Raw genomic sequence first — 56,846 nt, 5'->3', positions numbered from 1 at the left:
ACACTTTAGATTTGAGTATGGCAGGTATCATTTTGATGGTTAAGGAAGGAAACCAATGGAAACTTGATTTATCTTACTCAGGATTCCCTCATCCTAAGGTAGTTAAGGAAGAAGGAACTAAAGTACCGATAGAAATTTTAGTCGATCTTTATGAAACTTTATATCCAAACTGGAATGTTCGTTTTTTTGGTGACTAAAGTTATAATAGAATTTTATTTTTAATTTTTAGCTTTTTGGTAACGAAGTTTACGTCCCTCATGGTTTTCTAGGTGTAACTCACCATTAGAAATAGAAATCTTAAAAATCTGCGGGCCTGCTAAGGCAGCTAGACCCGAAAACTCAAACTTTATGCGATCTTCATCCAAAAATGTATACCTGCCAGTGAGTGCAAGGCGTCCAGAATTGATGATTAGGGTTCCATCTTTATACAGCTCCATAGTTTCTGCACTGCCAACTCCAACGCCCTCCCACTTTCCAACAACTGAATCTTTGATAGAACAAGCAATCAATAAAATAAAAGTCATAAAAGCGAGAAAAATCTTAGATACAAGTCTCACCTAATTGACCTCCTTAATTCATTTAAGGAAATAACACTTAACTTAAGGTGTTTATGGTGATGAAGTTAGTGTTGATGCAGGTTGCTGTTGTGCTTGACAATAAGCAAATCGTTGCAAAATGTAAAGCAAAAGAGGATTTTGGCCTCCTACATAAACATTATAGTAAGGAAAAGCAGAACTATCGTGCGAAAGAAAGGGTAAATGTCCTTCTGGAGCAAGGGAACTATAGGTAATTTGGTTAGGCTCTTTCTCACCCCTATTAACAGTATCTAGAAACGTTCGCCAATCTAACTTTTCTTTGAATTCTATGAACGCATCTTTTACATTACTTCTATTAGAAGATATTTGTTTCCAAACTCCTGCTTGCGTACCAAAGCCAAAGCGATTATTCGAATACTGCTGCCATAGGTTATTAACAGCCAATAAAGAATTACAAGGAATCTGTTCAGCAGTGATAACACTTGGGTCTCCTTTCATGAGATCATAAATAATTTTGTTGGTTAATTCATTGGCAATACTGTACTGTTGTGCTTGGAGTGCCACCTGTAGAGGTTGCAAATCAATAGTAGGTGATTCAGGCTGACTCAATACTGGCTCTGTAGTGGTAGCTGTTGGACTTAGATTATTAGGGCTTGAAGAAGAATTAGTAGTTGTTGCGGGAACAGGGGATGAGGATGATTCTTGAGTAGAAGATGTAGAAGCTATCGATTCTTGAGGACTATTTTGAGGATTTTGATTTCTGCGCTCTGCGAGCAAAGATTGAACAAGTAGTGTTCCAGCAATCCCCCCACCTATACTGATTCCAATAAGCACAATTAAACCTGCAAATACCCATTTTGGTACTCCTCGAGGGTTAGGACTGTGCTGTGAGGATGAAGCCATCACTTGGCTGTCTGTGACTGTCGGTGCATTCCAAGACTTAGTTACCCTATTTGCTTTACTCTGAGGTTCTACTTGTGTTGCTCTCTGGAAAGTTGGAGAAGTTAGTAGAGTAGTGGCACGATTTAAGCTTGATTGAGAAACACCTAATGCTTCAAGTGCTTGTAAAGCCTCTGTCGCATTTTGATAGCGATCGCGAAAACTATAGCAAATCATTTGATTCAAAACACTTGCAAATGCATCGGAAACATGGACTTTCTGTTGCCATAAGATCTCATGTGTATGTGGATCTCGTAAATTACTTAGTTCTCGAATACCTATTCCTGTCAAGGCTTCAATGCCAATCATGCCAACAGCATGGATATCGCTACTCAGTTTTGGTTGTCCAGCCATTTGTTCAGGAGCAGAGTAGCCATGGGTACCAATCGCAACTGTAGGATTAACAGGTGAGCCTTGCTGGTGATACGCTAGTTCTGTGGACTGAATAACTTCTTTAACCGCACCAAAATCAATCAATACAATCTTATGATCTGCGTGACGGCGCATAATGTTAGAAGGTTTTAGATCTCGATGAATTACGTTTCTATCATGAACAACTTTGAGAACTTGTAATATTTCGATTAGTAGTTTTTTGACTTTTTCTTCTGGTAAAGGATGACCCTGCTGAATCTCTTTAGTGAGATCCGAACCATCAATAAACTGAAGAACCATCACGAAATAATCTTTACCCAAGGCGCCTTTATGAGTAAAGTGAGCGCGCAGTTCTGGAATTTGGTCATGGTGGCCAAGCTCGGCTAGTGTAATGGCTTCACGTTCAAAGAGTCGCTTGGCAAGCTCAAACTTTACATTGTCAGGTTTTAACTGCTTGACAACACAACGATAGTTAGGAGAGTTACTGGGGATCTTTGTATCTACAGCAAGATACGTATGCCCGAATCCTCCACCTCCAATTTTGTCAATAATTTGGTAACGGTTATCGAGGATATCTCCAGAGTTGAAAATATCATCCATGGGAACTTATCCTTAGTTTTGTGGCGGCAGTTTTCAAACACGAAACTAAATTGCTCGCTAGTGTAGCATAGCCAAAAATAATTTTAATAAATAAAAATATATTTCTAATGATTTAATTTTATAAGAAGTAAAGTCATCCTCAGTTGTCCTATCTGAACCGATAAGGTGGAGAGATTCGGTCAGACCTCAGTTCTGAAGTCTCGATCTCTCGGAAAAAGGGAGTATTGTTGAGGTTGGGCACTTTTTGTGATTGCTGCTGAATGCTGGTTACTGCCTCTACCTATCGTCCCAGTCGCTGGCTCCTCTTACGCCGTGTGAGCCAAATTGTGGGGGTGTTGGGGCGCTTTGGGAGTCAACTGCTGTGGGACTATACTTGGCGGCGGCGGAGCGATCGCGCCCAATCCCAACGGGCTCGCTGGCTCGTACAGCAATTATTGGTTTTGGGGCCGACGTTTATTAAAATTGGTCAATTTCTCTCGACTCGGTTTGATTTGTTGCCCCCTGCCTATATTGAGGCACTGAGGAAACTACAGGATCAGGTGCCTCCCTTTGACTCGCGGCGAGCGATCGCCCTGATTGAGCAGCACTTGGGACAATCCCTTGGGGATCTCTACGCCACATTTGATCCCAAACCCCTTGCAGCCGCCAGTCTCGGCCAAGTCCATCGCGCAACGCTCCACAGTGGTGAAGAGGTGGTGGTGAAGGTGCAACGGCCACACCTAGAGGCGCAATTGTATCTGGACTATCTCGCCATTGGTGAACTTATTCGCTGGGGCGATCGCTGGCTGCCCTTTCTCCGTCCCTATGCCCTGCAAGAGATCTATGAGGAGTTTTTTAGTATTCTGCTGCGGGAAATTGATTACGTTCAAGAGGGGCAAAATGCCGATCGCTTTCGGGCCAACTTTGCCCAAGACCCCCATATCCGCGTCCCCAAGGTCTATTGGACGCATACTTGCCGCTATGTCCTGACGATGGAGTATCTCCCCGGCATTCGCATTGACAATCGCGCCGCCATCGAAGCCTTTGGCTTGAATCCACAGATGATTAACCAGCGCGGGATTTGTTGCTACCTCAAGCAGTTGTTGATGGATGGCTTCTTCCACGCTGATCCGCATCCGGGGAACTTGGCGGTGACCAAAGAGGGGGATCTCATTTTCTATGACTACGGCATGATGACGGAAGTACCAGCCCTCAACCAGCAGCAGATGGTACAAACATTTTTTGCCGTGCTACAAAAGGATAGCGATCGCGTGATTGCTGCCTTGATTGAACTGGGGCTATTGATGCCTGTCACTGACAGGGTGCCCCTGCAACGGATTATGCAATTGATTCTGGATCGATTTACCGAACGGCCTGTGGACTTAACCGCCTTTAAGGAATTGCAACAGGATGTCTATGCCCTTTTTGAGCAGCAACCCTTTCGCCTACCCGCAAAGATGACCTATATTCTCAAGTCCCTGACAACTCTCGATGGGATTGCCCGCAGTTTAGACCCTGAGTACAACCTGAGTGCGGCGGCCCAACCCTTTGTTAAGGAATTGATGCGTCACTCGCGGGGGGGCTGGCGAGAACTGATTCACCAAACCCAAACCCTAATTAACCAACGGCTACAGCAGCCGAGTCGGCTGGAAGTGCGGCTGCAACAGTTAGAGGATCGCTTGGCTCGCGGCGAACTGCAACTGTCGGTGCGCAATCCCATGATGGAGCGGCAACTGCGGCGCATTGAGAGTTTGTTGATTTGTTTGGTTTATCTGGGGTTGGCTGGTTTTACCCTTTTGGCGGGGGCGATGTTGTGGTCAGCCAAAGCTTTGGGGGGGGCGATCGCTCTTTTTACAGTAGCAGCACTGGCGGGTTTGGCACTCCTGCGCAGTTGGCTGCGCTTCCTTTGGTTGTGCCGCTGGCAATAGGTGGGGACTGAGTCTCTTCGACCTAAGCTATAAACCTCGCGGGCAGTCGAGGGGAACGACACGAAATATCCGCTTTGTATAGCGATCGCCACAGGAATGACTTAAGGCATGAACTGATTCACCCGTTGCAGGATCCACTATTTTGTCACGGTGCAAAATCACAATGTGAGACCCGCAAACCCAACCATTGTGATCGGGGTCTTTCAGAATCGTTGCATCGTTTGGCGAGTAATAGCTGAGTGTAAATAGATCATCCAATCGCATCAGCTCAGGAAGATAAAAACGCAGTTTCCGCACATCTGTTGGGCAGTAGGCAAGTTTTAGGCCAAACTCTGATAGGGCAGCCGACCAAGACACAGGATCTTGGGTATTGATCCGCCCTTGAAATGTCTCAGGGGTTTGTGCAGTCAACATTGCCAGTACAGTTGAGACACAATGAGGGCCAATCTGCCGAAGTGGGGTGATACTGCGGTCACGGAAAAAGCAATCAGTATCCGTCGGCCATAATTTCGAGGCGTAGTTGTACGGCATAGGGTCACGCTAATACTTGGCCCTTCCAGTATCCCATTGAAGGCACGCCTCTCTAAGAGCAGTCTTGACTATCTTGAACGTGTTTGCTCCTGTGCAAAAAAGGCTGTATTGCCAGTGTAAGCTACGTTTGATAGATTAACATAAAATATTTGCCATCTTTTCAATGACCACAATAAGCGATATTCTACGGCAGCAACTGCAAAAGGATAGCAGCCTCCTCAATCGTCCTACCCAACTGCAAGCTCTGCTCAAAGATTTGTGCCATCAACTGCCATCTTGGCAAGTCAACACAGTCATCCTTGCTCAAAAACAGGGCATCCCCACAAAACTGCTACAGGATAGCCAGAGCGATCCAGCTCTACTGGTGGGTCGCTTGACTCAACTCCTAATGAATGAACTGGGCTTGCAGGAGGAAGTGGCTCGCTTGGGGGTGTCAGCTTGGGCTTTTGCTCTGGGGATTTCTGGACCAGTCAGCACTGATCGCTCAATCTCGGTCACCCCCTCACAACCCAAGCTCACTTCCACGCAAACGACTCAGGTGACCGTTGCCCCCTATGGCAGTGCTGATTACCGCAGTATTCATGAGGCTCTCGCATCCGTATCCGCAGGCAGCACAATTATCGTCAAGCCGGGACAGTATCATGAAAGTCTTGTTTTGAATAAGCCTGTTGAAATTATTGGCGACGGTGCAGTAGAAGAGATCATCTTGGTTGCTGAGAATCGCGCCTGTATTTTGATGCAAACTACGAATGCCCGCGTTGCTAATTTAACCCTGCGGACAACTAGTGATGGCGAGAAGGCCTGTGTAGATATTCAGAAAGGTCGTTTAGTTTTAGAAGATTGTGACATTCAGTCCAATTCATCTGTAGGAGTCATTATTAAGAATTCAGGAACCAATCCTGTGATCCGCCGCTGCCATATCCATGAAAGTAAAAGTGCTGGAATTTTTATTAATGCCGGTGCCAGTGGTGTGATTGAAGACTGCAAGATTTGGGGAAATGCTGGAGCAGGAGTTGAGATTAGAGATACCAACAGCAACCCCATAATCCGTCGCTGTCAAATTTATGACAATCAAGATAATGGAATCTTAATTTGGCTTGATGCCAGTGGTGTGATTGAAGATTGCAAGATTTGGGGAAATGTTGGAAAAGGAGTTGACATTAGTTTTGCTGTTGGCAACCCCACAATCCGTCGCTGTGAAATTCATGACAATCAAGATGATGGAATCTGTATTGATGATGAAGGTTTTATGATTATTGATGATGAAGGTTTTATGACTGAAGACTGTGTACTTTTTTCAAGTGTCGTGATTGAGGACTGTAAAATTTTTGGAAATAGGTTAGAAGGCATTCGTGTTAACAGCGAAAATTGTAAACCTATAATCCGCCGCTGTCAGATTCAGTGAGGTCAAATACGTATTGTGAAAGCCCGTGTAAAGAGTTCAGATAGATGAGGCGCAAGTCGGAAGTCCACCTTGTCAACGGTACCTGCGCCTACCAATATTGTCTCTTTAGCGAAGGAGTTGTGGCTGGCCTAGGACAATTGCCTCAGGCATCATACTTTTGAAGACCTTGACAGCATCGCTAGGGCTATTAGCTTCAATAACCTGCTTCCGAGGCGATCGCACTTGATCACCAGGCAGCTTGTAAAGCACAACATACTGGCGCAGGCTCATAGGTGTGAGACTCCTTAACAAAATCTTTGCCCTAACGTAACAAAAATACTTTAATCCGTCAAATGGGTCTTGACTAATGGTGTAGAATGACCATGAGTATCTGCGTGAGAGTATGCTATGTCGCTGCAAACCAATACAACTCTTCATTGCCTTGTGAAAGGTTCTCCACTAACAGTTGTTAAAAAATTAGGCGCAGGGGGACAGGGAGAGGTCTATTTGGTCAAAGATAGTGGAGGAAAACAATCTGCACTGAAGTGGTATTTCGCAGAACAGGCGACAGAAGCACAGAAAAACGCCATCAAATTGCTTGTGCAAAGAGGAGCACCGACTCGTCCACCTGCCGCTAGCCAACGCTTTATTTGGCCACAGGATATTGTGGAGGATCCCAATAACTCACAACAGTTTGGCTATCAAATGGCTTTGATTGATACTAAGCGCTTCGCTGATCTTGGGGAAGTCCAAGCTGGTCGCAAACCGCAGCCTAGTTTGGCGGCTATGTGTGAAATTAGCTATCAACTCGTAGAAAGCTACCGTTCACTGCACTTGAGCGGTTACTGCTACCGAGATATCTCCAAGGGCAACATGATGTTTGATCCACAAACTGGCGATGTGTTGATTTGCGATAACGACAATGTTGGCGTGGAGGGACAGTCCGACAGCCAAGTTCTAGGAACTCTAGAGTTTATGGCTCCCGAAATTATTCGCGGTCAAGCCCAGCCGTCAACTAAAACAGATTTGCACTCCCTAGCAGTGCTGCTTTTCGATTTTTGGATGTGGCATCACCCAATGCATGGAGACTTAGAATGTGCTATCCGTTCTTGGGATTTACCTGCCAAGAAAAAAATCTACGGTCAAGAACCTGTTTTTATTTTTGACCCAAATAACGTAACAAACCGCCCTAATGACCCTGACTACGGCACAGTTCGTCGGCGCTGGGAAATTGCCCCTGAACCCTTAAAGCAACTTTTTATTAAAGCCTTTGGCGTGGGCTTACAGGATCCCAATCAACGTGTTACAGAGGCAGAATGGCAAATTTGCTTCCTTCAACTAAAAGAACTCATTCTAAATTGTCCTAGTTGTACAGCCGAAAACTTTTGCGCCCCCCCACAGCCAACTCTCTCTTGCTGGCATTGTAAGAAGCCTATACCCGTTCCAAGCCAGTTAGAGCTAAAAACACCCTCAGGCTCCTTCTATGTTTTATTGACAGAAAAACTGCAACTGAAGCAATATCATCTCACTCCTGCTAGTGGGCGTGATGGTAAGGAAACAGTCATTGGCCAATTAGTCCAGAATCCCAACAATCCTAATCAGTGGGGATTGCGAAATCTCACAAGTTCCTCTTGGCAGCTTACTTTAGCAGACGGCACAACCAAGGAAGTCCCACCACAAAAAGCATCACCACTTGCCAAAGGAGCGAAGTTAGAGTTTTTGCCAATCAACACTATTGGTATTTTCAGATAACCCCAGCGTATAGGTAGCCGTCTAAAACATATGGCAGATATCCAATGTGTCCTGCGCGAGCAGATTCAGCGTAACCCTACTTTGCGCAGTAATGAATCGCAGCTTCAGGCTATCCTGATGGATTTATGCGATAGTACAACTCCTCGATGGCAAATAAATGTAATTGCAACGGCACAGCGATACGGTATTCCCTATTCTTTAGAGAATGCTCAAGACCAAGACATGACTATGCTTGTGCTTCGCCTTGTGCAAAAACTCGCTGATGATGCAGGGATTGCAATTGACAAGGCGCGCTTTGCTGTTAGCAGTTGGTATTTTGCGCTCTTTGGTAATGCCATTCAGCTTCCATCTACTCAAGGTGCTGGTTCACCATCAAGCAGTGTTCCAGTGAATGTTACTGTTGCACCCTCTGGATCAGGAGACTACCAAACAATTAGCGAGGCTCTGGATGCAGTGCCAGCAGGAAGCACAATTACTGTTAAGCCGGGACTATACACAGATACTCTTTGGTTACGGCAGCCTGTGGAGATTATTGGTGATGGAAACACTGACGAAATTGTTATCTCTTCAGACAACAGTGACTGCTTAGTGATGGATACCATTTTGGCACGTGTTGCAGGGATCACATTCCACAAAACCTCTCAAGGAAACTGTTTTGGGTTGAATATTGCTCAAGGATGCTTGATTTTAGAAAATTGTGATATTCAGTCAGAGTCTTTAGGAGGAATAGCGATACAAGGAAAAGACACAAAGACCATCATTCGTCATTGCCGTATCCATGATTGTACAGGGTCAGGAGTTTTGGTTTCTAGTGGTGCTGATGTGTTTTTTGAACATTGTTGTATTGATAGTAATCTCTTTGCGGGAATTGAAGTCTATGGCAATTCAACACGAGTAACATTTCGAGAATGTAAAATAGAAAAAGGAAAACAGCTTGGATTGGCTATTCACTCTGGTGCTTCAGCAGTACTTGAAAATAGTATTGTTTCTGGCAATTTATCTACTGGCATTAAAGTACAGCATCGTCAAAGCCAGCTTTTAGCTCGCCATTGTAATATTGAAAGCAACTTTGAAACTGGTATTGAGATAATAAATTATGCCAAGGGTAAAGTTGAAGGATGCCGTATTTCTAATAACAAACAGGGTATCTCTATTGTTAATGGAGCAGATTTAGAGCTATTAAATTGCAAAATTGGCCCTAGTCAAGACGAAAATATCTATCGCAATAACAGCACTGTCAGTACAACAGGGTGTACTTTAGTAGAAAATACTCTTGAAATCGAGGAGGATAATCAATCTACTTTCAAAATTACGATGAATAACCTTAAAAAGTGGGGGAATGCTTCTCTGAGTAGCTTATTACTGACGGCATTTATTTTTCAAGGAATAGGATTAGGTTATAGAATTATTGGCTTTATTTGGTCTAATCAAGTAAGGCAGTTTGTCTATGGCAAGTTCCAGGATTGGATTGATATTATTTGGCACTGGGGTTAGAAAATTGAGGAATTGAATATGGGATCTCTATTCAATGTACCGATTATTATCTGGATTATAAAATTTATCAGTATTTTTCTTATTGGCTTAACAGCGATTATTAGTTATGTCTTAGTTGTGATTATTGAAATTATTCTAACAATTGGCTTGATTTCTATAATTTTATTGATTGGTTACTACTGGCTAGAGCGGATTAAAAATATTATTGTCACTCCCACGCCTACTGTCTTGGGAAACGTATTTGCTATTCTTCTCAGTTCTGCATTATTTGGTTACTTACTTCCCCACTTGCCATTTATTCTTTCCTCGTTATTGGCTGGTGCTGCCGCCGTCCTTGCCCTAGGGTTTTATACTGTAAAAGGTGGTGAACTTAATAAACAAAAATAAACAAAAGAGTAATTAACTGCTAGATGATTGCTGTTGCTTCAAAGGATTTCTAATTAGGCCAACAAGAGCAATATCATCGCCACTACCTTGAGAAGTATAAGTGCTGAGTCGGTTTTGTAGTAAATCTGCAACTTCAGTAAAGCGATAATCAGAAAGATTATCAATAATCGCCTGTAATAGGTCTTGGAAATCTTTGGCAGAATCGAAGGAATTTTCAAGTCCATCAGTTGAAAGGAAGATGGCTGCAACATCATTGAGGGGCTTTTGAGTGACTTGGAATAGCTTGTCGGTATTTTGACTTGCTAGGGAGTGTGTCTGACCACCGACCAAATTTGAGCCTGTTGTTTCTTGAAATGCAGGATGCCAACCTGTTGAGTCAAGGATCATGATTGAGCCATCGCCAATTTGGCTGAGGTAGAGGTAGTTATTAATTATTCCTGCAAAGAGGAGAGTAGTACCAAAAGGTTTATAAGATGTAGATGTACTGTAGTAGTTTTCTTGCCGAATAGATTGACGCCAGCAACGTACAACTAAACGAGCAAAGTCACTGCTAAAGCTTTTATCAATTTGGCGTAGGGTAGTATTTATTGTTTCTGAGGATGCAGGTGTTTTACTGGATAATTCGTTCAGCTTTTCGCGTAGGATATCGGGGTTGGTAAAAAGTTGACCAAGACGATCAATAATGGCTTGAACATCATCCTCAGTTTGATTAGTTTGAATAGTTTGCCATACAAGTTCTAGTAGCTGTTCTTTGGGATCAATCGTTTTGGTGATATTTTGGACGCTTTCGGGGTCTTGCTGTGCCTTTGCCAAAGTTAAACAAAATTTCTGAAATTCTTGAATGGCAGCCTGAACGGCTAAGGAAGCTCCAATATGAGAAAAAGGGTACTTGGTATCACCATGTCCATCAGCAACTGCTGCCGCAACATAAGGCTGATCGATCATCCAGCCACTAACAATCCCAAGGGCATCTTGGCAAGGGGTTTGTTGCGCATCATGCATACTACCACGCACGCCACAGGTGAAAGCAAGCCACCCTTCAATGGATTCATAAACTTGGAGCATCTAAAAAACATCCCCCGGATCATTAACAACGACAGGACCGGGGGGAGGGGGTAAATGGACATGATTAGTCGTATTGGCATTGCCAAGAGTTGATTTGCCTACCGAACTGCTGATAGAGGCGGAAACACTTGCCCATTTGATGTAGTTAACCAGTTCAACAGCGTTGTGGGCTTTGAGCAAGGGGATTTCCTGATTAATAAATTTACTTAACTGTTCAGCATCATATTCGCTTTCATCACCGATCGCGATCGCCAATCGAACCGCTTTTTTACCCCAAGGCAACGCATTTAATCGCTTAATTGCCGCTTCATAGGCTTCATCAGGATCAGTACAATAACCATCAGAAACCAAAAGACAAACTGGAGGATATCCACGTTTAGGCATTTTTTCTATATCTAGTTCATTACAAAGCATATTAATTGCTTGCGCTGTCCCAGTTGCGCCACTAATCCCTAAGTCTGACCATTGCACCAAGCTAATTTCTTGGGCTTCAGGACCAATATGCCACTTAGGCGGATCATCAAAGGTGATAACGCGCATCATCACTTTCACTTGAGGGTAGTTTTGCAGGGCAGATTGCACAGCAGGGAGACTCTCACGTATGGCTTGATTGAGCGCAGCAATCTTGCGGCCTGCCATTGAACCAGAGGTATCCAGTAGCCAAAAGAAGTGTAAAGGGCGTTTAGCAACCTGATTGGGGAGTTGAGGGCCACCGTTTGTCATGGAGGATCGCTCCTAGGAAACTTAGAACGAGAATAACATGGGTTATCGATATTGACAATACACTATCTTAGGGTGTATTCACTTCTGGGATACATTAAAGAGGAAAAAGGCGATGTCTTGCTCATGCAAGGGGGCTTTGCTAGATTAACATAAAATATCTGCCCATCTTTTCAATGACCACAATAAGCGATATTCTGCGGCAGCAACTGCAAAAGGATAGCAGCCTCCTCAATCGTCCTACCCAACTGCAAGCTCTGCTCAAAGATTTGTGCCATCAACTGCCACCTTGGCAAGTCAACACAGTCATCCTTGCTCAAAAACAGGGCATCCCCACAAAACTGCTACAGGATAGCCAGAGCGATCCAGCTCTACTGGTGGGTCGCTTGACTCAGGTTCTAATGCATGAAACGGGCTTGCAGGAAGAAGTGGCTCGCTTGGGGGTGTCAGCTTGGGCTTTTGCTCTGGGGATTTCTGAACCAGTCAGCACTGATCGCTCAATCTCGGTCATGCCCTCACAACCCAAGCTCACTTCCACGCAAACGACTCAGGTGACCGTTGCCCCCTATGGCAGTGCCGATTACCGCAGCATTCATGAGGCTCTCGCATCCGTATCCGCAGGCAGCACAATTATCGTCAAGCCGGGGCAGTATCATGAAAGTCTTGTTTTGAATAAGCCTGTTGAAATTATTGGCGACGGTTCAGTAGAAGAGATCATCTTGGTTGCTGAGAATCGCGCCTGTATTTTGATGCAAACTACGAATGCCCGCGTTGCTAATTTAACCCTGCGGACAACTAGTGATGGCGAGAAGGCCTGTGTAGATATTCAGCAAGGTCGTTTAGTTTTAGAAGATTGTGACATTCAGTCCAATTCATTTGTAGGAATTATCATTAAGAATTCAGGAACCAATCCTGTGATCCGCCGCTGCCATATCCATGAAAGCAAAAGTGCTGGAATTTTTATTCATGCTGGTGCCAGTGGTGTGATTGAAGATTGCAATATTTGGGGAAATGCTTTCACAGGAATTCAAATTAAAAATGCCAACAGCAACCCCACAATCCGTCGCTGTCAGATTCATGAGGGAAAACAAGGTGGAATCTTCATTTATGATGGTGCCAGTGGGGTCATTGAAGACTGCAAGATTTGGGGAAATGCTTTAGCAGGAGTTGAGATTAGAGATGCCAACAGCAACCCCACAATCCGTCGCTGTGAGATTCATGAGGGGAAACGAAGTGGAATCTTAATTAATGCTGGTGCCAGTGGGGTGATTGAAGACTGCAAGATTTGGGGAAATGCTTTAGCAGGAATTTTGATTATCAATGCCAACAGCAACCCCACAATCCGTCGCTGTCAGATTCATGAGGGAAAACAAGGTGGAATCTTCATTTATGATGGTGCCAGTGGGGTGATTGAAGATTGCAATATTTGGGGAAATAATACTTTCGCAGGAGTTACGATTAGAGATGCCAACAGCAACCCCACAATCCGTCGCTGTGAGATTCATGAGGGGAAACGAAGTGGAATTTTGATTTGGAATGGTGCCAGTGGGGTCATTGAAGACTGCAAGATTTGGGGAAATGTTAAAGAAGGAGTTAAGATTAGAGATGCCAACAGCAACGCCACAATCCGTCGCTCTAAAGTCTATGACAATCAAGATGATGGAATTTATATTAATAATGGTGCCAGTGGTGTCATTGAAGACTGCAAGATTTGGGGAAATAGGTTAGAAGGCATCCGTGTTGACAGTGATTGCAAACCCACAATCCGCCGCTGTCAGATTCAGTGAGGTGACATACGTTTTTTTACAAGAATAGAGTTAAGATCAGCACTAGGGAATATCTCAGAAAAGGGCTGTCATCAAGATGCCTTGAGTGCGCGGCGAAAGCCCAAGGCAATGAGGATATTGGCCAAGGTTAGAAAAAATTCTGCCCCCCCGTGCAACCCATCCACATTGGCCAAGGTTGTGCCATAGACCTGTTGGGCATAGAGTCCCGCTGGAATGGTGACAGCGACAAAGACCAGTGTCCCATAGAAGCCAATCAGGGCTAAACGGGGGGTGTTGGGGTTGCGGGTCATGAAGTACAAGAACCCCAAATAGGGAAACAGCGAGAGGGCAAAAAAGGCATTCGTCAGCATTAGCGGCGTGCCAGCTTCTTGCTCATTTTGCGCAGTCGGATCGATTGAGGTGTTACCTCCACCAGTTCATCGGGGCCAATATATTCCAGTGCCCGCTCTAGGCTCATTTCCACGGGTGCTTGCAGTTGCACCAGTTCATCCCCCGTTGAGGAGCGGAAGTTGGTGAGTTGTTTGGCTTTGCAGACGTTGATTTCGAGGTCTTGGGGACGGTTGTGCTCACCGACAATCATGCCCTTATAGACTTTGGTGCCGGGGGTAATGAAAAAGACACCCCGATCTTCGGCATTTTTCAGGGCATAGAAGGTGGCCGTGCCCTCCTCAAAGGCAATTAAGACACCATTGCGACGGGTGCTGATCTCGCCTGCCAAGGGACGATAGTCCAAAAAGCTGTGGTTCATAATCCCTTCGCCGCGCGTTAGGCGCATAAATTCGCCCCGGAAGCCAATGAGACCCCGCGCCGGAATCACAAACTCCAGTTGCGTCCGACCATTGCCCCCCACCTGCATATCCTGCATTTCACCGCGTCGCTGGCCAAGGCGCTCAATACAGCCGCCAACGGCTTCATCGGGAACGTCCAGCACTAAGCATTCGTAGGGTTCACAAGGTTGACCATTGACTTCACGGTAGATCACCTGCGGCTGGGAGACTTGGAATTCATAGCCTTCGCGGCGCATCGTTTCAATGAGAATGCCAAGGTGCAATTCACCGCGGCCAGATACGGCAAAGCGATCGGGGGAGTCGGTTTCTTCGACGCGCAGCGCCACGTTGGTTTCCAGTTCCCGAAACAGGCGATCGCGCAGTTGCCGCGAGGTGACAAAGGTTCCCTCCTGACCGGCAAAGGGGGAGTCATTGACCGCAAAGGTCATTTGCAGGGTCGGTTCATCCACCTTGATCAGGGGTAGGGCTTGGGGGTTGTTGGGGTCGGTGATGGTTTCGCCAATGTTGGCATCACTAAAGCCAGCGATCGCCACAATATTGCCGGCACTGGCGGTGTCCAATTCAATCCGCTTTAGTCCCTCAAAGCCCAAGAGTTTGGTAATCTTTGCCTTGACAATTTGGCCGTTATCCTTGACCAAGGCCGCCTGCTGTCCCACCTGCACCGTACCATTGTGAATTTTGCCAATGACAATTCGGCCTAGGTACTCCGAGTAATCTAAAGTGGTCACCTGAAGTTGCAGCGGCGCATCGGGATTGCCCACTGGCGGTGGAATATGGCGGACAATGGCCTCAAAGAGGGGCTGCATATCCTTGCCCTCTTCGTCTAGATCCGTTTTTGCGTAGCCCGCCAAGCCCGAAGCAAAAAGATAGGGAAACTCACACTGATCGTCATCCGCCCCCAGTTCAATAAATAAGTCCAACACTTTATCAATGGCCTTGTAGGGTTCCGCCTGAGGCCGGTCAATTTTATTCACAACCACAATGGGGCGCAGACCTTTTTCAAGGGCTTTTTTTAGGACAAACCGAGTTTGGGGCATTGGCCCTTCGTTGGCATCGACAATCAGCAGACAGCCCTCCACCATGCCAAGGACGCGCTCCACTTCACCGCCAAAATCGGCGTGGCCGGGGGTATCCACAATGTTAATCGTCAAGTCTTTGTAGCGAACCGCTGTATTCTTGGCCAGAATCGTAATGCCGCGCTCGCGCTCCAGATCATTGGAGTCCATGACGCACTCGGGAATGTCTTCCCCTTCACGAAAGGTACCCGACTGACGCAGTAGGGCATCCACCAGAGTGGTTTTGCCGTGGTCAACGTGGGCGATAATAGCAACATTACGAATCGGCAGACTCATAGTGACTTCCTGCGGGTTTTGTATATAGAGCGTTGAGGAGCGTAAGAAACCTTTACAATCCTAGCGTAGTTTGGTAAGGGAACTGAGCCATAGGGAATAAGGTGTTTCCTCATCACTAGTTTTGTTGGGGGGTGCCCTCGATGACCGATCGCCTGAGTTGGCTGCAAACCCATACTCCTCTTGGATCGCTTTCTTTGGAAGCCTTAGAGGCGATCGCTGCCGCCCTACGCACAGAATCCATTGCGGCCAATCGTCGCATTGTCCTTGAAGACACACCCGTCACTCATCTAATCATCCTGCGTTCAGGAGAACTGGAAGCCTATCACAGCACTCGCGATCGCCCCGCCACTATAACGACCCTGCTACCGGGAACGGTTTTACACTGGCCAGAACTGGTGCTGGAGCAACGGGCACCGCAAACAGTGATTACGCTCACGGACTGTGAATTGTGGACATTGTCCCGCGAGGTGTTTGCCACATTGGCTGATCAATTTCCCGAACTCCGCCAACAGGTGTCGCAGCAGTTGCAAAGTACCCTCAGTGATCTTGCCCACGAGCAAGAGCGGCAGGCAGTCTTGCGCCCCTATCTTGTGCCGCGGGTGAAACAGGGAATTGTAGGGAGTAGTCGCTATGCGGTGCGCTTACGCCAAGGGATTAAAGAAGCCGCGAGCGATCGCCAGCCGGTATTGATTTTTGGTGAACCGGGTCTGGAAAAGGACAATATTGCTGCGCTGATTCATTATGGCTCGCGCGATCGCCGTCAACCCTTGATTCGTTTTAACTGTGGCACCCTATCCGCCAATGGGGCAGAACTCTTTGGCAAAGCGACGAAACCCGGTCTCCTTGACTGGGTCGCAGAGGGCACCCTGATCCTCAACAATGTCCATGAATGGCCTGCCCACCTCTATCCGCAACTGCGCCGCCTTGTGGCCGAACAGACCTATGAACCCGTTGCCGACTCCCCCGTACCCCCCCGCCGCTTTCCGGGGCGATTGATCCTGATTGCTGAAAAGAAAGGCTGCGATTGCCAAGACCTAGTGCAGCACCAAATTAAAGTACCCCCACTGCGGGTGACAAAGGCGGACATTGAAGCCCTGGTCAATTACTACATTGCCCTCTACTGCCGGCAACGGGGTATTCCTAAGCCGCGAATCACCCCCGAAGCCCTACGACGGCTGCAAAGTTATGATTTTCCCGGCAATTTGCGGGAGTTGGCGAGTCTGGTGGAGCGTGCCCTTGTGCAAGCAGACGGGGCGGAGTTGCTCACTGAAGAAGTCTTTTGGCCGGAGCGATCGCGCCAACGGCGGTTTCGTTGGAACCTACTCAATGCCTATCCCCAATTGCGTGCCTTTCTACGCAGTCCGTGGTGGCCCGATCGCCTCAACTATGGCCTGACCCTTTGGCTTTTTCCGCTGATTGTCGCCATTGGCCTCTGGGGGCCACAGGATCGCCCACACAACTTTACCCTGAACCTCTTCTGGGCGTGGTGGTGGCCGGTCTCATTACTGATCTTTCCCTTTTTGGGGCGCATTTGGTGTGCTGTCTGCCCCTTTATGATCTACGGCGAAGTCCTGCAAAGGCTGTCCCTCAAGATTTGGCCGCGCAAGCTGCGCCCTTGGCCGCGTCAACTCGCCGAACGCTGGGGGGGCTGGGTGCTCTTTGGCCTCTTTGCCGTGATTCTCCTGTGGGAAGAATTGTGGGATTTACCCAATACTGCCTATCTCTCCAGTTGGCTGCTGATCTTGATTACAGCGGGAGCCGTGATTTTTTCTCAGCTCTATGAACGTCGCTTTTGGTGTCGCTATCTCTGCCCCATTGGTGGTATGAATGGCCTCTTTGGCAAACTCTCCATTCTTGAATTGCGGGCACAGCAGGGGGTATGCGCTGCCAGTTGCCAAACCTACCAATGTTACAAAGGCGGTCCCGCCCTTGGGGAAGGTCAAGAAACAGGGGGCTGTCCCGTCTATTCCCATCCGGCTCAACTAACGGATAACCGCAATTGCGTTTTGTGTATGACCTGTCTCAAGGCTTGCCCCCATCGCTCAGTGGAAGTGAATCTGCGTCCGCCAGCCATTGATCTCTGGACCAGTCACGAGGCCACGGCGGCTGAAGTTTGCCTGCTGTTTTTGCTCTTGGGCGCAGTGGTGCTGCACCGTTTACCGCTGCTCTTGAAATGGCTAGGACTGACGGAAGCTCATTTTGGGTTACAGGCAATAATTGCGGTGCTGGCGCTAGCTCTGCCGGGACTGTTGGCATGGGGTTGGCATCAGATACAACGACAAGGCTCGGTTTCCTTTGTGCGCTTGGCCTATGGGTATCTGCCTTTGGTGCTGGGTGCCAATTTGGCCTATTATTTGCCCCTTGGTTTAGGGGAAGCAGGGCAGTTGTTGCCCGTAACCTTTGCAACCTTTGGCCTCGATGGCACGAGTTTGCCCAGTTGGCAAGCCCATCCAGCGGTGATCGGGTTCCTGCAAACAACCACACTTGTCGTCAGTACCCTTGCCAGTTTGCTCCTCAGTCAAAAGATTGCGCGATCGCCCCTGCAACAGATGTGGCACCCTTGGCTAGGCATTCTCGCTCTCGCTTGGGGAATTGCCTATTCGCTTTGATAGGCTGGGCTGGATTCGCAAAACTTCATCAAAGGCGTGGCGTGTCAAAGAACAGCAGCTTCGTGATTAAGCCAGCAGCCAGCACCAACAGCGTCACCAAGAATCCCCACAGACGGGCATCGGTTCCATCCTGCCGTTTGACAATCTGCTGCAATGTGGTCTCTACTGTGTCAATGCGCTGCCCCAATTGCACCTCTACGGAACTAATACGCTGCGACAATTGCGCCTCGACAGCATTGATACGCTGTTCCAGCTTGGCCTCAACGGCATTGATACGCTGCTCTAGCTTCCCCTCGACGGCATTGATACGTTGCTCCAGCTTTGCCTCCACAGCATCAATTTTGTCCTCAAGTCGTTGGAACCTCTCGCCACTGGTGGCAATGTGAATATCCAGCTTTTTCTCTATGGCCTGAAGACTGGCCTGCATCCCTTGGATGGCATCCAACACTTGACTCAATTCAGATCGCGTTACAGGTTCACTCATGATTGCCCCCTTGCATCAATTCCTTTCCTGAACGTCCTAAGGAACCATCGCCCGCCTTTGAAAACTTTTGACCAAAATATGACCAGTTGTGCCCCTTTATTGAGCAAGTTACAGCAACAAATAGTCCACTTACAAAAAAATAGTAAACCTGAAACCCCTGATGTTCTTTGGCTTTAGGCTTTTTTATCTCTATGGGCCGGGCTGGATTCGAACCAGCGTAGGCGTAGCCAACGGATTTACAGTCCGCCCCCATTAACCACTCGGGCACCGACCCTTTCATCGCGATTTTTTAATATACCACATCAGGGGGGACACTTGGACTTGCCGTTTTGAAAAAACAATTCCCTACTCGTCAAGGGTGTAGCTTTGCAGGTTTTCTAGGGGTTGCACTTTGAGGAGACGTTCGGCGCGGCGAATCTCGCTGTCGCTACCTTGGATCAGGATCAGGTATTTGCCCCGCTGCAAGCGTTTTTCAAAGGGGATGCCGGACTTACCCGTAATCACCACTTGGAGACCACCACCTACGGTGAGACTACCGAGAGCGCCAGCGATCGCCCCAAAGATGCCCCCCAAAAGACTATTGTTGAGGCGATCCAGCATCGGCAGAATGTCAATTTGAGTCGCTTGGTTAAAGGTAAAACCAGCAAAGAAGCCAAAGGGAACCAGCCAGATCAACATTCGTTGCATTTGCTGGCGGGCGACTTGAAACGGATCAATGAGTCCCAACTCTGCCCACTGCTTGTAACCCCGACCCAGTAGGGCTACTTTTTCCATCGGGAAGCCGTCCTTTTCAAGCTGGGTATAAACGGCCTCGGCCTGGAGGCGATCGCCCAATGTCGCTACCAAGTAATTTTTCATAGCGATAGTATGAAGGAAATCTCTTGCTTGTCTGCAAAGCTATGCTGCCCCTATTGTCCCACTTTCGCCGCACCTTTGCTGATCTGGGCCTGATTGTCGTGGCCAGTGCCATCGCCAGCACGGTTGTGATTGGGATTCGTCAAATGGGTTGGCTCCAACCGCTGGAATTGGGTGCCTACGATCGCCTGATGCAATTGCGCCCTATGCCCGGCCCCGATCCGCGACTATTGGTGGTGGCAGTCACCGAAGCCGATATTCAACGTTACCGCTCCCTATCGCTGCCAGATCAGCTTTACGCCCAAGCCTTCCAAAAACTCCTCAAACATGAACCCCGTGCCATTGGCTTGGATATTTACCGCGATTTTCCCGTGCCGCCGGGGCATGAAGCGCTAAACCGCCTTTGGCTGAATTCCGATCGCCTCTTTGCTGTCACGAAACTAGGGGATGCCACTCACCCAACCATTCGTCCACCCGCTGCCCTCAGTGCCGATCAGGTGGGATTTAATGATGTCACGGTTGATGCCGGTGGCATTGTCCGTCGCAGTTTACTCTTTTTGCCGGACGATCAGGGGAATACGCTTTACTCTTTCTCATTGCGGCTAGCGCTGCGGTATCTAGCGGATGAGGGGATTGAGCCTCGCGGCAGTGATGCGGATCCCAATGTGATGCAGTTGGGGCAAAGCATTTTCACACCCCTGCAACCCAATGATGGCGGCTATGTAGGGGCAGATACGGCGGGCTATCAGGTTATGCTCAACTATCGCGGTGATCAGCGGGCGGTGACGTGGGTCCCCCTTGAGGATGTGCTGACGGAACGAGTGGCACCCGAATTGATTCGCGATCGCGTTGTTCTCATTGGCAACATTGCCGAAAGTGGCAAAGACTTTTTCTATACTCCCTTTAGTTCCGGCCTGCGGGACAACCAGCGCATGGCAGGGGTGTTTATCCATGCCCAAATGGTGGGGCAATTCATTGATGCGGGCTTGGGCGATCGCGCCGTCATTTGGTTTTGGCCCAACAGTGTCGAGAATGTTTGGATTGTTCTTTGGGCATTGATTGGTGCGATCCTTGCTTGGCGAGTGCGCCATCCTCTAGCCTTAGCGACAGCAGTGGCAACAGCCCTATTGCTTCTTTTGCTCACCTGTTACGGCCTATTTCTCAAGTTGGGCTGGGTTCCCCTTGTGCCGCCGGCATTGACGCTCCTTCTTGGCAGTGGCGGGGTGGTCAGCTATACCGCACAGCAAGCCCAACAGCAACGGCAAATGGTGATGCGCCTCTTGGGTCAAAGTATCTCCCCAGAAATTGCCGCCGCCATGTGGGAACGGCGCGATGAACTCCTCAAGGATGGCAAGTTGCCCGGCCAACGCCTGATTGCCACGCTGCTTTTTACCGACTTGAAGGGGTTTAGCACCATTTCTGAAGGTATGGAACCGGAGGAACTCTTTAACTGGCTCAATGCCTATCTAGAGAAAGTGGCGGATGTGGTGCAAAGCTACCACGGCGTGATTAATAAGTTCACCGGTGATGGCATTATGGCGGTGTTTGGCGTGCCCATTAAACGAACCAGCCGCGAGGGAATTGCCATTGATGCCCGCAATGCCGTGGATTGTGCCTTGGCCTTGGGACAACTATTGGAGGAACTGAACCGCGAATGGGCCACTCAAGGGCTACCGCAGGTGATGATGCGGGCGGGGATCTACACAGGGCCGATTGTGGTCGGCAGTCTCGGTAGTAAAAATCGCCTCGAGTACGGTGTCATTGGCGACAGTGTGAATACCGCCTCGCGCCTTGAGAGTGTGGATAAGCACCGCCAGCCTAGCCCGTGTCGGATTTTAGTGGCACAGGAAACGCTGGAGTATCTCGGCGATCGCTACGAGGTCGAGGCATGGGGACCTTTGGAACTCAAGGGCAAAGAGCGCAAAATTCAGGTCTTTCGCATTCTCGGCGTCCGCAAAGGGCTGGCGATCGCCCCCAACCAGCCCACAGCGATTGAACTGGAGATCTAGCGACCGGGAATCAGGGAACTGCTCAGACGTTGGATAGCGCGGCCAGCAATATCGCGATAGCGCAATTCACCACAGAGGACTTGACCCAGCCGCTGAGTGGCGGAGGGACGTTTCATAGCAAGGCGATAGCCGACCCCCGGCATACGATGGAAAAGACCAGCAAGGCGTTGTGCCCACACTAAGTCTGTCCCCCATTCCTCCTGCAAGGTTTTGCTGTAGGTGGCCAAGGCCTCCGCTTCTCCCCCAAGAGCCGCATCAATAGCTTCGGCAGCACGCATACCACTGTAAAGAGCGGGACGAACTCCCTCAGCCGAAAAGGGATCCACCAGACCAGCGGCTTCACCCGCAAGGAGGGCATGGTGGGTATGCAGGGGCTGCTGACCTTCCCAGACACAGAGGGGATGGTATTGAATCGGGCAATCCGCAAGCTGAAGCTGATGGGCCGCACAATACTGTTGCAAAATCGGTTCCCAGTTGGGGCGATCGCTCCCCCGCACAACAGCAACCCCTACCGTTCGCTGATCTCCCTTGGGAAAACTCCAGAGGTAGCCATTTTTCACGAGGCCAAATTCAAAATGCGCCGCGCGATCGCCCGTGGGGTTGGGGACGGTCATCACCGCCGCAGTGCGCACCACTTTGGGCTTAAACCCCAGCCACTGAGCCATTTGACTATTGGCACCATCGGCAGCAATGAGATACCGCCCGCCATAGGTCGTGGTTGCCGTGTGGATCTGCCAGTGATCTCCTTGGAACGTAATCCCACTAACCTCGGTCTGATCCGTCACAACCGCACCCTTTTGTTGTGCCTGCTGCAATAGGTACTGATCAAACACCGTGCGATCAACAATCCAGATCGGTTCGGGAATGCTTAACTCAGCTTCAATGGCATCACTGAGCTTCCAACTGTAGCGCACAGTGCGGGTGGTATCGACAATGGCAGGCTGAAAATCAAAATCAAACCATTGGCCCACCACTGGTGAAACGCCCCCTGTGCAGGGTTTTTGGCGAGGGAGGGCGGCTTTTTCGAGGACTAAAACCGAACGCTGGCGCCGCGCCAGATGATAAGCGGCTGCTCCCCCCGCAGGCCCACCACCGACAATAATGCAGTCGTACATTTGTGCTGTGCTGACTCCCTTTGCCTCAATGAATGCAAAACTGCCGCTAGCGTATCAGATCTAGCCAATTTTTATTCGACCGCTGTGGATGTTTGCGGATCCGGCTTCAGGAAAGTCGCCGCCAAGACAATTCCGAGGATGGCAAGGGCAGCCAGTAAATAAAATAGGGCACTGTAGCTACCTAGGCGATCGCGCACCTGACCACTGACCAAGGTGCCCAAGAGGGCGCCAACCCCATAGGCGGTAAAGACAACGCCGTAGTTTTTGGCATAGTCAGCGGGATTGAAAAAGCGGAGAGTTAACGTCGGGGCGATCGCCAGCCATCCCCCCAAGCAAAACCAGAGAAGGGCAAAGGCCACCAAGAAAGGCGCCATATCCCCCACCGTTGCTGTGGTCATGATTAAGCTTGCCGCCAGTACACAACTAAACATCGTCATACCGACATATTGAGGCGGCCAGCGATCGCTCAACCACCCCATGAGGGGACGACTGAGGCCATTAAAGAGGGCAAAGAACGAAACACTCGCAGCCGCCACTGCTGGCGATAGGCCAATCACCTCCTGTGCCACCGCACCCGAGATGCCAATACTGCTGAGGCCAATAAACGTCCCTAGGGCATAGCAGCTCCACAGAGCGTAGAATGAGCGACTCCGCAGCAACGAGGGCGGATAATGGGCAACCCCTATTGACGTGTGCCTTTGGGGCAGCATCTGTGCCCAACCCGTCGGCGGAAAGCGCATTCCTTGGGCGCACAGGACAATGATCACACCAAAGGCAATCCCTAAAATTTGCAGTGCCGTGCGTACGGATGTCGCTTGAATCAGGGCATTGGCCAAGGGAGCAGTGATCAGAGGCGAAAGGCCAAAACCGATAATTGTTGTTCCTACCGCCAACCCCTTGCGATCGGGAAACCAAGCAGCCACCACGGCCATCGGAATGCCATAGGTGATCCCCACCCCCATGCCAGCAATGACCCCGTAGCTCAGTGCCAACGTCAGACCCGAATTGGCGAGACTGGCCCCCAGATAGCCCGCAGCCACCACCAATCCACCCACCACAGTGAGTCGGCGACTCCCCAAACGGGGTAAATAAGCGCCTGTAATGGGCATCAACAGGGCATAAAATACCAGCGCAAGGGCATAGGGCAAAAGGCTAGCGGTGGCACTCAACCCCAGTTCTGCGGCAAGGGGGGCACGAAAGATACTCCAGCTATAGACCGTGCCAAGGCATAGCAGGATGAGCATCCCCAAAGGAATAAGAAACCAGCGCCCCCGTTGGGCTGGCTGACCAAAGAGCTTGAGCGTCTGCATTTGCTGAGTCATCGGTTAGGTTTGAGGCTGGGAACGGCGTCGCCGACAGCGATCGGAACAGTACTTCACTTCCTGCCAACAATCCGCCCACTTTTTGCGCCACTGAAAAGGACGCCCACAGACGACACAAATTTTGCTGGGGAAATCCGCTTTGCGACGTTGCTTGGCCATGATTTGCGGCTATGCGTCAGTAACACAAGCGGCCAACTGCGTCAGCAGGGTTGGATGATCCAAATTTTGGCCAATGAGAACCAGTTGATTTTTGCGATCGCCTTTCCATTCTTCATCATCAAGGCTAAAGCGCTTACCACTGAGGTGAAAGACGTGGCGGCGGGGACTTTCCTTAAACCAAAGGATGCCCTTGGCACGAAAGACGGATTCCGGTAGCTGGTGGTCAAGAAAATACTGGAATTTCCGCAGTTCAAAGGGGCGATCGCTCTGGAAAGAGACGGAAGTAAAGCCATCCTCCTCAAGGTGATTGGAATGATGGTGGTGGTGACGATGGTCATGATCACAGTGTTCGTCACACTCATGGTCGTGGTCATGATCAGGGTGTTCGTGCTCGGGATGGAAGTAGCGATCGCTTTCAAACAACCCCACACTTAAAATCAAGGGCAGCGGTACCTGTGCCTTCACCGTGCGGATGATCCGTGCCCCTTCTCGCATCTCGTGAATTCGCCGTTCTAGCTCCTGCAAGCGTTCCTCAGTCACCAGATCTGCTTTGTTGAGGAGAATAATGTCACCGTAGGCAATTTGGCTTTGGGCAGCGCTGCTATTGAAAAGATCAAGACTAAAGTTCTCCGCATCCACCACCGTAATAATTGAATCCAAACGGGTGAGATCCCGCAGATCCGTTCCTAAAAACGTCAGTGCCACCGGCAGCGGATCCGCCAATCCCGTTGTTTCCACAACCAAATAGTCCACCTTGTCGGGACGTTCGAGAACCCGATAGACCGCATTCACTAAGTCATTGTTAATCGTGCAGCAGACACAGCCATTGTTGAGTTCGACCATGCCATCATCACTGGCCACTAATAGCTCGTTGTCAATGCCAATTTCACCGAATTCATTGACGAGCACAGCGGTTTTTAGCCCCTCTTGATTGGTCAGGATGTGGTTGAGGAGCGTGGTTTTGCCACTGCCGAGAAACCCCGTAATGATCGTCACCGGCAAACCGTGCTTCAGTGCCTCCATTTTTGTACTTGCAGGAAGGGGAGAGGTCGTCATAGGCGGTGTGTCACGAGCGAGAATTGTTCTCAAATTATAGCCGCTGCACCTCGCTCAAGGGGTGAGCGATCGCTGTAGGCTAGAAACAAGACCTCATTTGAGTCAACAGCCGTTGCCGTAGCCCGTGTGCAAAACGCTACCCTGCGCATCCTCAATAGATCAAGGGTTTCCCAAAATACGGTAACCTGTTGGAGCTTAACGATATAACCCCCCTATGTCCAATCAGCCGTTGCAACGACGCACCAAAATTGTCGCCACCATTGGTCCAGCAGTGAGCCATCCCGATAAACTGCGGGCGATTATCCAAGCGGGAGCGACCACCCTGCGTCTGAATTTTTCCCATGGTACCCACGACGATCACCAGCGCAGCATTCGCCTGATTCGCCAAATCTCCTATGAATTGGGGCAACCCGTGGGCATTTTGCAGGACTTGCAAGGCCCCAAAATTCGCCTCGGACGCTTTGAACATGGCTCCATTTCCCTAAAGCGGGGCGATCGCTTTACCCTCACGAGTCGGTCCCTGATGGGGAATCAGCACATTAGCTCGATTACCTACCCCCCCTTAGCTCAAGAGGTTCCCGCTGGCGCCACGATTTTGCTTGACGATGGCCGCGTGGAAATGTTCGTGGAAGAAGTGGATAAAGACGCGGGTGAACTGCATTGCCGAGTGGTTGTTGGCGGTACGCTCTCCAATGCCAAGGGTGTGAACTTTCCGGGGGTTTACCTCTCAATTAAAGCCCTGACAGAGAAAGATCGCCAAGATCTAATGTTTGGCCTCAATCAAGGGGTGGATTGGGTGGCCCTCAGCTTTGTTCGCAATCCCCAAGATGTACTGGAGATCAAAGAACTGATTGCCAACGCTGGGAAGCAGGTGCCGGTGATTGCCAAAATCGAAAAGCACGAGGCGATCGAGCAAATGGATGCCATCCTCTCCCTCTGTGATGGCGTCATGGTGGCACGGGGTGATTTGGGGGTTGAATTGCCCGCCGAAGATGTGCCGATTCTGCAAAAACGGCTGATTGCTGCCGCCAACCGCTTAGGCATTCCCGTGATTACGGCCACACAAATGCTGGACAGCATGGTGAAAAGCCCCCGCCCCACCCGTGCGGAGATTTCCGATGTCGCCAATGCCATTCTCGATGGCACCGATGCCGTCATGCTCTCCAATGAAACGGCAATGGGGGAATACCCCGTCGAGGCAGTGAAGATGATGGCCACGATTGCCGCTCGCATTGACAACCAACCCCAACTGCGGCAGCCACCCCTTGCGGATCCTGTGGGGGTGCGTTCCATTCCCAATGCCATTAGCCAAGCGGTGGGACAGGTGGCAGCACAGCTTCATGCCAAGGCCATCATTACCCAAACCAAGAGCGGCGCTACAGCCCGCAATGTCTCCAAGTTTCGTCCCCAAATTCCAATTTTGGCGGCAACGCCCCATATCGAGGTGGCACGGCGCTTGCAGTTGGTCTGGGGGGTAGAACCGCTACTGACGCTGGATCATCCCTCGATGCGGCAGTCGTTTCAGGCAGCCATTAATGCGGCACAGGAGCGGGGCTTCCTAGAAGAGGGTGATCTGGTGGTGATGACCGCTGGCACGCTGCAAGGGGTCTCTGGCTCGACGGACATGATCAAGGTGGAACTGGTCACCTCGGTGATGGGACGCGGCTGTGGTATTGGTCATGGGTCGGTGAGTGGCCCGGCGCGGGTGGTACACGAAGGAATGCCAGTGCGCACGTTTAATAGTGGCGAAATTTTGGTGGCCGAGCGCACCAGTGCGGAATTGGTGGAAGCCATTCGCAAAGCAGCAGGCATTATTACCGAAGAGGATAGCCTGACGAGCCATGCGGCAGTCTTGGGGTTGCGCTTGGGAATTCCAGTGATTGTTGGCGTCAAAAATGCCACCCGCCTGATCCGTGAGGGCACGATCCTGACAATGGATGTGGAGCGGGGCTTGGTCTATTCCGGTGCCCGCAATGGTGTCGAGCGATCGCCCGAGTAGGAGTGGAGCAGCCAATGATTTTTTTTCAGGCCAACACCTATCTCACGGATTTGGTGACGCGGACGCTCCAAGCAACATGGCAACACTTTCCTTGGCTGGGACAAGAGGACATTGCCCTGACCTTACTGGTGTATCCACCCCCCATTCCTGTGAATACGGGCGGAGCGCTGACCGCAGCGGAATTTTGGCAGTATTCGATTCCCGGCGCCCACTATCGGGGTGATGTGCTGATGTACCCGGCCAGTGTGGTAAAGCTGTTTTATCTGGTGGCCTGTCATGAGTGGCTCCACAGTGGCATGCTTCAGCCGGATGCGGAATTGGAACGCGCCATGCGGGATATGATTGTGGATTCTAGCAATGATGCCACAGGCTTGGTGGTGGATATGCTGACGGGGACGACCAGTGGCCCGGTGCTGCCCCCAGAACCCTTTCGCACATGGCAATATCAGCGCAATATCGTCAATCGCTATTTTCAGTCCTTGGGGTGGCCAGAGCTAGCCAATATCAACGTGAATCAAAAAACGTGGTGTGATGGTCCCTATGGACGAGAGCAGGAATTTGTCGGGCGCGATCGCCAGAATTCCAATCGCCTGACCACTGATGCCACGGCTAAATTAATCCACAGTATTGTGGGTGGTGTTGCGGTCTCTGCCAGTGCTAGTCAAGCAATGATGGAACTGATGGAGCGTTCCCTCGATCCAGAGCTGTTGGCCGAGGATCCAGAAAACCAAGTACAGGGCTTTTTGGGGGAAGGGCTACCTCCGGGGGCAAAGCTGTGGTCAAAGGCGGGACTCACCAGTTGGGTGCGCCATGATGCCGCCTATATTGAACTCCCCAATCATTGCCCCTATACCTTGGTGGTCTTTATTGAAAATCGCACCGCCAGTATGAATACAGAGGTCTTGCCCTTCATCTCCCGTCAAATTGCCAGTGGTATTCCGACCCTAGAGGGCACCGGAGTACTGTAGGCCACTGACAACCCCCGCCGCCAAAAGGTGACCAAAGCTGGTGGTGGCCAGCAATTCCGGCAGACCAAAGCCTTCAAAGAGGGCGGGCAAGGAAACGGGTAAACCGGGGCCTTTTCCCCGTGATTGAATAGCATAGCGGCCAATGGCGATCGCAAACAGGTTGCAGAGGATCACCACCAAACCCACAGACGGCGTCCAAGTGGTATCGGGGAGCGTGGCTAACACCATGGTTCCTCCTAAATGGGTACAATTGCCCATGAATTATACGGAACGGCCTGATCGCCCACCGCCAGTTCTTTACAAAATGGTGCATCTCGTTACAAATGCTTAACTCAACTGTCCCTGCCAAAATTGCCGTCAAAATTTGTGGCTTGACCCTACCCGAGCAGGCGATCGCGATCGCCCAAATGGGCGTCAGTGCTCTGGGGTTTATTACCGTGCCCCATTCCCCCCGCTATGTCCCCGCAGCAACCATTGCCGAGATCTGTCGCCAGTTGCCCCCCTCAGTGCTGACTGTTGCCGTGGTTGCCAATCTCGATTTAGCAGCATTGGCCCATTTAGTTACAACCACAGGGGTACAGGCACTACAGCTTCATGGCAGCGAATCGCCTGAGGTGTGCCAACAGGTGCGCCATGCTTTCCCTAACATTGTGCTGATCAAAGCCCTGCGGGTGCGATCGGCAGCCACCCTCGCCGAGATTCCCGCTTATGCCCCGGTCGTAGATCGCATTCTTTTGGATGCGTACCATCCGCAGCAGTTGGGGGGCACGGGTCAGCCCTTTGACTGGACGCTCCTCAAAGCGTTACACGTTCCTTGCCCTTGGTGGCTGGCGGGGGGTATTACGCCCGAAAATTGTCGGCAGGCGATCGCCCAAACCCAACCCCAAGGCATTGACCTGGCCAGTGGTGTGGAAAGCCAACCGGGAATCAAGGATTTAGGGCGTGTGGCAGCGTTGCTGAGCAACCTAGGGATAAATGCAAATCATCCCCTGCACCCTGAGGGCACCCACCTCTAGCCGCAACTCCTGAATGGCCACCCCGTCACCCAAATCAATGGCCACCGTGGGATGAGGGTCACCTTCCCCTTGCCAATGTACCTTTTCTAAGCAGAGGGTTCGCTCATCCTGCAAGCGCACCTGGGTCATCAAATGCCAATCCGCCTGCTCCCCTTGGGCATTCACCATCGAGAACACCAGTTTGAGGCACCCAGCACCCAATTCTCCCTGCGTACGCAGCAATTGCCACTCTTGAAGATTGACCCCCGCTTTGCCCAAGCCACGCTGATCGAGCAATTTCAGCAGTTCCCGTAGGCCGGATTGCAGGAGCGGTGCCCCCAAAGAGGCGTTGAGATCGGCTTGGCTGAGAACCAGTTCCCCGCGCACCGGCACGGGTGCCAAGAGTTTTAGGGGTTTGCCTCGCAATACCTGCCCTAGATTAATCTGAATCTGTTCTGCTTGGACGGCTGCTTGGCGCAATTGAATGCCGCGATAACTGGCTCTGGCTGCGGCAACGCGCACATGGGGTAAGTATCCCCGCAAAATCTGGCGATCGCCCCCTTGAATTTCAATTTCCAAGTCTGTTGCCTGCTCCAACTGCGCCGATAACCACCAGTGCAACGCCGGTTGCAAAACCCGGGGAATTAGTCCGCGTTCAGAAGCGGCACCAAACGCCTCAGCCGTTTCTGGCGACGTTAACGACATACGTACTCCTCACACACTTTTTAGATCATACCTAGGCCAGCCTATGGGGCTAGTTCGCTGATTTTAACGAAACTGGATGTGGGTTTGGTCTGGCCAGAGGCAACTTTCCTCATCTGCTAGAACTGGGGTAGTGTCAATGCGATGAGAGGCTGCTCAGCCATGCTGACGATCGCCCTACAACCAGTGCTGGAACTAACCGATGAGCAGTTTGCCGCAATTTGCCGCCAAAACCCTGATCTGCGGCTGGAGCGATCGCCCCGTGGAGAGTTAATCATTATGCCCCCCACAGGTGGAGAAACTGGCAGGCGCAATCTTCAAATCGCTGTTCAACTGTACCTCTGGAATCAACAATCCCAATTGGGCGTTGCCTTTGACTCCTCGACAGGATTTAAGCTGCCCAATGGCGCCATTCGCAGTCCCGATGTTGCTTGGATTCGAGGCGATCGCTGGCACGCCTTGACCCCCGAACAACGGCAAGGATTTGTGCCCCTCTGTCCCGATTTTGTGATTGAGCTGCGCTCTGCCAGTGATGATCTGCGGCCACTGGCAGCCAAAATGTGTGACTATCTGGACAATGGTCTGCAACTGGGCTGGCTGATTGACCCGCAAAATCAACGGGTAGAAATCTACCGTTCTCAAATGCTTCCCGAAGTCGCGATCGCCCCTCGGCACCTCTCTAGGGAAGACCTGCTCCCCGGATTCGTGCTGGATTTAACGGGGATTCTTCCCTAGGAAGAGAGGGCAACCAATAGCTGGGGATCCACCTTGAGACGGGTGGCTAAGGTTTGTAGGTGCCGCCGATCGCCCTCGCTGAGGTGCAGGCCCTTTTGCCGCAGTTCACCCATCAGGGTATAAAGCTGCTCCTGTGCCCGATCCAGATTCAGGTTCAAACCTAAGGCATCGCCGATGGTGATCAAGTCCTGCAGCAGGGGACTCAACTGGCTCAGGGTGTCACTGTTGAGGTGATGGGCAAGATAACGCAATCCAGTGCTAATTTGCTGCTCAAGGAGTCGCTGTTGCTCCTGAAGGCTAAGGTGACAGCCCAACAACCGTGCTTCGCGGGCGATCGCCGCCAATTCTGCCAAATGGTTTTGCAGATCTGCCAAGGGCAAATCACCGAGATCGCTCAGGTCTTGCTCTAAACTCCGCAAATGGCTAATCGCACGATGGGTCAACGCCACCGCTGCCGCAACTTGCAATTCTTGGGGCACACTCAGGCCATCCCGCTGAAACCCCATCAGGATGCCGTAGTTATCGCGATAGACTTGAGTATAAAGCTGATCCAAGCGGGTCAGGGTTTCCCGCGCCAGTACCCCCATGAGGCGATGTCGTTCCTCAGCAAAGAGATCATCCAAGCTGTAGGCCACCCCGCCAAAGCGTTCCGTAATCGCCATCACTACCCGTGCTGCACTGCCCTGTTGGAAGGCTTGCAGAAGATGGGTCTTGATCTGGCTATATTCGCGCCGCCCTTGGAAGGGTTGAATCGCACAGTGGAAATCCCAGCCCCCCAAGTGCAAGACAGCAAAGATCAGCAGTTGTGATTCGGTTGTAATCGTCGAGGTGAGCTGAATCTGGCCGATCGCCAAGGTCAGGCTGCCCATGCGTTGGAGATGATAATCCCCCTGCTCAATTTCATAGCAGTACAGTTGATGTTGGCGGGGGTAGCTATTAAAGAGGGAACTCATGGCATAGTGGGCGGCCACCTGCTGCAAGCTAATTTGAGCTGTTTTCACCAACTGGTGATAGACCGTTGCCCCATCGCCAAACTGCGGCACATTGCTGGGGGCGGCGGCCAGACGCTCAATAAACTCCGGTTCCAACTGTACGCCGGCGACATCCCCTGCCAGTTCGATCGCCCGTGCCGCATAGCGGAGAATTTGCACCCCCTCAGGCCGCGAGAGTTCATCAAAGAACCAGCCACAACTGGTAAACATCAGCAGGGCATGGTGCTGCATCTCCAGCAGGCGTAAAGCATCAATTTGCTCGCTGTGACTTAGGGGGCGGCGTTGGTGGTGTGCCAAAAAGCGGTGTAGGGTCTCCGGGGCGCGATCGCCCAGCACCTGAATATAGGCATCGCGGGCAGCCCAAACATCCTGAAATAGCTCGACCCCAAGGGTTTCATAAATGTCAATTAGCTCATCCCGCAGCCAGTTCAGCGCATCCCGCAACGGGCGTCGCCACAGTTGCTGCCACTCGCCCCCGCCACCGCAGCCACAATTGTCCTGCCAGCGATCTACGCCATGGGCACAGCTCCACGCCGTGACCGGTTTGAGTTCCACCTCCCAAGTCGGCGGAAACAGGCTGAGGTAGTAGGCAAAGTTGGTGATCTGCCAGCCCCGCTGTGGAAATTCCACCTTAAAGGCATAGGCGAGGGCTTTTTCACCGCCATACTTGTGATGGCCAAAGGTCTCGCCATCGGTGGCAACGGCAATAATTTGACTGGGGCGATGATCACCGCGCACGGCCTGCCCCAACCGTCCCGCTAGAAATTGCGAGCTAGTGAGCAGATCACTAAAGCCCATGTCCCGCGAAATGGGGCCATCGTAGAAGAAAATGTCGAGGTAATCCCGCTGGCGATCGCCCCCCGGCAAATAGCAGCGATAGGGACGTGTCGGATCAATTTGGCTACCGCTGACTTCAATCCACTCGCTTTCACCGTCGGCAAGAATGGGACGACAGCGTTGGGCTTGGGAAGGCGCCAAAATCGTAAAGCGAATCCCCTCTTGAATCAGGGCGGCTAGGGTTTCATAGTCAATCGCCGTTTCTGCGAGCCACATCCCCTCCGGTTCGCGGCCAAACCGCCGCCGAAAGTCCGCCTTGCCCCAGCGGATTTGTGTGAGTTTATCGCGATAGTTGGCCAAGGGCAAAATCATGTGGTTATAGACTTGGGCGATCGCGTTGCCGTGGCCATTGAAGCGCTGACAACTGTGGCGATCGGCCTCAATAATGCGCTGATAGACCTCGAGATCGTAGCGTTCGAGCCAACTAAAGAGCGTCGGGCCGATATTAAAGCTCAGGTATTCAAAGTTATTGACAATATCAATGACCTCACCGCGATCGTTGAGAATCCGCGCAAAGGCATTGGGGCGATAGCACTCGTAGTAAATGCGCTCATTCCAATCGTGGAACGGCTGGGCACTGGGTTGATGTTCAATGGCATTGAGGTAGGGATTTTCGCGGGGGGGCTGATAGAAATGGCCATGGATGGTCACGTACACCCCAAGGGCTTGCAGTTGATCGGCAGCAGGGGAAAACACGGTCGGCGTCACATCTGTTGGATTCAGCATGCAGATCAACCACAAGACAACACATTCACTTTCCTTGATCATCGGCGATCGCCCCAAGGGCTAGGCCGCCTGTGACGAAACTTTAAGCTCCGCAAGATTCAGTTACGCTAGGGCACCACCAAGACCGGACAAGGCGCCAAATTAATCACGCGGTTGCTGACACTTTCCTGAAACCCCTCTGGGGTCAGCCCCGTTCCCCGGCAGCCCATAATAATCAGATTGGCATTGATCTCATCGGCCACATCACAGATCACAAAGGCAGGCTTACCGCGCCGCAGCAGTGTTTCCGCCACAATCGCGTGTTGGGCAAAGGCTTCCTTCACTCGATTCAAAAATTCGGCGATCGCCGCCTCTAGCTCCGCATCCGGTTCTGGCGTTTCCTCCACCGAGAGCAGAAACAATTGGCTCTGAAACAGCTTCACCATCTCAACCACGGTGGGCATGGCTTCTTGGGTATCACGGCTACGGTCAATGGGAAAAAGAATGGTTTTGAACATAGAGTTCACCTCATTGGAGTCAAGTGGAAGGGCACGCCCTTGGGTAGAATGAGGGTCAGGTGAGGGATTTGTAGCGCATCACTCCATCGCTAGCCGGGATTGTTATGCCCCTAGTACTATCATCTACGTTTTAACGCATTTAGGAGGCTCTAGCGTGTCTAAAAAATCCGTGGCGCAGTTATCTGCTGCCGACTTAGAAGGAAAGCGTGTCCTCGTGCGGGTTGATTTTAACGTTCCTGTCGATGAGAATGGCGTCATCACCGATGATACCCGCATCCGCGCCGCACTGCCGACAATTCAAGACCTGATCAGCAAAGGCGCCAAGGTGATTCTTGTCAGCCACTTTGGCCGTCCCAAGGGCGTGGATGATAAACTGCGCCTCACCCCTGTCGCTCAGCGGCTCTCGGAACTACTCCATAAACCTGTGGCCAAGCTCGATGACTGCATTGGTGATGCCGTGGTGGCCCATACCCAAGCAATGGCCAATGGGGATGTCTGCCTCCTCGAGAATGTGCGCTTCCATCCGGGGGAAGAAAAAAATGATCCTGAATTTGCCAAGCAACTGGCGGCCTGTGCAGAAGTCTATGTCAACGATGCCTTTGGCACTGCGCACCGCGCCCATGCCTCAACTGCTGGGGTGACGCAATACCTCAGTCCCTGCGTGGCCGGCTTTTTGATTGAGAAAGAACTGGAATATCTCCAAAATGCCATTGAGCATCCCCGCCGTCCCTTGGCTGCGATTGTGGGGGGATCGAAAGTCTCTTCTAAGATTGGTGTGATTGAAGCCCTTTTAGAAAAAGTGGATAAATTGCTGATTGGCGGCGGCATGATCTTCACCTTCTACAAAGCGCGGGGGCTGAATGTTGGCAAATCCTTGGTGGAAGAAGACAAGTTGGAGCTAGCCAAACACCTCGAAGCCAAAGCCCAAGAAAAAGGGGTGGAGTTGCTCTTACCCACAGATGTCGTGGTGGCGGATAACTTTGCCGCCGATGCCAATAGTCAAGTGGTCAGTATCGAAGCGATTCCCGATGGCTGGATGGGTCTGGATATTGGGCCTGCTTCCGTCAAACTCTTCCAAGAGGCGCTCAAGGATTGCAAAACAGTGATCTGGAATGGCCCAATGGGGGTGTTTGAGTTTGATCAATTTGCTAAGGGCACAGAGGCGATCGCCCGCTGTTTGGCTGACCTCACCAGTGAGGGCGTCTCGACGATTATTGGTGGTGGCGATTCTGTGGCGGCGGTTGAAAAAGTGGGTGTCGCCGATCGCATGAGTCACATCTCCACGGGTGGGGGGGCGAGCCTTGAACTCCTGGAAGGCAAAGAACTGCCCGGTATTGCCGCCTTGGATGATGCCTAGGGGATGGCTCATCGCCAATACGCTGTGATCAAATCCTCTGAATCGAAGCATTAAATTCATTAAATTTGTGAATGCCCCATCGCCTCATCCATGGGGCTTTTTTTGTTCTCTGGGGCGATATTCAGGCCTTGGGACGCCGCAATTTGTTAATTTTTCTAACAACTGTCACTGCCCCAAACCATCCTTGCAAAGAGGATGGAATAGGCTAAAAGGCTGATGAATCAAGGGTTTACGGGATTTCTAATGGATAAAAGTGCCTGAAAACCACATATCTTAAAGGTTTCAGGGTTCCAGTTGGGGTCTGGCTATTCTAGAATGAGGCTTGAAAGCAAGCAGAGGCAAGGGTTTCGTGCCTTTCACCCATTTGTTACTCAACTAACAATCTTTAATGTTTCTGTGGAGTTATCCCCATGAATAAAGCTGAACTCGTGGATGCTGTGTTTAGTCGTGCCCATAGCACCAACAACGTCACCAAAAAGCAAGTCGAGGCCATTATCTCAGCCACCGTTGAGGAAATCATGGAGGCCGTGGCCAAGGGAGAAAAAGTGACACTGGTGGGCTTTGGTGCCTTTGAACCTCGGGAGCGCAAAGCCCGGGAAGGACGCAACCCGAAAACCAAAGAAAAAATGCAAATCCCAGCAACTACCGTTCCCGCCTTTTCAGCAGGGAAGCTCTTCAAAGAAAAAGTTGCACCGCCTGCGGCTCCTGAACCGCCTGCCAAGGGCAAGAAAAAATAGTCTGAATGCCCCCCCGCCACGGTGGCAATTTAGCTTGGGCGGCAGCGATCGCTGGCTGTGCCCCCGATGAGATCTTGGATTTCTCCGCTAGTCTCAACCCTTGGGGACCTCCTGACTCAGTGATAGCCGCCCTTCAGGCTGCGCTGCCCACGATTCGTGACTATCCCGATCCCGATTGCCGTCCCTTGGTGGATGCTCTTGCCACCCTGCATCAACTACCGAGGGATTATTTTTTGGTGGGCAATGGCGCGGCTGAGTTATTGACTTGGGTAGGGCGTGAGTGTGGCGATCGCCAGCAGATTTATCTCATTACTCCTGCCTTTGCTGACTACCGGCGGGCACTGGCAGCTTTTGCTTGCCCGATGGTGCCCCTTCCCCTAGCCCAGGTGCAAAGCGGCTTTGGGGCGATCGCTCGTTCCCTAACCCCTGAAGATGCCATCCTCATTAACAATCCTCATAACCCCAGTGGACATCTCTGGTCGCGGAATCAGCTTCAGCCCTTGCTAGAGACGGGTGCCTTAGTGGTCGTGGATGAAGCCTTTATGGACTTTTTGCCGCCGGCGGCGAGCGAGTCTCTCATAGCGGCTGTGCCTGAGTACCCCAATTTAATCATCCTGCGATCGCTGACGAAGTTCTATAGTCTGGCGGGTCTGCGTCTAGGGTATGGTGTGTCTTCTCCAGAACGTTGGCAAGGTTGGCGATCGTGGCGAGATCCGTGGAGTGTGAATTGCTTGGCGATCATTGCGGGTGTGACAGCTTTGGGCGATCGCCCCTTTCAGGAACAGACGTGGGCATGGTTACCGCCAGCGCGTCATGCCTTTGCGGCGGCCTTAAATACTGTGCCCGAACTGAAGGTGGTGACCGAGAGCAAGGCAAACTTTCTACTCATCAAAGCAAGGGATTCCATTTTGCCCCTGCAAACCTACCTTCTCCAGAAGCATCGCATTTTGATTCGTGATTGTTGCAGCTTTCCCGAATTGGGCGCTTCTTACTTCCGAGTGGCGGTGCGCCGTGACAGCGAAAATCAGCGACTTCTTGAGGGTTTGCGGGCTTATTACCAAGGCTAGTAGGAATTGCATCCCCCAAAGCCAAGGTGGTATAGTAGCGGTACTTAAGGGGGCGTGGCGGAATGGTAGACGCTGCGGACTTAAGAAATTGAGCCTTAGTAGAGAAATCTATTAAGTGAATGCTCTCAAATTCAGGGAAACCTACGTTTGTCCATAGGGCAAATATGGCAATCCTGAGCCAAGCCGTTTCTCAACCCCAAACTGGAAACGGAAGGTGCAGAGACTCGACGGGAGCTACCCTACCGTAGATCCTCTACGCGGGTAAAGGGAGAGTCCAATCCTCAACACCCAAGGGGTGGTCGCGAAAGCGGCAGGAGGATGAAAATCCGTTGACCTTAAACAAGTCGTGAGGGTTCAAGTCCCTCCGCCCCCACCAAACCACTTCAGGGTCGTCATTCCCAAGGGTTGACCCACTTTGCAAGGCGCGATGAAAGCAGAGTACCAGCAACGACAGCAGCAGTTTTTAGAGAAATTGGGCACGGGTGTCGCTGTTTTCTGTAGTGCCCCGCGCGCCATCATGCACAATGATGTGGACTACAACTTTCGCCAAGAAAGTAACTTTTATTATCTCACCGGCTTTAATGAGCCAGAGGCCGTTGCTGTTTTTGCGCCAAACCACAGTGAGCATCGCTATGTCCTCTTTGTGCAGCCCAAGGATTTCAGCCAAGAGATCTGGACAGGGGCACGCCTTGGGGTAGAAGCAGCCAAGGAGCAATTAGGCGCTGATGCCGTATATCCCATTGGTGAGCTAGAGCAGCACCTCCCTCGCTATTTGGAGACGGGGGATCCGCTGTATTACCACTTTGGTCACAATGAGCGCTTTAATCAAGTCATTCTCAAGCACTATCAGCGCCTGCTGACGACACTGCCAAAACGGGGCACAGGTCCTCGAGCGATCGCCGATCCCAGTATTCTCTTGGCACCGATGCGACAAATTAAATCGGCAGCAGAATTGGCCTTGATGCGCCAAGCGATCGCCATCACTGTCGAAGCCCATCAGCGTGCCCGCGAAGTGGCTGCCCCCGGACGCTGGGAATATGAAATTCAGGCGGAGATGGAGCATCTCTTTCGCCTACGGGGGGGCGATGGCCCGGCCTATCCCTCGATTGTTGCCTCGGGTCCGAATGCCTGTGTGCTTCACTACACCGAGAACCAACGGCAAATGGCAGCAGGAGACTTACTGTTAATTGATGCCGGCTGTGCCTATCGCTACTACAACGCTGATATTACCCGCACCTTTCCTGTGAGTGGCCAGTTCAGCGGTGAGCAAAAGGCAATCTATGATATTGTCCTCGCTGCCCAAAAAGCCGCCATTGAGCAAGTGCAACCGGGGAATACCTACAATCAAATCCACGATGCGGCGGTACGGGTAATCGTTGAGGGTCTGGTTGACCTTGGCCTGCTGCGGGGGGCGATTGATGATCTGATCAACGAAGGCAAAGAGAACAATACCCAGAAATATCGCACCTTCTTTATGCATGGCACCGGTCACTGGTTGGGTCTCGATGTCCATGATGTTGGTCTCTACAAGCACAACAAGGAAACATGGGTCACACTGCAACCGGGTCAAGTGCTGACGGTTGAGCCAGGGATTTATATTCATCCTGAGGCAACGCCTGCTGAGGGTCAGCCGGAGATTGGCGATCGCTGGCGCGGTATTGGCGTGCGCATTGAAGACGATGTCCTAGTCACACCCGAAGGACACGAGGTACTAACGGCGGCGGTGCCCAAATAATTATCCCGAAAATGATTGGGGTTGGCCTGCATACTCAGCAATTCACCAATGGATAAATGACTAGAACCATCCAGCATTGGGAGTGTGCTTATGAATATGTCGCGCCACAATCCCCATCAAATCGCAGGCATGATTCGGGAGTTAGCGACCCTGCAATCACAAATTGATGCAATTCAAGCCTTTCTCAAAGAACAGCGGGGCATCCTCAGCAAACGAGAAATGAAACAAATTGCCCGCCAGTGGGGCTGGGAAATTATAGAGGGTCAGGGAAAACACCCGACAAAAGCGGTTCGTGGCCACTTGCGCGTTAACCTCACCGGACATGGGGATGGCCATGCACTCCGCAGAAAAGCGATTTGCAACACACTGAAGCAGTTGGCCTTGCCGGTTTTGCAGGATTTAGAAGCCGCTCAGGCTGAGTACCTCGAAGCAGTGAGCTTTTATTTTTTTGAAGCCAATGGCCACAAGTTTGTATCCCGCCAAGAGTTTTATCAACTTAAGGAGAAGCTAAATACCTACCAGACTCGCAATCAGCAATTACAGGAGTGGGTGGAGATCCTTGAAGAAGAAGTCAGCCGACTGGAAGAGCAGAAGCTGAAGAACGAAGAGGCGTATCTGGAGTTACTTTCACAATTGGAAGCCGAAAAGGCTGCCTTGAACACTGAAAATGCTGCTTTGACGGTACAGGTGGAGCAGTTGCAGCAACAGATTCAATATTTGCAAGAAAAAGAGCGCATCACTGCCCAAAAATGGCAGATTGTGGCGAATGCCCAGCGGCAGTTGGAAACGCAAAAAATGTTAGAGGATGTGCTGAAGCGGCTGAAGAAGTTGCAATTTTTCCTTGATCAGGGTCAAGCAGTCGTACAGCAGTTGCCTGCTTTGTGGCGCCAACCCATTCAAGACTTCCTCGACAAAATGAGTAGTATCCTAGAAGCGGATTTAGAGGGAAGCGATTCCCACGGCCGACAACTGGAGTCCGACGCAGATGGGACTGATTGAGGATTTAGAGACAGCGATTGGCGCCTCTCGTCGCAACTATGGGGAGCTGCTGGCGATCGCCAGTGACCTTCTGGTGGAAAAAGCCCAAGCACTGGAAAACCACGCTCCCCAGCCGATAGTACTAGGGGCGCAGCCATGGACAGTGGCTCGATTGCAAAAAGCCTTTCCGCGGTTTCGAGCCGCTCAGACTTATTTTCGTGAACGCTATGGGGTGCGAGCCAACAGTTGGCAGGTGCTTGCCGATCGCGCCAATGCCGTGGAAACTGCCCTGATTCACTTGGGCTTGGCCATTCGCCCCAATTCGACGACCACCACCCTGACCCTATTTTCTCGTTAAACTCTATTGCTTCCTTGGTAAACCTATGAATGTGGCATTATCATCTGGCGCTGAGAGCAACTTTCCCCCCGATTGGTTGCTCAAGCTCATGCTCCCTGCTATCGAAGAGGGGCGGCAATGGGGGTACGAATTTCTTCGTGATCCTCGCTGGGGGGGCGATCGCGATCGCATGGCCAACCACGCAATTTATGAAGCCACCCTCTGGTCAGTAGGTTCTGGAGTCGCCACTGGCGTCATGGGCTGGGCTGGCGTGCCCCTCGACATTGCTTACTTTTACCATGCCCAAATCAAGCTGGCAGCGGCGCTGTTCACCATCCACGGCTTGGATCCTATAAATGAGGATGTCTTGATAATGCTGATTCCTACTGCCTTGGGGGTTACTGCCGCTGAACTGGCAAACCACTTCGGCACCCAATTTTGTCGGCAAATCTTCAAGACCTTTGGCCGAAGGGCTGCCCAGAAAAATTTATCCCAAGTGCTGATGGCGGTCTTCAGGCAGCTTCCCCGTCCTCTCCTGCGGCAGATTTTTGGCAAGGCCTCGAGTAAAAGTCTCACCCTGCCTGCGCGAGCCGTTCCCCTTGTGAGTGGCGTGATTGGCGGAGCCACGAATGCCGTAATGATGAACATCTGTGGGCATGGGGTGTGTACAGTGATCAAAACGTTTCGTTCGCCCGATGTCAGTTAGGTGTCTTCGACAGGCTCAGACTCGAGGACGGTTTTCAGCGTTGCGGCTAGGGGAATGGCCAGCAAGATGCCCAAGAAACCCGCCACCCGTCCGCCAATGAGCAGCGCAATAAACTGCCAGAGGGGATTGAGTCCCATCAAGTCCCCCAGCAACTTCGGGGTGAGGACGTTATCCTTAATCTGTTGCAAGACCACAGCAATCACGAAAATATTCAAAGCCAGCCACGCATCCTGAAAGAGGATGAGCAGTGTCACTAAGCCAATGCCCAAGGTTGCCCCCACCACAGGGATAAGCTGGGCAACACCAATGATCAAGGCAAAGAGAAAGCCAAAATTGACCTTGAAGGCGATCATAAAGGGAATCAGGGCAAGAAACATAAATAGCCCTAAAAAAAGCTGTGCCGAGAAAAAACTGCGAATATTCAGCCGCAACGAGTAATCCACCACCTGTCGCCAAGGCTTGGGCACCAATTTCATCAGTCCGCGCCAAATGTCACTGCCATAAAAGAGCATATACACCGTTAGGATGAGCACGAGTAGCACATCAACAAATTTAGTCAGCGTTGTAATCGCCACACCCGGTAACATAGCCGCAATCCCTTTGATCTGGATCGTCAGCTCTTCCATCAAGTCATTCACCCCCACAGGAAAGCGGTAGCGGCGCAGCAGTTGATCCAGATGGCGCAAATTTTGATTGCCCGTATCCGCTAACTCTGGCAGTTGATTCAGGAGTTCTTCCGCCTGTTGAATGGCAAGGGGGAGCAGCAACAGCATCAAGACACTGACCACCAAAAGGGTAATCAGTAACACTAGGGCGATCGCATTCCGCCGCCGCAAACCACGAGCACAGAGGCGAATCACCACTTGATTGAGCAAAAAAGCCAAGATGGCGGCAATGACAAGGAGATTAATCGGATATTCAAAATAGAGGTAAACTTGCTCCGCCACCCAGAGATTGAGGACAAGCAGAGGCCCCGCTATTAAATAGGCAAGATACCGTTGCCAACTCTGCGGCGGGCCAGACCATCTCATGGGACTCTAAGTTGAATGACTCCTAGGCAGGCGAGTGTGTAACCAATTGCCCAACACCAGCAAGCCCACGATCGCCAGTGTGCCCCAACCCAAGGGACTCGGATACCAATAGGCTGCCTCTAGGTGATTGAGATAACCGGGCATCAATGTCCAAGTCAGGCGATCGCCCCCCCGCTGAACATGAGGATTGACCACGGTATCAGCAGTAGTGGCTGGGCGCTCAATTGGGCGTGCCCCCCACGGGGTTTCTAGGGCCAGTTGAAACTTCAGGAGCGACTGCGGTGCCACAAGAACCGCTTGATCACGGGACTCAATACCCAAGGGGCGCAGATCAATGTCATAGCGAAAGCGCTCCCGCACAAAGAGCAACAAGTTCTGGTCAAAAATATCCGCCTCAGCAGTGACTTGGGGAAGATAGGGCACACCACCGATGCGGTTGAGGACAGTGGCCAATTGCTGGCTGGTGTCAAAGGGAATCGTCACCTGAAGATGGGTTTTATCCCGTTCCTTGACCACTCCCCCCAAGCGGCGCGCCTGCTGAATCACCTGTTCTGTAAAAGGGAGATCGGGTTGGGGCAGCGTCAGCATGTAAGTTAGGCTCCCCCCCGTTTGTCCCTGATGCTGGATGACCATATCTGCTTGGACGCATCCACTCAAACAGACCACAAGGGGTATCAAGAGCCAAAGTATCCAGCGCTGCATTCCGCCTCTATTCCTTTCCTTGGTTTTGCTGTGCAAGATTATCCTATCTTGGGATGCTGCCAAGGCACAAAAAAACACCCCGAGCAGTTCAGGGTGTCGCCATAACTTGTCTAGGCTAATCTAGGCTATTTGTTGGGTTGAGGGGTCAACCGCAAATAGGGCTTAACGGCATTGAAGCCCTTGGGAAACTTCTGCTTCGCCTCTTCATCACTGAGGGAAGGCACAATCACGCACTCCTGACCCTCTTGCCAGTTGACGGGGGTGGCCACACTGTAGTTGTCCGTCAGTTGCAGCGAATCAATCACCCGCAGAATTTCAGCAAAGTTACGCCCCGTGCTCGCGGGATAGGTCAAGGTCAAGCGCAGGCGTTTTTGGGGGTCAATGATAAAGACCGTGCGCACCGTCAGGTTGTTGAGGGAGTTGGGGTGGATCATGTCGTAGAGGTTGGAGACTTTTTTATCTTCGTCTGCCAAAATTGGGTAATCTACCTTGACGTTGTTGACTTCTTCAATGTCTTTGATCCAGCCGAGGTGGGACTCCACACTATCCACACTCAAGGCCAAGGTTTTGACATTGCGCTTCTCAAATTCTGAGCGTAACCGCGCCACTTCGCCCAGTTCTGTCGTACAAACGGGGGTGTAATCCGCTGGGTGGGAGAACAATACAACCCAGCTATCCCCTGCCCACTCATAGAAGTTGATTTCCCCCATGGAAGAGGCTTGGGTAAAGTTGGGTACGACATCCCCAAGTTTTAGGCTCATAGATGGTGGCTCCTAGGCTAACGATGTATCTTTAGCTACGGATTCTATCTTGCCACAAACTCTCGTTTATCGGTCGGAATATAGAGGAAAATATACAAACCGATAGAATTGGATAGGATTTAGGGTTGAGAATTTTCAATCGTCGTTGCCTTTAGGGTCTGGACATACTGCTGCACCTTGAGGTCAATGCCTGTAATATCGGTGCCCACGACCACTGCCCAAGCGCCCAAATTCAAGGCTTTTGCAGCCATTGCTGGACTAGCAATCCCCCCTTCACAGAGAATGGGTACCTTAAGGTGTTCGACAAGCTGACTCAGGAGCGCCCAACTGGGGGGTGGGGTATGCGCCGTGGTTTCGGTATAGCCAAAGAGGGTTGTGCCCACCCAATCGGCACCCGCAGCAACCGCTGCTTCAGCACTTTCAAGGGAGTCAATATCAGCCATAACGGGCTTGCCCAGTTGATCGTGAATTCGCTGAATCAATTCCGGTAGGGGTTCGGGGCGCGATCGCGCTGTGGCATCGAGGGCAATGACATCAGCCCCGGCTGTCGCAACAGCCACCGCATCGGCAAAGCGAGGCGTAATATACACAGGGTACTCGGGCAACACCTGTTTCCAGAGGCCAATAATGGGCACCTTTACCGCTTGGCGCACTGCCTGAATATGGGCTGGGGTATTGATGCGCACCGCCACTGCCCCCCGCAAAACCGCTGCCTTTGCCATAGCAGCAATGATTTCTGGCGCTGCCAAAGGGGAATCTGCCGGGGCTTGACAGGAGACAATCAGACCGCCGCGAATTTGGGTTGCTAGGTTCATGGTGTTTGGAGGTGCAATTTCTGACGGGCGATCGCCCCCAGTTCTAAGGCGTGACCACTGATCTTCTCTAGTAAGTAAAGACAATGCTCTGGCCGCAGGAACGTGCCATCGTTGCGACAGACCCCTGTGTAGATCAGGCTCACCATTGGCCAATGGTCTTGGTGCTCCTTGAGGCAGATCTCCAGCAGGCGATCGCGCAAATTCACCACTTGGGTTTTCCCTGACTTGGTGGTTAGCTCATAGAGAATTTCAGGCGTGGCTCGCAAATCCTCTAACCACTGTTGCCAAGTGTCGCGATCCACGGGTTCAGGGGTACGGATGAGCAGTTCATAGGTGGCAGCCCGCAGGGCTTGACTCGCCGCCGGTTCACTCAGGGGCACCACTTCACAGGTGTAAAGGGGCACATCCGCCGGTAGTTGTTGCCGCAATTGCTCCAGCACCGTTGACGGCTCCACCTCGCGATAAAACTCCAGATCAACAATTTCGCCATAACTGGTCACGCCAAGGGGCAAGGCGCTGGCGGTGGAGATGCGCGGTGAAGGATGAAATCCCCCTGTAAAGGCAATGGGTAAGTGGGCACGGCGTACTGCCCGCTCAAAGAGACGCAGCAAATCCAAATGGCTGAGGAGCGTCATTTCCCCGGTTTTACCAAAGGTGAGGCGCAAACGTTGCACCCGTTCTTGGGGGGCTTGGGGCTGACCCTGAATGGGCGGAATCGGTGGGGGCGGCACGACCACGTTATGGCCAAAGTCAATGCCACAGACGCCACAGTGGGAGCAGCCCTCAAAGGAACAATCGGGAACGACAACCGCTTCTAGGGCACGGTGCAAGTCTTCCTTCAGCCATGTTTTACTGATGCCGGTATCAATGTGATCCCAAGGCAGGGGAGCATCGAGGTTGTGGCTGCCACCACTAAAGACATTCCACTCACCCGCTTCCAGTTGGCGGTATTTCCAGTCCAGACCGGCTTCTTGAATGGCCTGCGTCCAAGCGGCATAGGCGCGATCGAGGCTTTCCCACCAAGAATCTTCCCGTGCCCCCAATTCCCACGCGCGGCGAATCACTGGCCCCAGTTGGCGATCGCCCCGACCGACAAAGTCTTCCATTGCTGAGATGCGCACATCGGTAAAGTTGGCCTTTAGCCCCTTAATCGTGCGGAATTCCGCCTTCAGTAGCTCCTGTTTGCGCAGAAACTCACTGGTGGAGACCGCGTGCCACTGAAAGGGCGTATGGGGCTTGGGGGTAAAGTTAGAAATGGTCAGGTTAAAGCTCAGGGGTTTGCGTCCCTTGATCCAGCACTCCCGCTTCAGCCAACGAATCGTTTCAGCAATGCCTAACACATCGGCATCGGTTTCCCCCGGCAGGCCAATCATAAAGTAGAGCTTGACCTTATCCCAGCCCTGTTCGTAGGCCGTTTTGACCCCCCGCAGCAGTTCCTCATTGGTCAGCCCCTTGTTGATAATGTCCCGTAGCCGTTGCGTTCCCGCTTCCGGGGCAAAGGTGAGTCCCCCTTGGCGCGTGCCACCCACAATATGGGCAATGTTTTCATCAAAGCGATCCACCCGCTGGCTGGGGAGCGAGAGGGAGATGTTCTCGTTTTGCAGGCGGTTTTTAATTTCCACGCCCACGGCGGGCAAAGCCAAGTAGTCGGAGCAACTCAACGACAGTAGCGAAAATTCGTTGTAGCCCGTGGCACGCATCCCCGTTTCAATGGCAGCAATCACCTCATCGGGGGCAACATCGCGGGCAGGGCGAGTGAGCATCCCCGGCTGGCAAAAACGGCAGCCGCGCGTACAGCCGCGGCGAATTTCCACCGTCAGGCGATCGTGAACCGTTTCTACGTAGGGCACCAAGCCAATGGCATAGTGGGGCATCGGGGTGGCGACTCGCCGCAAAATGCGCTCGGGTACATCGGGGCGATTGGGTTTAACAGCGCCATCCCCTTGGCGATCGTAAAATTGCGGCACATAGACCCCCGGCACCTGTGCCAAATCCAATAGCAAGTCCTGCCGACTCAAGCCGGCTCGTTTGCCTTCTGCCACCACGAGGCCAATTTCGGGCAAGAGTTCCTCGCCATCCCCAAGGGCAAAAAAGTCAAAGAAGTCAGCGTAGGGTTCGGGGTTTGATGTCGCCGTCTGTCCGCCGGCAAAGATGAGGGGAATCTCTGCTAGAGGTGCCTGTTGGCGTTCTCGCCAAGTCAGGGGTAAGCCGGCCAAGTCGAGCATTTCCAGAATGTTCGTGGCACCCAACTCATAGCTGAGGCTAAAGCCAATGATGTCAAACTCCCGCAGGGCACGGCGCGATTCCACAGCAAACAGGGGAGTTTGGGTCGCGCGCAATTTGGCGGCTAAATCCGCTGCGGGTAGGTAGGCGCGATCGCACAGTTGATCAGGGACGGCATTGAGAATGTTGTAGAGAATAATGTGTCCCAAGTTCGAGGCGCCCACCTCATAGATTTCGGGATAGCTGAGCACCCAGCGCACCGTTGCGTCCTGCCACGGCTTATGAACTGCCCCTCGCTCATTACCCAAATAGCGAGCAGGTTTGAGAATCTCTGGGGTGAGCAACTCAGTAATCGGAACAGCCATGACTCATGAACCCAATTGCAAACATCTAGGGCAGTAGAAAACGAGATTCCCCAGTGGGCATCGGGCGGGGGGGGTCGGGGGGCACCAAAAGTCCAGCACTGCCGGGTTGGGGAACGGGGGGGAGAACGGTCGTAGGTCGCGGTGTTGGTTCTGGCAGCGTTGTCTGGGGTTGGGGACGCTGGGGTGTGGTGGTGGGTAACCCCGCCTGCTGGGCGTAGAAGGTGGCCAGTGTGCTCACCAAGGCATCCCGTTGTTGACGATTGAGTTGGCGAATAGCGGCAATATCCCCTTCCATGGGGTTGACTGTCAGGTAAGAACGTCCCGGATAGGTTTCTCCCCGCAGGAATTCATTCAGCCCCAAATAGTCGGCAAGGGAAATTTTCCAGTCAAAGCGGTAGAGGGGCGATCGCCCTTTGACAGTGGTGTGATAGACAATGAATCGCTCTAGGAGCGTACTCTCCGGCGCGGGCTGACGATTTTCTTGGCGAATGTAGTGATTCTCCTTCGGGAAACCGGGCAACTTGGGATAGAGGGTTTCCGCCACCAAACGAGGGTTAATGAGAATTTGACCCGTGGCATCGGGCAAGTTGGGGTCAGATTGCGATCGCCCCACACTCCAAGCACTGCTCAGAGGCAACCACAGGAGTGCCAGCAAGCAGCCCCAGATCACCCAGCCCAAAAACGTCCAGCCCCGTCGTCTCGCCATGGCACCTAATCTGCCAGTAACTCCGGTTGAGCAATTTCATCGGACATTTCGATAATGGCACGGGTCACCGGCTTCAGGGGCAGATCATCGAGATCTTCACTGGCCTCTAGCCCCCGCCGCTGTTTCGCCCGGTTGGCAATTTGCACCGTAATCCGATAGCGATTGGCGGAGTGCTTGATTAATTCTTCCGCCCGGCGGTTAATTTCCAAGGATGAATAATGAAGGCGCTTTTGCATGGTCGGTCTTTCCTTAAACGTGGGTGGCCATTGCTTGTAAGGGTTGTGGTGTCGGTGTCACAAAGGGCTGGATAATGCCGCCCCCCAGCAGGCGATCGCCCGCATACCAAACCGCCGCTTGCCCCGGCGTTACCCCAAATTGCGGTTCAGCAAACTCCAATTGTACCTGTTCAGCGTTGGCGGCGGGAATGATGGTCACCGGCACCGGGGGAGTGCGATAGCGAATTTGTACCGTGGCTGTGATCGGTTCTGTGGGGGGTGGGATCGAGACCCAGTTCACCCGGGCTACTGTGCACTCACGACGGCCGGCGGTGGCGCGATCGCCGACAATGACGCGATTGTGTTCCCGATCCAAGGCCACCACATAAAGCGGTTCAGGTGCCGCAATTCCCAAACCTTTACGCTGGCCAATCGTATAGTGGTGAATCCCCTGATGGTACCCCAGCACGCGGCCATGGACATCGACAATCTCCCCCTGCTGACTGGGCAGATACTGATCCAAGAATTGGCGCATGGAGCCATGGGCTTCAATCAGGCAGAGATCTTGGCTTTCCGGTTTACTGGCGGTGTGCAGGCCATACTGCGCCGCGAGAGCACGGGTCTCGGCCTTGGTTTGCTGACCGAGGGGAAACAGCACATGGGCCAGAATCTCTTGGGGCAAGTCATAGAGAAAGTAACTTTGATCCTTATGACGATCCACCGCCCGCCACAGTTCATAGCGATCGCTCGTGGGATTGTATTTCACTTGCGCATAATGCCCCGTAGCAATGTAGTCAATCCCCAGTTGCTCCCGGCTATAGGCCAGCATCGGCCCAAACTTCACCAAACGGTTGCATTGGGAACAGGGCAGCGGTGTCACCCCACTGGCGTAGCCACTGACCAGATAGTTCACAATATATTTCTCGAAAATTTCGCGACTATCCACAATATGGTGAGGGACTCCCAGCTCCTCACAAAGACGCGCCGCATCCACTAGCCCCTCAGAGCAGCACTGCCCCTTACCCTTCATCAGCCACAGCGTCAGACCGACAACGGGGTACCCTTGAGCTTTGAGGCTAGCAATGGCCACGGAACTGTCAACACCGCCGGAAAGGCCAACAACAACCGCCGGTAAATCGGACATTGTTAAGATTCACAAAAAATCTACCTCTTTTAGGGTAGCATCCCTACTTTCGCAGCGCAGGCCATCGCAATCGGCTATAATCGGGAGACAAGGTTGGCGAGTAATCGCCGCTTGAGTTTTTTAAGTAGAGCGATTCTTGAGTTCGGTTTTAGGGAAGGTTGGTTACGTGACAGTCGTCTCTCCGAAGTCAGCGTCAACACATGGTTCAATTTTTGCTTTGGAGCAGATCAGATTATGTCTATTTATGTCGGCAACCTTTCCTACACGGCCACCCAAGAAGACCTAGAGGCCGTTTTTGCCGAGTACGGTTCCGTCAAACAAGTCTATTTACCGGTGGATCGGGAAACAGGCCGTAAGCGGGGCTTTGGTTTTGTGGAAATGTCCACGGATGCTGAAGAAGATGCGGCGATCGCCGATCTCGACGGTGCCGAGTGGATGGGACGGCAACTCAAGGTCAACAAGGCACGCCCCCGTGAAGCCATGGGTGGTGGCAACAATCGTTATTCCCGTAATCGCTAACTCCCGCAACTAGCCCTCTAGGAGGTGCTATATCGGCTCTGCCAATGTGGTAGAGAAATAATAACGACCTGCTGAATGCAATTGGAAAGGAACATCATCACTATGGCGCGCATGTATTACGACGCAGATGCCCAATTAGAACTCCTCAAGGACAAAACGATCGCCATTATTGGCTATGGCTCCCAAGGCCACGCCCATGCCCTCAACCTGCGGGATAGCGGTCTCAATGTTGTAGTGGGTCTCTATGCCGGCAGTCGTTCTGCAGAGCGCGCCCGTGCCGATGGTCTAGCGGTACACCCCGTGGCGGAAGCTGCGAAAATGGCCGACTGGATTATGATTCTTCTGCCCGATGAAGTTCAGCGGGTTGTTTATGAACAGGAGATTGCCCCCCACCTGCAAGCGGGGAATGTCCTCTCCTTTGCCCACGGCTTTAACATTCACTTTGGCCAGATTGTGCCCCCCGACAATGTGGATGTGGTGATGGTGGCTCCCAAAGGCCCCGGTCACCTCGTGCGCCGCACCTATGCCCAAGGGGAAGGGGTGCCCTGCCTATTTGCGGTCTATCAAAATGCCAGTGGTCAAGCCCGTGATTTAGCGATGGCGTACGCCAAGGGGATTGGTGGCACCCGTGCCGGCATTCTGGAAACCACCTTCCGCGAAGAAACAGAAACCGATCTCTTTGGTGAGCAAGTGGTGCTCTGTGGTGGCCTCAGTGCCCTGATTAAGGCTGGCTTTGAAACATTGGTGCAGGCGGGTTATCAGCCAGAGCTGGCCTACTTTGAGTGTCTCCATGAAGTGAAGCTGATTGTGGATTTGATTGTGGAAGGGGGTCTCGCCAAAATGCGCGACAGCATCTCCAACACCGCAGAATATGGCGACCTCACCCGTGGCCCACGGATTATTACCGATGAAACCCGCGCCGAAATGCGCAAAATTCTCCACGAAATTCAAACGGGTCAATTTGCCCGTGAGTTTGTGCTGGAAAATATGGCGGGTAAACCGGGCTTTACTGCAATGCGGCGACGGGAAGCAGAACACCCCATTGAGCAGGTGGGTCAAGAACTGCGTTCCATGTTTAGCTGGTTAAAACGGGCTTAAGCTTTGCCCTAGGGGGCACCGATGGCGATTATTTCGTCGCAAAATTCACCGCCGGAGCGATCGCGCCCCCCTTCCCTGCTTTCCAATCAACCCACCCCAGAGGAACAGCACTCGCCGGCGGAGGAATCCTTACGTCCCCGCTCTTTGCAGGACTACATTGGCCAGCAGGAACTCAAGGATGTGCTGCACATTGCGATCGAGGCAGCCAAGGCCCGCCAAGAACCCCTTGATCACCTGCTGCTCTATGGCCCGCCGGGCTTAGGGAAAACCACCATTGCCTTGATTTTGGCGGCAGAAATGGGGGTGAACTGCAAAGTGACCAGTGCCCCAGCTTTGGAACGCCCCCGTGACATTGTCGGTCTCTTGGTGAACCTGCAAGCGGGGGATATTCTCTTTATTGATGAGATTCACCGTCTCTCCCGCATGACCGAGGAACTCCTCTATCCCGCTATGGAGGATTTTTACCTTGATCTGACGGTGGGCAAGCAGCAAACAGCCCGCACGCGACGACTGAAACTCAATCGCTTTACCCTTGTGGGAGCAACCACCCGGGCCGGTGCGTTGACCTCACCTTTGCGCGATCGCTTTGGTTTAGTGGAGCGGTTGCGCTTTTATCATGCCGAAGAACTCCAGCAGATTGTTCAGCGGGGGGCAGCCCTCTTACAAACCCCCATTACCCCCGAAGCAGCCCTAGAAATTGGCCGGCGCAGTCGCGGCACTCCCCGCATTGCCCTGCGGCTCCTGAAGCGGGTACGGGATTATGCCGATGTCAAGCACGATGGTACGATTACCCTAGAGGTGGCTACTGCTGCCCTTGAACTGTTCAATGTAGATCCAGCAGGCTTGGATTGGAGCGATCGCCGGCTGCTGAGTCTGATAATTGAGTCCTACCAAGGCGGACCTGTGGGCATTGAAACCCTTGCCGCAGCTACAGGCGAGGATGTGCAAACCATTGAAGAGGTCTATGAACCCTACCTTCTCCAGATGGGCTATCTGCAACGAACCCCCCGAGGCCGCGTTGCCACTCCCCGCGCTTGGCAGCACCTAGGCTATACTCCACCAGAAAACCAGTTGCCGTTGTTATCTAGCCCCCATGACAGCTCATCTTAAGTCTCAACTTCTTTATGAGACCGACTATTACCTTTGGCTCAATCAGACCGTTGCCCAACTCAAGGCAGGGGACTTCGCCAACTTAGATGTGGAAAATTTAATTGAGGAGATTGAGAGCTTGGGTCGCAGCGAAAAACGTGCCCTATTCAGCTATCTACTGCGTCTTTGTGAGCATCTTCTCAAGCTCAAATACTGGGAAACTGAGCGACAATACTGCTATAGGGGTTGGCTATTGGAGATTAGTCATTTCCGTTTAGAAATTGCGCTCATTTTGCAGGATAGCCCCAGTCTTCAGCCATTTGCAAAGGCAGCTTTCCTAGACTCCTATCAAAAGGCAAGGAAAAATATACTGAAGGCAATCGGTTTATCCCCTGAGCTGATTCCGGAAGTACCCGACTTCACCATAGAGGAAGCTTTAGATGAGGAGTGGCTGCCTTGGCAATCTAACCTCAATTCATAGAACCCACTGGCCTTCGAAAAGCGTTCTGGTATGACCTCTCCCATTAAAACTAAGCCTGCATCCCTCTACACCGCAGACTATTATCTTTGGCTTAAGGAAACCGTTGCCCAACTCAAGGCAGGGGACTTCGCCAACTTAGATGTGGAAAATTTAATTGAGGAGATTGAGAGCTTGGGTCGAAGCGAGAAACAGGCGATCGCGAGCTATTTAATGCGACTCTGTGAGCACCTCCTCAAAATTCAATACTGGGACACGGAACGGGAATACTGCCTGCGGGGTTGGCAACGAGAAGTGATGAATTTTAGATTGCACATTCAGGAAATACTCGAAGCTAGCCCTAGCTTGACATCCTTTGTGCAGGAGATTTTCAGCAAACAATATCGCAATGGGAGAAAACTCTTTCTCAGCGCCAGTGGGGTGAATCCTCATTTGATTCCCGAAGTCCCCGAATTTACCCTTGAACAAGCCCTCGATCAGAACTGGCTGCCTTGGCCACCTGATGCAAACTCCGAAGGCTCAGTCTCGTGAATCGCGATCTTGCCCCAAGCACTCGTCGTTGGCCAGCCTTAGCCCGCCCCTGTAATTGGAAAATCGCTGTAAGCTATTGATAGGGTTGATTAAGGTTTTTTAACCTTTCCCCGACTCTCTGCCTCGCCTACGTGAACGACCATGTTGCGGATCATCACCCAGTTAACAGACCTACGCGCTGAACTACGCCGCATTTGCGATCGCACCGATAGCGGGGAGATGAGCGAACAACAGGCTACCGTTGAGGCAATTTTGCGCCGTGTGGCCAAGGAAGGCGATCGCGCCCTGATTGAGTACACTGCCCAGTTTGATCACATTGACCTCACCCCCGAAACATTACGGGTGAAAGGCGATGAACTGGATGCCGCTTACCAACAGGTGTCCAAAGAACTCCTTGATGCCATTCGCCTCGCCAAGCAACAAATTGAAGCCTTCCACCGCCAGCGAGTCCCCAAAAGTTGGGTGCAATTTGGCGCAGATGGCATTGTCCTCGGCAAACGCTACACTGCCGTTGATGCTGCCGGACTGTATGTGCCGGGGGGACGGGCTGCCTATCCGAGTACGGTTTTAATGAATGCGATTCCCGCTCAGGTGGCCGGTGTGCAGCGGATTGTCATGGTCACCCCTCCCGGTCAGGGCAAAGGCATTAACCCTGCGGTTCTCGTTGCTGCCCAAGAAGCGGGGATTCAAGAGATTTATCGCGTTGGTGGCGCCCAAGCCATTGCCGCCCTTGCCTATGGCACAGAAACGATTCCGCGAGTGGATGTGATTACCGGGCCGGGAAACCTGTATGTCATGCTGGCCAAAAAGCAGGTCTATGGCCGCGTTGGTATTGACTCTCTAGCAGGGCCGTCAGAGGTCTTAATCATTGCCGATGCAGCGGCCAATCCTGTGCACATTGCGGCTGATCTCCTAGCTCAAGCGGAACATGATCCTCTTGCGGCAGCCATTTTGCTTACACCGAGTCTTCCCCTTGCAGAAGCAGTTGTCACGGCTGTTAATGAACAGTTGGCTGAGCATCCACGCCGTGTCCTTACTGAGAAGGCGATCGCCCACTACGGCCTGATTGGCATTGTTGAAACCCTCGAACAAGCAGTCGAGCTGTCCAATTGCTTTGCCCCAGAGCATCTAGAACTGGAAGTCGAAGACCCTTGGAGCCTTGTCGAGCAGGTGCGCCATGCCGGTGCGATTTTTCTCGGCTATTCCACCCCTGAAGCGGTTGGTGACTATCTCGCAGGTCCCAATCACACCCTGCCCACCTCTGGTGCTGCCCGTTATGCTTCTGCCTTGGGCGTAGAAACCTTCCTCAAACACTCCAGCATCATCCAATACACCCCTGCCGCTTTGCGCAAACAGGGGGGAGCGGTCATGACCCTCGCTGAAACGGAAGGCCTGATTTCCCACCGCGACTCTGTGCGTCTGCGCCTTGAGCCTTAGAAACTAACAATCAGGTAGGGGGCTTCAAATTTACCGCCGCGAACCGGTTTGCCCTTGAGACTTGGGGGCAGTTCAATGTGGCGCCGCTGATCACCAGCCTCCACCGTCAGTTCCCCACTAAACTCGCTGAGTTTTACCTGCTCTTTGCGAAACCCCGGCAAGAAAATGCGCACCTGTTGTTGCGTCTCATCAAATTCATGGGGAGCCGGTGCTGCCGCCAACTGGTTCAGGTCTGGAAGATGGGAAACAAGGCTTTGCCAGTGGCTCCAATCAGTGGGGAGAGCTGAAATGCGTAGCGGTGCAAACGTGCGGCTGACCTCTGGCGTGGGTTCCCCCATACAAAAGACCTCAGAAATGGGGACATTCACCTGTTGAGCACTGCCCCATAGCCATTGCGTTTGAGCAGTTGAGATTGCTGTGCCATCCGTTAGCAGAAACACCGATAGCCGTTGCGAGTTTGCGGCAATCTGCACACCGCGATCGATCCACTCCTTCGCCTCGCCGAAACGCTCCCGCACTTTTTGGGTATCAATGTTGGCTGCCATAATCGCACTGGCGATCGGCCCCCCAATGGCATTGGCGATCGCATTGAGATCCAGTTGATCCAGCAAACGTTGAAAGCGGCGATAGTACCATGCCAACCCTTGGGGCAACCCAATCAGCCGCAGTGTATCTTGACTATTTCCACCCACATAGACAATCACATCGTACTCACCGCTGCTGTAGTGGACGCGCAGGGCATTTAGGGTGAGCAAAGTATCCATCCCCGGTAAAATCACCAATTCCCCCGCATAAACCTTACCCACTAATTCTTGAGGCAAATAGGGTTCTACCAAACGGCTGAGTTCTTGCCATGCCGCGTTGAGACTTTCAGTAGCCAACAGCTCGGCGATCGCCAATCCCTCTGATAGCAATTTGGGTTGCCAACCAATCGCCTGATCTGGACTCCCAATGAGAAATTGCAGGGAAGTGGCTGGACTCGGCACCGCTAATAAGGTTCGCTGCTGTCGCCCGGCAAACCACTGGGCAATGGCCAGACCTAGTGCGGTTTGTTGTTCCGGGGTTGCTCCTAGGAGAGTAACAATGCGTGTCATGGCAAGTTTGAGGACGATAGTTGCTTGGATTATCCTATCGGCAAACGGCTATCCCAAGGTTTTCTAGACAACCCCTCATAAAATCGCCTCTATGGGCAGCCAAATCTCCTCAACGATAAAACCTACTCACTGGGGCGATCGCCCGCCTTCTAGGGGCTTCTAGACCACTCTCAGGCCAAAAAAAATTTTTCGCGGCGCAAACAGATCCTCATTAGAGCGTTTTGAACCTAAAATTCAAATCCTTTTTCACAGTTTTCCCCAAATTCCCCAAGGTTTTCCCCAAGTACTTGGAAGTTCCGATCCCTTGGCCATCTCAACCCTTCGTTCTGTTCTTGTCTTCCTAAAGTTCCCCAGTATCACAATTCTCTCGACCAAGATTTCCTCAAGCTCTAAACAGACCAGCTTCAAACTAGCCTCAAGTTACCCCCATCACATCCTTATTTTTCTCTGGTCACATTTTATTCTCTTTAGGATCTTAAGGATCTACTACTACTAAATTATTTAAATATTCTTATAGTAGTAGTAGGGGCTGTGGAAATGTGGAAAACTTTTCGGAAATCCGCTCTACAAGCGGGTTTGAGCCACTTCCCCCCTGTGGAAAACTTGTGGAAAAAGTAGGGGGTTTTTCCACAGGCTATTATCTCGGTGGAAAAAGAATAAAAAGATTTCCACAGTTTTTCAGAGTTTTTCCGGGGTTTTCCACAGGTTTTCCCCAGAATTTTCCACAGGCTTTTTGGAGTTTTCCACAGGCTAGAGAGGGAAGATTTCCGTATTTCTACGATTCCCCTAGCGGGCGATCGCCCTCAGACTAGAGAGAAGATACTTTGCCAACCAATACAAACGTTCCTGTGGATTCCCTGATGTTTTCCCTAGAGTGTCCTGCCAACAGTCTTGAGCAAGTGATTGGTCACCTTTCCCCTGTTGAGCAGATTCGGATGCTGATGCACCACCCCTACTTCACCGGGCGGTGTCCCGTCTGCCGGCAACCCATCCATCACTCCCAAATCAAAATCGATCAGTGCCATTGCTCCCACTGTGGTTGGCAAGATCAAGCGGGCGATCGCGAGGCTGACCTTACGCTTGAGAATCCCTTGCCGGCGCAAAACTAGCCACGATCGCCACCATCAGCCACCAGAGCGTAGCCACCTCCGGACGAAACCAAATCGTATCCACCAGTCCATGGGTCAGCATTCCCACCATCGTTGCCACAGCTCCCATCAACCAGAACCCTTGAGGGGTCGCCATTGCCCGTAACTCCTGCAAACAATGCCACGCGCGATCGGCAAGCACCGCCAATAACCAGAGAAAGACACTAAAGCCAATCACCCCCACTTCCACAAGGATTTCCAGAAAGATGGAATAGGCACTCAAGGCCGTAAAGCGTACATTCACCTGATACAGCGGGTAAATCTGGTTAAAGGCCACATTCCCCGGTCCAATGCCGAGCCAAGGCCGTGCCCAAATCATCTGCTGTACTGCCGTCCAAACATTAATGCGGAAATTATTGCTACTGTCCCCTCGGGCAACAAAAATACTCGCTGCTCGCTCCCGCAGCGGCGGCACACTCACAATCGCACCAATACAGAGGGCGATCGCCAGCCCCCCCACAGTCAGCACCCCCCAACGCCGCCATTGCAGCGGTAACCTTGGCCAAAACCAAACCCCCAGCAACCCCACCCCAGCGATCGTTGCCGCAACCAGCCCCAGCCAACCACCACGGCTAAACGTCAATATCAGGCTTGCTGTATTCATCCCCAGCATCACCACCGCCAACAGCTTTGGCAGCCAGCCTCGCCACACCGCGATCGCCGCCGCACTCAACGGCACACTAGGCAACAAATAACCCGCCAACAGATTGGGATTTCCCAAAAAGCTATACACCCGTGTCACATTTGCCAAGGCCGACTCTGGATCCGTCCACGTCGCCAACGGCTCCGCCCCAAAAATCCACTGCCGTACCCCCTCCACACTCACCAGCAACGCCGTCAGCAGATAGACCGTCAGCAAGCGCGATCGCCACCGCTCATGACGCATCACCCGCTCCGCC

54 protein-coding genes and 1 tRNA gene (2 of these 55 cut by a window edge) are annotated in these 56,846 nt (G+C 51.9%); 27 read left to right on the top strand and 28 right to left on the bottom strand.

Annotated features, from left to right (window positions below; genetic code table 11):
- Positions 1-197, top strand: partial view of a hypothetical protein gene (locus tag KV190_RS11770; RefSeq protein ID WP_460193550.1) — the 3' portion only. 163 nt of this gene lie to the left of the window's left edge; only the last 197 of its 360 coding nucleotides appear in the window; its start codon lies beyond the left edge, outside the window; the stop codon is at positions 195-197.
- A gap of 21 nt (positions 198-218) precedes the next feature.
- Here KV190_RS11770 and KV190_RS11765 read toward each other — a convergent pair whose 3' ends face one another.
- Both KV190_RS11765 and KV190_RS11760 read right to left on the bottom strand, forming a co-directional pair.
- On the bottom strand, positions 219-557 hold the full coding sequence (locus KV190_RS11765) for a hypothetical protein (protein ID WP_460193549.1): 339 nt from the start codon (positions 555-557) through the stop codon (positions 219-221).
- Positions 558-608: 51 nt separating this feature from the next.
- Positions 609-2,447, bottom strand: a complete 1,839-nt coding sequence (locus tag KV190_RS11760; RefSeq protein WP_460193548.1) for a protein kinase domain-containing protein — start codon at positions 2,445-2,447, stop codon at positions 609-611.
- Between the two features lie 260 nt (positions 2,448-2,707).
- On the opposite strand from KV190_RS11760, the gene KV190_RS11755 reads away from it, so the two are divergent.
- Positions 2,708-4,354 (top strand): ABC1 kinase family protein, encoded by a 1,647-nt coding sequence (locus tag KV190_RS11755; protein ID WP_460193547.1) that lies wholly within the window; start codon positions 2,708-2,710, stop codon positions 4,352-4,354.
- 27 nt (positions 4,355-4,381) lie between these two features.
- Here KV190_RS11755 and KV190_RS11750 read toward each other — a convergent pair whose 3' ends face one another.
- Complete coding sequence (locus tag KV190_RS11750; protein WP_460193546.1) at positions 4,382-4,768, bottom strand: hypothetical protein; 387 nt, start codon at positions 4,766-4,768, stop codon at positions 4,382-4,384.
- A 280-nt stretch (positions 4,769-5,048) separates the two neighbouring features.
- Between KV190_RS11750 and KV190_RS11745 the strand changes: the two genes are divergently transcribed.
- The 4 genes from KV190_RS11745 to KV190_RS11730 all read left to right on the top strand — a co-directional run bounded on the left by KV190_RS11745 (position 5,049) and on the right by KV190_RS11730 (position 9,902).
- Positions 5,049-6,290 carry a right-handed parallel beta-helix repeat-containing protein gene (locus tag KV190_RS11745; protein ID WP_460193544.1) on the top strand — a complete coding sequence of 414 codons (1,242 nt, stop codon included), beginning with the start codon at positions 5,049-5,051 and terminating at the stop codon, positions 6,288-6,290.
- 387 nt (positions 6,291-6,677) lie between these two features.
- Positions 6,678-8,021, top strand: a complete 1,344-nt coding sequence (locus tag KV190_RS11740; RefSeq protein WP_460193542.1) for a protein kinase domain-containing protein — start codon at positions 6,678-6,680, stop codon at positions 8,019-8,021.
- Positions 8,022-8,051: 30 nt separating this feature from the next.
- Positions 8,052-9,515 carry a right-handed parallel beta-helix repeat-containing protein gene (locus KV190_RS11735; protein ID WP_460193540.1) on the top strand — a complete coding sequence of 488 codons (1,464 nt, stop codon included), beginning with the start codon at positions 8,052-8,054 and terminating at the stop codon, positions 9,513-9,515.
- An 18-nt stretch (positions 9,516-9,533) separates the two neighbouring features.
- Positions 9,534-9,902: a hypothetical protein gene (locus KV190_RS11730; protein ID WP_460193538.1), complete on the top strand. Its 369-nt coding sequence runs from the start codon at positions 9,534-9,536 to the stop codon at positions 9,900-9,902.
- Positions 9,903-9,914: 12 nt separating this feature from the next.
- Here the strand turns inward: KV190_RS11730 and KV190_RS11725 are convergent, their stop codons facing one another.
- Positions 9,915-10,967 carry a protein phosphatase 2C domain-containing protein gene (locus tag KV190_RS11725; RefSeq protein WP_460193537.1) on the bottom strand — a complete coding sequence of 351 codons (1,053 nt, stop codon included), beginning with the start codon at positions 10,965-10,967 and terminating at the stop codon, positions 9,915-9,917.
- The gene (locus tag KV190_RS11720; RefSeq protein ID WP_460193534.1) at positions 10,968-11,690 is read right to left on the bottom strand and encodes a vWA domain-containing protein; all 723 of its coding nucleotides are present in this window, start codon (positions 11,688-11,690) and stop codon (positions 10,968-10,970) included.
- A 383-nt stretch (positions 11,691-12,073) separates the two neighbouring features.
- On the opposite strand from KV190_RS11720, the gene KV190_RS11715 reads away from it, so the two are divergent.
- Positions 12,074-13,474 (top strand): right-handed parallel beta-helix repeat-containing protein, encoded by a 1,401-nt coding sequence (locus KV190_RS11715; RefSeq protein ID WP_460193532.1) that lies wholly within the window; start codon positions 12,074-12,076, stop codon positions 13,472-13,474.
- Between the two features lie 71 nt (positions 13,475-13,545).
- On the opposite strand, the gene KV190_RS11710 is transcribed toward KV190_RS11715, so the two are convergent.
- Both KV190_RS11710 and typA read right to left on the bottom strand, forming a co-directional pair.
- Positions 13,546-13,824, bottom strand: a complete 279-nt coding sequence (locus KV190_RS11710; RefSeq protein WP_460193529.1) for a DUF3593 domain-containing protein — start codon at positions 13,822-13,824, stop codon at positions 13,546-13,548.
- Positions 13,824-15,614, bottom strand: a complete 1,791-nt coding sequence (gene typA, locus KV190_RS11705; RefSeq protein ID WP_460193527.1) for a translational GTPase TypA — start codon at positions 15,612-15,614, stop codon at positions 13,824-13,826. The genes KV190_RS11710 and typA overlap by 1 nt, the downstream gene beginning before the upstream one ends.
- Before the next feature lie 140 nt (positions 15,615-15,754).
- Between typA and KV190_RS11700 the strand changes: the two genes are divergently transcribed.
- A complete protein-coding gene (locus tag KV190_RS11700) occupies positions 15,755-18,223 on the top strand; it encodes an AAA-type ATPase lid domain-containing protein (protein WP_460193525.1) in 2,469 nt (822 codons plus the stop codon).
- A gap of 28 nt (positions 18,224-18,251) precedes the next feature.
- Here KV190_RS11700 and KV190_RS11695 read toward each other — a convergent pair whose 3' ends face one another.
- The 3 genes from KV190_RS11695 to KV190_RS11685 all read right to left on the bottom strand — a co-directional run bounded on the left by KV190_RS11695 (position 18,252) and on the right by KV190_RS11685 (position 19,565).
- A complete protein-coding gene (locus KV190_RS11695; RefSeq protein ID WP_460193523.1) occupies positions 18,252-18,707 on the bottom strand; it encodes a hypothetical protein in 456 nt (151 codons plus the stop codon).
- A gap of 192 nt (positions 18,708-18,899) precedes the next feature.
- Positions 18,900-18,981, bottom strand: a tRNA-Tyr gene (locus tag KV190_RS11690).
- A 71-nt stretch (positions 18,982-19,052) separates the two neighbouring features.
- Complete coding sequence (locus KV190_RS11685) at positions 19,053-19,565, bottom strand: hypothetical protein (protein WP_297049520.1); 513 nt, start codon at positions 19,563-19,565, stop codon at positions 19,053-19,055.
- Between the two features lie 41 nt (positions 19,566-19,606).
- Here KV190_RS11685 and KV190_RS11680 point away from each other — a divergent pair, with 41 nt between their 5' ends.
- A complete protein-coding gene (locus KV190_RS11680) occupies positions 19,607-21,571 on the top strand; it encodes a CHASE2 domain-containing protein (RefSeq protein WP_460193521.1) in 1,965 nt (654 codons plus the stop codon).
- On the opposite strand, the gene KV190_RS11675 is transcribed toward KV190_RS11680, so the two are convergent.
- The 4 genes from KV190_RS11675 to KV190_RS11660 form a co-directional block, all read right to left on the bottom strand.
- Positions 21,568-22,686 carry a geranylgeranyl reductase family protein gene (locus KV190_RS11675; RefSeq protein WP_460193520.1) on the bottom strand — a complete coding sequence of 373 codons (1,119 nt, stop codon included), beginning with the start codon at positions 22,684-22,686 and terminating at the stop codon, positions 21,568-21,570. The genes KV190_RS11680 and KV190_RS11675 overlap by 4 nt on opposite strands.
- 71 nt (positions 22,687-22,757) lie before the next feature.
- The gene (locus KV190_RS11670) at positions 22,758-24,008 is read right to left on the bottom strand and encodes an L-lactate MFS transporter (protein ID WP_460193519.1); all 1,251 of its coding nucleotides are present in this window, start codon (positions 24,006-24,008) and stop codon (positions 22,758-22,760) included.
- Positions 24,009-24,011: 3 nt separating this feature from the next.
- Complete coding sequence (locus KV190_RS11665; RefSeq protein WP_300874443.1) at positions 24,012-24,167, bottom strand: DUF2256 domain-containing protein; 156 nt, start codon at positions 24,165-24,167, stop codon at positions 24,012-24,014.
- Positions 24,168-24,176: 9 nt separating this feature from the next.
- Entirely contained in the window at positions 24,177-25,223 is a 1,047-nt protein-coding gene (locus tag KV190_RS11660) for a CobW family GTP-binding protein (protein ID WP_460193516.1), read from the bottom strand.
- Between the two features lie 214 nt (positions 25,224-25,437).
- Here KV190_RS11660 and pyk point away from each other — a divergent pair, with 214 nt between their 5' ends.
- Both pyk and KV190_RS11650 read left to right on the top strand, forming a co-directional pair.
- The gene (gene pyk, locus KV190_RS11655; protein ID WP_460193514.1) at positions 25,438-27,222 is read left to right on the top strand and encodes a pyruvate kinase; all 1,785 of its coding nucleotides are present in this window, start codon (positions 25,438-25,440) and stop codon (positions 27,220-27,222) included.
- A gap of 14 nt (positions 27,223-27,236) precedes the next feature.
- Complete coding sequence (locus KV190_RS11650; RefSeq protein ID WP_460193512.1) at positions 27,237-28,190, top strand: serine hydrolase; 954 nt, start codon at positions 27,237-27,239, stop codon at positions 28,188-28,190.
- Here KV190_RS11650 and psaK read toward each other — a convergent pair.
- The gene (gene psaK / locus KV190_RS11645) at positions 28,167-28,418 is read right to left on the bottom strand and encodes a photosystem I reaction center subunit PsaK (protein WP_225901542.1); all 252 of its coding nucleotides are present in this window, start codon (positions 28,416-28,418) and stop codon (positions 28,167-28,169) included. The genes KV190_RS11650 and psaK overlap by 24 nt on opposite strands.
- A gap of 95 nt (positions 28,419-28,513) precedes the next feature.
- Between psaK and KV190_RS11640 the strand changes: the two genes are divergently transcribed.
- A complete protein-coding gene (locus KV190_RS11640) occupies positions 28,514-29,206 on the top strand; it encodes a phosphoribosylanthranilate isomerase (protein ID WP_460193510.1) in 693 nt (230 codons plus the stop codon).
- Here KV190_RS11640 and KV190_RS11635 read toward each other — a convergent pair.
- Positions 29,156-29,890, bottom strand: coding sequence for an LmeA family phospholipid-binding protein (locus KV190_RS11635; RefSeq protein WP_460193509.1), 735 nt, complete (start codon positions 29,888-29,890; stop codon positions 29,156-29,158). The genes KV190_RS11640 and KV190_RS11635 overlap by 51 nt on opposite strands.
- A 159-nt stretch (positions 29,891-30,049) precedes the next feature.
- Between KV190_RS11635 and KV190_RS11630 the strand changes: the two genes are divergently transcribed.
- Positions 30,050-30,622: a Uma2 family endonuclease gene (locus tag KV190_RS11630; protein ID WP_460193508.1), complete on the top strand. Its 573-nt coding sequence runs from the start codon at positions 30,050-30,052 to the stop codon at positions 30,620-30,622.
- Here the strand turns inward: KV190_RS11630 and KV190_RS11625 are convergent.
- Positions 30,619-33,177 carry a DUF3536 domain-containing protein gene (locus KV190_RS11625; protein ID WP_460193507.1) on the bottom strand — a complete coding sequence of 853 codons (2,559 nt, stop codon included), beginning with the start codon at positions 33,175-33,177 and terminating at the stop codon, positions 30,619-30,621. The two genes, KV190_RS11630 and KV190_RS11625, sit on opposite strands and share 4 nt — an antisense overlap.
- 107 nt (positions 33,178-33,284) lie before the next feature.
- Positions 33,285-33,674 (bottom strand): universal stress protein, encoded by a 390-nt coding sequence (locus tag KV190_RS11620; protein ID WP_460193506.1) that lies wholly within the window; start codon positions 33,672-33,674, stop codon positions 33,285-33,287.
- A 154-nt stretch (positions 33,675-33,828) separates the two neighbouring features.
- Here KV190_RS11620 and KV190_RS11615 point away from each other — a divergent pair, with 154 nt between their 5' ends.
- The 7 genes from KV190_RS11615 (at position 33,829) to KV190_RS11585 (ending at position 40,591) form a co-directional block, all read left to right on the top strand.
- Complete coding sequence (locus tag KV190_RS11615; protein WP_310743688.1) at positions 33,829-35,031, top strand: phosphoglycerate kinase; 1,203 nt, start codon at positions 33,829-33,831, stop codon at positions 35,029-35,031.
- 410 nt (positions 35,032-35,441) lie between these two features.
- Positions 35,442-35,768 (top strand): HU family DNA-binding protein, encoded by a 327-nt coding sequence (locus KV190_RS11610; RefSeq protein ID WP_460193504.1) that lies wholly within the window; start codon positions 35,442-35,444, stop codon positions 35,766-35,768.
- A gap of 5 nt (positions 35,769-35,773) precedes the next feature.
- Positions 35,774-36,835: a threonine-phosphate decarboxylase CobD gene (gene cobD, locus KV190_RS11605; protein ID WP_460193502.1), complete on the top strand. Its 1,062-nt coding sequence runs from the start codon at positions 35,774-35,776 to the stop codon at positions 36,833-36,835.
- A 427-nt stretch (positions 36,836-37,262) separates the two neighbouring features.
- Positions 37,263-38,570 carry an aminopeptidase P N-terminal domain-containing protein gene (locus tag KV190_RS11600; RefSeq protein WP_460193501.1) on the top strand — a complete coding sequence of 436 codons (1,308 nt, stop codon included), beginning with the start codon at positions 37,263-37,265 and terminating at the stop codon, positions 38,568-38,570.
- Between the two features lie 90 nt (positions 38,571-38,660).
- Positions 38,661-39,569: a hypothetical protein gene (locus tag KV190_RS11595; RefSeq protein WP_460193500.1), complete on the top strand. Its 909-nt coding sequence runs from the start codon at positions 38,661-38,663 to the stop codon at positions 39,567-39,569.
- Positions 39,556-39,906, top strand: a complete 351-nt coding sequence (locus KV190_RS11590) for a hypothetical protein (RefSeq protein WP_460193499.1) — start codon at positions 39,556-39,558, stop codon at positions 39,904-39,906. Before KV190_RS11595 ends, KV190_RS11590 begins: the two co-directional genes overlap by 14 nt.
- A 31-nt stretch (positions 39,907-39,937) precedes the next feature.
- Positions 39,938-40,591 carry a hypothetical protein gene (locus KV190_RS11585; protein ID WP_460193498.1) on the top strand — a complete coding sequence of 218 codons (654 nt, stop codon included), beginning with the start codon at positions 39,938-39,940 and terminating at the stop codon, positions 40,589-40,591.
- Here the strand turns inward: KV190_RS11585 and KV190_RS11580 are convergent.
- The 8 genes from KV190_RS11580 to mnmA form a co-directional block, all read right to left on the bottom strand.
- Positions 40,588-41,622, bottom strand: a complete 1,035-nt coding sequence (locus KV190_RS11580) for an AI-2E family transporter (protein ID WP_460193497.1) — start codon at positions 41,620-41,622, stop codon at positions 40,588-40,590. The two genes, KV190_RS11585 and KV190_RS11580, sit on opposite strands and share 4 nt — an antisense overlap.
- 6 nt (positions 41,623-41,628) lie before the next feature.
- Positions 41,629-42,210, bottom strand: coding sequence for a DUF3153 domain-containing protein (locus tag KV190_RS11575; protein WP_460193496.1), 582 nt, complete (start codon positions 42,208-42,210; stop codon positions 41,629-41,631).
- Positions 42,211-42,449: 239 nt separating this feature from the next.
- Positions 42,450-43,085, bottom strand: coding sequence for a peroxiredoxin (locus KV190_RS11570; RefSeq protein ID WP_149818527.1), 636 nt, complete (start codon positions 43,083-43,085; stop codon positions 42,450-42,452).
- 119 nt (positions 43,086-43,204) lie between these two features.
- Positions 43,205-43,900, bottom strand: a complete 696-nt coding sequence (locus KV190_RS11565; protein WP_460193495.1) for an N-acetylmannosamine-6-phosphate 2-epimerase — start codon at positions 43,898-43,900, stop codon at positions 43,205-43,207.
- The gene (locus tag KV190_RS11560) at positions 43,897-46,488 is read right to left on the bottom strand and encodes a TIGR03960 family B12-binding radical SAM protein (protein WP_460193494.1); all 2,592 of its coding nucleotides are present in this window, start codon (positions 46,486-46,488) and stop codon (positions 43,897-43,899) included. The genes KV190_RS11565 and KV190_RS11560 overlap by 4 nt, the downstream gene beginning before the upstream one ends.
- A 25-nt stretch (positions 46,489-46,513) precedes the next feature.
- Positions 46,514-47,194, bottom strand: coding sequence for a hypothetical protein (locus tag KV190_RS11555; RefSeq protein WP_460193493.1), 681 nt, complete (start codon positions 47,192-47,194; stop codon positions 46,514-46,516).
- Positions 47,195-47,199: 5 nt separating this feature from the next.
- Entirely contained in the window at positions 47,200-47,430 is a 231-nt protein-coding gene (locus tag KV190_RS11550; RefSeq protein WP_206199840.1) for a DNA-directed RNA polymerase subunit omega, read from the bottom strand.
- 13 nt (positions 47,431-47,443) lie between these two features.
- The gene (mnmA, locus tag KV190_RS11545) at positions 47,444-48,553 is read right to left on the bottom strand and encodes a tRNA 2-thiouridine(34) synthase MnmA (RefSeq protein ID WP_460193492.1); all 1,110 of its coding nucleotides are present in this window, start codon (positions 48,551-48,553) and stop codon (positions 47,444-47,446) included.
- A 234-nt stretch (positions 48,554-48,787) separates the two neighbouring features.
- On the opposite strand from mnmA, the gene KV190_RS11540 reads away from it, so the two are divergent.
- From KV190_RS11540 to hisD, 6 genes are all read left to right on the top strand, one after another.
- Positions 48,788-49,072 carry an RNA recognition motif domain-containing protein gene (locus KV190_RS11540; protein ID WP_181494467.1) on the top strand — a complete coding sequence of 95 codons (285 nt, stop codon included), beginning with the start codon at positions 48,788-48,790 and terminating at the stop codon, positions 49,070-49,072.
- A gap of 102 nt (positions 49,073-49,174) precedes the next feature.
- Positions 49,175-50,170, top strand: coding sequence for a ketol-acid reductoisomerase (ilvC, locus tag KV190_RS11535; RefSeq protein WP_460193491.1), 996 nt, complete (start codon positions 49,175-49,177; stop codon positions 50,168-50,170).
- Positions 50,171-50,191: 21 nt separating this feature from the next.
- On the top strand, positions 50,192-51,280 hold the full coding sequence (gene ruvB / locus KV190_RS11530; protein WP_460193490.1) for a Holliday junction branch migration DNA helicase RuvB: 1,089 nt from the start codon (positions 50,192-50,194) through the stop codon (positions 51,278-51,280).
- Positions 51,264-51,740, top strand: a complete 477-nt coding sequence (locus KV190_RS11525) for a DUF29 domain-containing protein (RefSeq protein ID WP_460193488.1) — start codon at positions 51,264-51,266, stop codon at positions 51,738-51,740. Before ruvB ends, KV190_RS11525 begins: the two co-directional genes overlap by 17 nt.
- Before the next feature lie 30 nt (positions 51,741-51,770).
- Positions 51,771-52,268: a DUF29 domain-containing protein gene (locus KV190_RS11520; RefSeq protein ID WP_460193487.1), complete on the top strand. Its 498-nt coding sequence runs from the start codon at positions 51,771-51,773 to the stop codon at positions 52,266-52,268.
- A gap of 141 nt (positions 52,269-52,409) precedes the next feature.
- Positions 52,410-53,705 carry a histidinol dehydrogenase gene (gene hisD / locus KV190_RS11515; RefSeq protein ID WP_460193486.1) on the top strand — a complete coding sequence of 432 codons (1,296 nt, stop codon included), beginning with the start codon at positions 52,410-52,412 and terminating at the stop codon, positions 53,703-53,705.
- Here hisD and KV190_RS11510 read toward each other — a convergent pair.
- Positions 53,702-54,799 (bottom strand): Get3/ArsA fold putative tail anchor-mediating ATPase NosAFP, encoded by a 1,098-nt coding sequence (locus KV190_RS11510; RefSeq protein ID WP_460193484.1) that lies wholly within the window; start codon positions 54,797-54,799, stop codon positions 53,702-53,704. The genes hisD and KV190_RS11510 overlap by 4 nt on opposite strands.
- 824 nt (positions 54,800-55,623) lie before the next feature.
- Here KV190_RS11510 and KV190_RS11505 point away from each other — a divergent pair.
- Positions 55,624-55,908: a hypothetical protein gene (locus KV190_RS11505; protein WP_460193483.1), complete on the top strand. Its 285-nt coding sequence runs from the start codon at positions 55,624-55,626 to the stop codon at positions 55,906-55,908.
- On the opposite strand, the gene KV190_RS11500 is transcribed toward KV190_RS11505, so the two are convergent.
- On the bottom strand, positions 55,874-56,846 hold the 3' portion of the coding sequence (locus tag KV190_RS11500) for an IctB family putative bicarbonate transporter (RefSeq protein WP_460193482.1). 386 nt of this gene lie beyond the right edge of the window; 973 of the gene's 1,359 nt are visible here — the last part of the coding sequence; its start codon lies beyond the right edge, outside the window — the gene reads right to left on this strand; its stop codon occupies positions 55,874-55,876. The genes KV190_RS11505 and KV190_RS11500 overlap by 35 nt on opposite strands.

This window comes from Thermosynechococcus sp. FA-CM-4201 (assembly GCF_054689355.1).
The sequence above is the reverse complement of the archived record's forward strand: the minus strand, read 5'-3'. Positions and strand labels throughout refer to the sequence as shown.

What these genes read in the sequence shown, in the direction of transcription:
- KV190_RS11760 (WP_460193548.1), bottom strand. Translation starts at nt 2,447, where the DNA reads ATGGATGATATTTTCAACTCTGGAGATATCCTCGATAACCGTTACCAA.
- KV190_RS11755 (WP_460193547.1), top strand. Translation starts at nt 2,708, where the DNA reads ATGCTGGTTACTGCCTCTACCTATCGTCCCAGTCGCTGGCTCCTCTTA.
- KV190_RS11750 (WP_460193546.1), bottom strand. Translation starts at nt 4,768, where the DNA reads ATGTTGACTGCACAAACCCCTGAGACATTTCAAGGGCGGATCAATACC.
- KV190_RS11745 (WP_460193544.1), top strand. Translation starts at nt 5,049, where the DNA reads ATGACCACAATAAGCGATATTCTACGGCAGCAACTGCAAAAGGATAGC.
- KV190_RS11740 (WP_460193542.1), top strand. Translation starts at nt 6,678, where the DNA reads ATGTCGCTGCAAACCAATACAACTCTTCATTGCCTTGTGAAAGGTTCT.
- KV190_RS11735 (WP_460193540.1), top strand. Translation starts at nt 8,052, where the DNA reads ATGGCAGATATCCAATGTGTCCTGCGCGAGCAGATTCAGCGTAACCCT.
- KV190_RS11730 (WP_460193538.1), top strand. Translation starts at nt 9,534, where the DNA reads ATGGGATCTCTATTCAATGTACCGATTATTATCTGGATTATAAAATTT.
- KV190_RS11725 (WP_460193537.1), bottom strand. Translation starts at nt 10,967, where the DNA reads ATGCTCCAAGTTTATGAATCCATTGAAGGGTGGCTTGCTTTCACCTGT.
- KV190_RS11720 (WP_460193534.1), bottom strand. Translation starts at nt 11,690, where the DNA reads ATGACAAACGGTGGCCCTCAACTCCCCAATCAGGTTGCTAAACGCCCT.
- KV190_RS11710 (WP_460193529.1), bottom strand. Translation starts at nt 13,824, where the DNA reads ATGCTGACGAATGCCTTTTTTGCCCTCTCGCTGTTTCCCTATTTGGGG.
- typA (WP_460193527.1), bottom strand. Translation starts at nt 15,614, where the DNA reads ATGAGTCTGCCGATTCGTAATGTTGCTATTATCGCCCACGTTGACCAC.
- KV190_RS11700 (WP_460193525.1), top strand. Translation starts at nt 15,755, where the DNA reads ATGACCGATCGCCTGAGTTGGCTGCAAACCCATACTCCTCTTGGATCG.
- KV190_RS11695 (WP_460193523.1), bottom strand. Translation starts at nt 18,707, where the DNA reads ATGAGTGAACCTGTAACGCGATCTGAATTGAGTCAAGTGTTGGATGCC.
- KV190_RS11685 (WP_297049520.1), bottom strand. Translation starts at nt 19,565, where the DNA reads ATGAAAAATTACTTGGTAGCGACATTGGGCGATCGCCTCCAGGCCGAG.
- KV190_RS11680 (WP_460193521.1), top strand. Translation starts at nt 19,607, where the DNA reads ATGCTGCCCCTATTGTCCCACTTTCGCCGCACCTTTGCTGATCTGGGC.
- KV190_RS11675 (WP_460193520.1), bottom strand. Translation starts at nt 22,686, where the DNA reads ATGTACGACTGCATTATTGTCGGTGGTGGGCCTGCGGGGGGAGCAGCC.
- KV190_RS11670 (WP_460193519.1), bottom strand. Translation starts at nt 24,008, where the DNA reads ATGACTCAGCAAATGCAGACGCTCAAGCTCTTTGGTCAGCCAGCCCAA.
- KV190_RS11665 (WP_300874443.1), bottom strand. Translation starts at nt 24,167, where the DNA reads ATGGCCAAGCAACGTCGCAAAGCGGATTTCCCCAGCAAAATTTGTGTC.
- KV190_RS11660 (WP_460193516.1), bottom strand. Translation starts at nt 25,223, where the DNA reads ATGACGACCTCTCCCCTTCCTGCAAGTACAAAAATGGAGGCACTGAAG.
- pyk (WP_460193514.1), top strand. Translation starts at nt 25,438, where the DNA reads ATGTCCAATCAGCCGTTGCAACGACGCACCAAAATTGTCGCCACCATT.
- KV190_RS11650 (WP_460193512.1), top strand. Translation starts at nt 27,237, where the DNA reads ATGATTTTTTTTCAGGCCAACACCTATCTCACGGATTTGGTGACGCGG.
- psaK (WP_225901542.1), bottom strand. Translation starts at nt 28,418, where the DNA reads ATGGTGTTAGCCACGCTCCCCGATACCACTTGGACGCCGTCTGTGGGT.
- KV190_RS11640 (WP_460193510.1), top strand. Translation starts at nt 28,514, where the DNA reads ATGCTTAACTCAACTGTCCCTGCCAAAATTGCCGTCAAAATTTGTGGC.
- KV190_RS11635 (WP_460193509.1), bottom strand. Translation starts at nt 29,890, where the DNA reads ATGTCGTTAACGTCGCCAGAAACGGCTGAGGCGTTTGGTGCCGCTTCT.
- KV190_RS11630 (WP_460193508.1), top strand. Translation starts at nt 30,050, where the DNA reads ATGCTGACGATCGCCCTACAACCAGTGCTGGAACTAACCGATGAGCAG.
- KV190_RS11625 (WP_460193507.1), bottom strand. Translation starts at nt 33,177, where the DNA reads ATGCTGAATCCAACAGATGTGACGCCGACCGTGTTTTCCCCTGCTGCC.
- KV190_RS11620 (WP_460193506.1), bottom strand. Translation starts at nt 33,674, where the DNA reads ATGTTCAAAACCATTCTTTTTCCCATTGACCGTAGCCGTGATACCCAA.
- KV190_RS11610 (WP_460193504.1), top strand. Translation starts at nt 35,442, where the DNA reads ATGAATAAAGCTGAACTCGTGGATGCTGTGTTTAGTCGTGCCCATAGC.
- cobD (WP_460193502.1), top strand. Translation starts at nt 35,774, where the DNA reads ATGCCCCCCCGCCACGGTGGCAATTTAGCTTGGGCGGCAGCGATCGCT.
- KV190_RS11600 (WP_460193501.1), top strand. Translation starts at nt 37,263, where the DNA reads ATGAAAGCAGAGTACCAGCAACGACAGCAGCAGTTTTTAGAGAAATTG.
- KV190_RS11595 (WP_460193500.1), top strand. Translation starts at nt 38,661, where the DNA reads ATGAATATGTCGCGCCACAATCCCCATCAAATCGCAGGCATGATTCGG.
- KV190_RS11590 (WP_460193499.1), top strand. Translation starts at nt 39,556, where the DNA reads ATGGGACTGATTGAGGATTTAGAGACAGCGATTGGCGCCTCTCGTCGC.
- KV190_RS11580 (WP_460193497.1), bottom strand. Translation starts at nt 41,622, where the DNA reads ATGAGATGGTCTGGCCCGCCGCAGAGTTGGCAACGGTATCTTGCCTAT.
- KV190_RS11575 (WP_460193496.1), bottom strand. Translation starts at nt 42,210, where the DNA reads ATGCTGACGCTGCCCCAACCCGATCTCCCTTTTACAGAACAGGTGATT.
- KV190_RS11570 (WP_149818527.1), bottom strand. Translation starts at nt 43,085, where the DNA reads ATGAGCCTAAAACTTGGGGATGTCGTACCCAACTTTACCCAAGCCTCT.
- KV190_RS11565 (WP_460193495.1), bottom strand. Translation starts at nt 43,900, where the DNA reads ATGAACCTAGCAACCCAAATTCGCGGCGGTCTGATTGTCTCCTGTCAA.
- KV190_RS11560 (WP_460193494.1), bottom strand. Translation starts at nt 46,488, where the DNA reads ATGGCTGTTCCGATTACTGAGTTGCTCACCCCAGAGATTCTCAAACCT.
- KV190_RS11555 (WP_460193493.1), bottom strand. Translation starts at nt 47,194, where the DNA reads ATGGCGAGACGACGGGGCTGGACGTTTTTGGGCTGGGTGATCTGGGGC.
- KV190_RS11550 (WP_206199840.1), bottom strand. Translation starts at nt 47,430, where the DNA reads ATGCAAAAGCGCCTTCATTATTCATCCTTGGAAATTAACCGCCGGGCG.
- mnmA (WP_460193492.1), bottom strand. Translation starts at nt 48,553, where the DNA reads ATGTCCGATTTACCGGCGGTTGTTGTTGGCCTTTCCGGCGGTGTTGAC.
- KV190_RS11540 (WP_181494467.1), top strand. Translation starts at nt 48,788, where the DNA reads ATGTCTATTTATGTCGGCAACCTTTCCTACACGGCCACCCAAGAAGAC.
- ilvC (WP_460193491.1), top strand. Translation starts at nt 49,175, where the DNA reads ATGGCGCGCATGTATTACGACGCAGATGCCCAATTAGAACTCCTCAAG.
- ruvB (WP_460193490.1), top strand. Translation starts at nt 50,192, where the DNA reads ATGGCGATTATTTCGTCGCAAAATTCACCGCCGGAGCGATCGCGCCCC.
- KV190_RS11525 (WP_460193488.1), top strand. Translation starts at nt 51,264, where the DNA reads ATGACAGCTCATCTTAAGTCTCAACTTCTTTATGAGACCGACTATTAC.
- KV190_RS11520 (WP_460193487.1), top strand. Translation starts at nt 51,771, where the DNA reads ATGACCTCTCCCATTAAAACTAAGCCTGCATCCCTCTACACCGCAGAC.
- hisD (WP_460193486.1), top strand. Translation starts at nt 52,410, where the DNA reads ATGTTGCGGATCATCACCCAGTTAACAGACCTACGCGCTGAACTACGC.
- KV190_RS11510 (WP_460193484.1), bottom strand. Translation starts at nt 54,799, where the DNA reads ATGACACGCATTGTTACTCTCCTAGGAGCAACCCCGGAACAACAAACC.